Consider the following 55956-nt stretch of genomic DNA (forward strand, 5'->3'; position numbering starts at 1 on the left):
GTGATGAGGGGTCCCCATGAGACGTTTTTTGTCCCACGGGGACCCCTCATGACACACCCAGGAGCGGCACATGGACCGAGATCCCCCGCGAGGGGTTTCCAGACCCATCACTCCGTTTCATGCATAATCACTATTATGCATGAAACGGAATATAACCCAGTGTAAGACTGTCGGTGCCATGCGGTACAAGGTTCCCATGAGGGTTTCCGAGGCTCAGCAAGCCTTTTTCGCCGCACGTCGTCCCCGTAAGGATTCTCCTCACACCACCGACGCGTACCGCCGCGACCTCGCGGGCATCACCGCTCTTCTGCTCCGCGAGCAGGACCGCTCCCCTGACGAGCTCACCGTCGAGATGCTCACCGCCCAAGCGCTCCGCGACGCCTTCGGTGCTTTCGCGGACACTCACGCGAAGAGTTCTGTCTTGCGCGCTTGGTCGACCTGGAACCAGTTTCTCACTTTCTGCGTGTCCGACGGGCTGCTCGCGGGCAACCCGATGGGCGCGGTCGCCCGGCCGAAGACGCCGCCATTGACGCCGAAACCGTTGCGGGGTGAGGAAACTCCGGAGCAGTTGCTCGCGGCCGCCGCGGACGGTTCGCGCCGGACGCGGGATCCCTGGCCGGAGCGGGACGTCCTGGTCATCGCGCTCGGGCTGGTCGCCGGGCTTCGTGCCGCGGAGATGCGGGCGCTGACGGCGCGATCGCTGGTCGGCCGCCAGGGCGAGATGCGTTTGCACGTCCACGGCAAGGGAAGCCGCGACCGGTCGATCCCGGTGCAGCCGATCATGGAGAAGATCATCGAGGAGTACCTGGCCTCGTGCCGCCGTCGTTTTCCTCAGCAGCGGTTCGGCCCCTCCACTCCCCTCCTCCGGGATCGGGCGGGTGAGCCGATCGGTCGCGGGGCGCTGGAGTACCTGGTCAAGTCCTGTTATCGATGGGCGGGTCTGCATGACCGCGTGCCGGTCGGCGCGAACCTGCACGCGTTGCGGCACACGTTCGCGACACGGCTGGCCGAGGACGGCGCGACGGCGTCGGAGATCATGGCCCTGCTGGGGCACGCGAGCCTGGCGACCAGCCAGAACTACATCGAGGCGACGGGACGGGAGCAGCGGGCGGCGGCCGCGAGCAACCGGACGTATCGGGCGCTGGACGGGATCGTGTAGGTCAGCGGAGCTGTTCGAGGTCTTTGGCCGCCTGGGCGATCTCGCCGGCGAGGCCACGGAGTTCGGCGATGGAGGCGCCGTCGTCGGCCGCGGTGACGACGTCTTCGGCGGCGCAGCGGAGTTGGAAGAGCCTGTCTTGCAGGGTGGCGATCTCGGTGTCGGAGAGGACGACGGCGTCTTCCGGGAGGCCGCTGCGCTGCAAGGCGGTGCGGCGTTCGTAGGCCCGCTGCCGACAGGATTGCCCACAGTAGCGGCGGCGTCTGCCGACGTTGCCGCCCTGTTCGAGCCGTCGGCCGCACCATCCGCAGTGTTTGGGTGCCCCGGCGCGACGCAGCTCGGACACCTCTTCGGGGGACGTCTTCAGGTGTTCGGCCACTTCCCTCACGAAGCAGACCCTAGCTGGCCATCGGACGCTTACGCCGGGGCCACGACGGAAGTGCACACTAGTGGGGTGCCGACACTGTTTCCGTACCTCGCCGACCCGGTCCCGCGTGCCTTCGCCCACCGGGGCTGGCACCTCGGTGACCTGGAAGGACTGGAGAACTCGTTGCCCGCCTTCCAGCAGGCGGTGACGGAGGGTTATCGCTACCTCGAGACGGATGTGCACGCGACGTCGGATGGTGTGGTGGTCGTGCATCACGACTCGTCGCTGGACCGGACGACCGACGGTGCCGGATTGATCTCCCGGCAGACGTGGGCTCAGGTGAAGTCCGCGAAGGTCGGGGGCCGGGCGCCGCTGTCTCGGCTGGAGGACGTCCTCGAAGAGTTGCCGGAAGCGCGGTTCAACATCGATGTGAAGTCGAACCATGCCGTGGTGCCGTTCGTACGGGCGATCGAGCGGACCGGCGCGCATGACCGGGTCGCGGCGGCGTCGTTCTCCGATGCGCGGTTGACGCGGATCCGGAAGCTGGCGGGGCCGAAGCTGGTGACGGCGATGGGGCCGCGTTCGGTGGCGGTGATGTGGGCGAACGGGTTTTTGCCGCTGGTGTCGTTGCGGTCGTTGTCGAGGGGCGCGATGGCGCAGGTGCCAGTGCGGCAGGGACGGTTGAAGGTGGTGGACCGGGCGTTCCTGCGGCAGGCGGCGCGTGGTGGTTTCGAGGTGCACACCTGGACGGTGGACGATCCGGCGGAGATGCGGACGTTGCTGGATCTGGGGGTGCACGGGATCGTGACGGATCGGCCGGATCTGCTGCGTGAGGTGCTTCAGGAGCGGGGCGCCTGGCCGTCCTGATTTCGCGTTTAGTCCTCTGAACGCGGTATAAGCGCATTCAGAGGACTAAACGCGGGTGGTTACCGGGGTGGTTTGCCGTTCCAGGCGGCGTCCCAGGTCTTGGGGCCGAGGCGACCCGAGTCGTTGATGCCGTTGGCGCACTGGAGGGCGAGGACGGCTTCGCGGGTCTTGTCGTAGTAGCAGCCGGTTCCGGTGAAGCCGTAACCGTAGGCGTTCATCCGGAGTTGGAACTGCTTGAGCGGTGCCGCGCAGTCGCCGTAGGCGTAGACGACGCCGGGCCAGGCGGGTTTGGGTCCGCCGGGAGGTGCGGGCGGGGTGGGCTTCGGCTTGGGGGGCGGTGGCGGCGCGGGCTGTCCTCCCCCGCCGATGTAGGCGGAGTCCTCGTAGGACGGGACGCGTTTGCTGCGGCCGTCGCTGTCGTTGCGGAAGCCGAGTTTGCCGGCGCATTCCCAGGGTTGCCAGCCGCGCATGCGGTAGAGGTAGAGGGCCCGGTAGTCCTGTTCGCGGGGGCTGGCTTGGTCGGGTCGTCCTTGGCCGCCGACGCTTCGCCAGGTGGGCAGGTCGAACTGGTAGGCGCCGTAGTAGCCGTTGCCGGTGTTGATGTTGTAGCGCCCGCTCGATTCACACATGCGGAGCTTGGCCCAGTAGGAGCCGTGGGGATCCGCGGCGGCGGATCCGGTGGTGGCGATCTGCAAGCCCGTCACGGCGAGGGCGAGCAGGAGCGTTCTCGCCACTACGCGGTGTGCTGTGCGAAGGCGATGGGTCCTCATGAGCGGAACAGTAAATAACGGACACTTGCTTCACAAGAGTCGCAGCTCGCACACCAGCCTCACATGAAACACACGCGGTTCGTGGCAGCGACACGCCGACGATGGTCTGGCGGATGGACGGGAAGGGTTCGTCACGCGTCGAAACGAACACGGTCCGGACTCGCGCCGGACAGGCGGGCGTGATCACCAGTAGTCTCCCGCTGACCTCGACGTTCTCGACTTCAGGAGCAGTGCATGACGGTGGCCGTGACCCGTGAACGCAAGCGGGTGTGGCGGGCTTGGTACCTCTACGACTGGGCCAATTCGCCGTTCTATTCGTCGGTCATCACGGTGTTCGGAGCGCTCTATTTGAGTGAGATCGCGTCCGCGGATGCCAAGGCGAATTTCACCCTTAACGGGGACAGGCCGTGTACCGATTCGAGTGGAGCTTCGAGCACGTTGCAGAGCTGCGACGTCTCGTTGTTCGGGCTGCATTTCCCCGCGGGGTCTTTGTGGGGCTATCTGCTGTCGATCGCGACGGTGACGCAGGTGCTGGTGCTGCCGATCGCCGGCGCGATCGCGGACCGGAGCAGGCACAAGCGGCGGATCCTCGGCGGGTTCGCGTTCCTGGGCGCGGTGGCGTCGGCGCTGATGTTCTTCATCGCGGGGACGAACTGGGAGGTCGGCGTCTGGACGTTCATCCTGGCCAACATCGGTTACGGCGGCGCGCTGGTCGTCTACTACTCGTTCCTGGTGGACATCGCGGAGCCGGACGAGCGGGACGCGGTGTCGTCGAGGGGCTGGGCGTTCGGGTATCTCGGTGGTGGTCTGGCGCTGGCGTTGCAACTGGGCTTTTTCATGGGGCATGACTTCTTCGGGGTGAGCGAAGGTCTGGCGATCCAGATCTGCTTCCTGACGTCGGGGATCTGGTGGGCGGTGTTCACGGTCCCGGCGGTGCGGGCCCTCCCCCAGACTCACGTGCCGAAGTCGGCCGAGCGTGGCCTGTCGGTGCTGACGGCCGGGTTCAAGGAGCTGAAGCAGACGATCAAGGAGGCGCGGGCGTTTCCGCTGACGCTGGCCTTCCTCGGGAGCTACCTGGTCTTCACCGACGGGATCACGACGGTGGTGGCGGTGTCGGCGCAGTACGGGAAGGACGAGCTGAAGTACAGCACCCAGGTGCTGATCGTCACGATCCTGGTGATCCAGTTCCTGGCGTATGCCGGGGCGATGATCCACGGGGCGATCGCGGCCAGGATCGGGGCGAAGAAGACGATCTTGGGCAGTTTGGTGGCTTGGGTGGTCGTGTTGTGCTTCGCGTTCTTCATCGAGGCCGGTCAGCCGTTGCAGTTCTACGCGGTGGCGGTCGGGATCGGGCTGGTGCTGGGCGGGACGAACGCGTTGTCGCGGTCGTTGTTCGGGCAGATGATCCCCGAGGGGAAGGACGCGCAGTACTTCTCGCTGTACGTGGTCGGCGAGCGGGGTACGTCGTGGCTCGGTCCCCTGTTGTTCGCGGCGGTCGGGCAGATCACCGGCTCGTTCCGGTGGGCGATCATCGCGTTGGTGATCTTCTTCGTGCTCGGTTTCGTGTTCGTGTGGCTGGTTCCGGTGCGCCGGGCGATCGAGGCCGCGGGTAACCGACCACCGGCGGTGCTGTGAGGACGGAGCGTGCCGATAGGGTCGACCGTCGTGACCGTACTGAAGGAGAGTGGCCCGGACCCCACGGACGCGTTGTCGTCGGTGCCGGTGGCGGGTTCACGGCGGGGTGTGCCGGTCGTCGGGAAGTTGAAGTTCTGTTACGGGCCGATGGACTGCGGGAAGTCGACGCTGGCGTTGCAGATCGACCACAACCACGCGCGGCAGGGTCGTCGCGGGATGGTGCTGGTGCGGCACGACCGGTCCGGTGAGCCGCAGATCACCAGCCGGATCGGGTTGACGCGCAAGGCGATCGAGGTGGGGAACGAGACCGACCTGCGGTTGCTGGTGCGTGAGCAGTGGGCGGCCGGTCGGCACGTGGACTACTTGATCGTCGACGAAGCTCAGTTCTTGTCGCCCGATCAGGTGGATCAGTTGGCTGAACTGGCCGATGACGTCCAGATCGACGTGTACTGCTTCGGGATCGCGACGGATTTCCGGAGTGTGCTGTTCCCGGGGGCGGCGCGGTTGTTCGAGCTGGCGGACGAGTTGCAGCCGGTTCAGGTCGAGGTGCTGTGCTGGTGTGGGCAGACGGGACGGTTCAACGCGAGGGTGGCCGACGGTGAGGTTCTGCGGGCCGGGGACACCGTCGTGGTGGCGGATACCGAGCAGTCGCTAGTTGAAACTTCACCGGCATCACGTTCCGAGGGCGACATGAACACTGTCCGTTATCAGGTATTGTGCCGTCGACACTTTCGACTGGGTGACCTGGGGCCCTCCTCAGCCCAACACGGTCAGTTACGGTTGACGTGACAGGCGTACTACTAGCCCATCTGGGGGATATCCGCACCAAGATGGCCGTATTGACGTCACGCCAGAGCGCGAAATCACTCCTACTAGGAGAAGCTGTTGCCACCGGGTGACACAGCTCATCGTGAGCAAGGACATGGTGTTCAGGGAATCCTCTGGCCGTCTTCGTCGTTGCATAGGGTGAGCATCACCCTGGCTCCACCCGGAGCTGACTGAAAGGACCCCCATCATGGCCGACCGTGTTCTCCGTGGAAGCCGGCTGGGAGCGGTCAGCTACGAGACCGACCGCAACCACGACCTCGCCCCTCGGCGCACCGTGCGCTACGCCTGCCCCAAGAACCACGAGTTCGAGGTGCCCTTCTCCGACGACGCCGAGATCCCCTCGGTGTGGGAGTGCAGGCTGCACGGCAGCGAGTCCGAGATCGTGGACGGCGGGCAGCCGGAGCAGAAGAAGGTCAAGCCCCCGAGGACGCACTGGGACATGCTCCTGGAGCGTCGCTCGATTCCGGAGCTCGAAGATCTGCTCAACGAACGTCTCGCCGAGCTGAAGGGACGCAGGACCACCCGGTCCGCCTGACGCACGGCACAAGTAGCTAGCCCCACCACGAATCGACGAAGCCCCCGCGACCTCCCTCCGCGGGGGCTTCGTCATGTCTCGGGAATGTCAGGAAAGGGTCGTTCAGGACGTAAAACGTCAGGAACGACCCTTTCCTGACATCCGGCGCGCGCGGGTCAGGCGACCGCGGCGACGGGCGCGAGGGCATCGCGAAGCCGCAGCAGATGCTCCGGCGGCGATTCGAGTAGCGGGAGCCGGACCGTCGCGTGCGGAATGACGCCGAGTTCGGTCAGCGCGGCCTTGGCCATGATCGCTCCCTGCGAAGTGCGCATGAACGCGTCCGCGAGGGGAAGCAGTGCGGCGTTGACCGCTCGCGCGGTGTCGAGGTCTCCCCCGCGCACGGCTTGGATGAGCTCGGCGTTGCGGTCGGCGAAGGCGTTGCCGACGACACTGACCAGGCCGGTGGCCCCGGCAGCGAGGTAGGGCAGGTTGAGTTCGTCGATACCGCAGTAGTACGCCAGCGGGGCGCGGGTCATGACGGACATCGCTTCGAACAGGTCGCCTTTGGCGTCCTTCACGGCCCGGATCCGGGGGTGGCGGGCGAGTTCGATCAGGGTGGCAGCTTCCATGGCCGTGCCGGTGCGGGCGGGGACGTCGTAGAGCATCACGGGCAGTTCGGTGGCGTCGGCCACCGCCAGGCAGTGCGCCACGATCCCGGCCTGGGTCGGCTTGGAGTAGTAGGGACAGACGAGCAGGAGCGCGTCGGCTCCGGCGGCTTCGGCTTCCTTGGCGCGCCGGATGCACGTGGTGGTGTCGTAGGTGCCGACGCCGGCGATCACGCGGGCGCTGTTGCCGGCAAGGTTCGCGACGATGCGGACGAGCCGGGCGGCTTCGGAGTCGGTGAGGGTGGGTGACTCGCCGGTGGTCCCGCCGACGACGATGCCGTCGCAGCCGGTGGTGAGCAGGTGGTCGACCAGGCCGGTGAGGCCGGGTTCGCTGAGCGCGCCGCCGGGTTCCATCGGGGTGACCATGGCGACGAGGTTGGAGCCGAAGAGCGGTTCGGTCATGCCGTTGATCCTGTCGGCGTCGATACCTGTGGTCCAGCGATGCTTTTTGGTCTTTATTGCGTAGCCTGGCTTCATGATCGAGGTCGGGGCGTTACGGGCGCTGAGGTCGGTGGCCGCACTGGGGACGTTGGCTCGGGCCGCGGACGAGCTGGGGTTCACCGCCTCCGCGGTGTCGCAGCAGATCAAGCGGCTGGAGCGCCAGATCGGGATGCCGGTGCTCGCTCCGGCGGGACGCGGAGTCGTGCTGACCCCGGCCGGGCAGGCCGTCGTCGACTCCTCGCTGGAGGTGTTCCAGGCACTCGAGCGTTGCGCCGAGGCGGCTCAGTCGGTCGCGGAGGGTGCGCCTCGTGGTGTCCTGCGGGTGGCGGCGTTCTCGACGGGTATCCGCGGGCTGCTCGCCCCTGTCCACCCTCGGTTGCTGAGGCGCTATCCCGATCTTCGCCTGCACATCAGCGAGCAGGACCCTGACCAGGCGCTGCACAGCGTCGATGCCGGAACCGCCGATCTCGCCCTCCTGCACGACGCCGATGGCCTGCCGGCCCCGTTGTCGCCTGCCCTGTCCCGGCGGCTGGTGCACACCGACCTCGGCGACGTCGTCATGGCCAGGACTCATCCGCTGGCACGGGTCGAGGCACGACTGGGCGGGGCGGATCTGGCCGGGCACGCGTGGGTGACCAGTCCGCCGGGCACGGTCTGCCATCAGTGGTTCCGGCGGTTGTTCGCCGGTTCGCCCGAGGAGCCCGACGTACGGCATCTGGTGGACGACTTCTCCACGCAGCTGTCTCTGGTCACCTCGGGTGAAGTGCTCGCGCTGATCCCGCGGCTGGCGCGCCCGCCGTTGGCCGAAGGCCTCGTCGTCCGGCCGCTGCGGCGCCCGCCGACGCGCGAGGTGCACGCGGCGTGGCGCCGCAGCGCCGAGGCCAGTCCGGCGATCAAGGCGGTGCTGGCGGAACTTCAGGCGGCTTGAGCGGCGACTTGACCGATAGGGCCCTGGTCAGGTCGGACCAGCGTCCGCGCTGCCCTGAGGGCAGGGTTCGGACTGGCCGGCGGGCCGGTCGCGGCCCGCGTGTCCACATGGGACACCTAGCGGCAATTCAGCGTCCGATTCATGCCCGCATGGGCTGTTCTGCGTGGGGTCGTGAGTGGCAAAGAGGGTTCTAACCATCTTTATCACTCACGACCTCTTCGCAAAGCCGCGCAAAGTCCCCAAAACGGGCGTTCCAGCCGAAGTCGCGATCTGCTCCCGCGGGCCAGTTCAGGCCGGGCCGCGAAAGCCCTGCTCGACAGGAGACTCGATCACACCACCTTGGCCTTGCCTCTCAATAACCCGAAACGCCACTCACGACCACCCTGCTCAGCGCGGCCTAGCAGTACCGAGCGTATGGACAGTCGAGAAGCGCCGGCCACGAACTACGCGGCTTGATACCCGGGGATGTCCTCGACGCGGTGATAGACCGCCAGGCCGCGGGACAGTGCGATGGCGACGTCCTGGTCGGCACCGGTGGACTCCCCCGGCAGGCGCAGGACGGCGTCGCAGTGGTGCAGCAGCCGGTCGGCCGTCGGGTACATGACGTCCTTCGCGACCGGGTCGGCCACGGTCTTCCCGCCTGCGCCGCGCAGCACCGGGAGTGCGACCCATTCGCCGATCATCGGCACGTGTCCGCTGCGGAAGATCGGCCAGGCGGCCTCTTCGAGCCGGGCGAGGTTGCGGGCGAGCAGTTCGGGGTCGTCGCCGGTGCCGGAGCGGAACGGGCCGGCGATGAGGATCATCAGAGGTTTGCTCATGCACCGGAGCCTAATGTGCAACAATCGGCAGGAACAAGGAGGAATGTGCATATGTTGGCTGCGCAACGACGAGACCTGCTGATCGAACGCTTGAAGACCGAAGGCCGGATCGTGGCCAAGGACCTCGCCGCCGAACTCGGCGTGTCAGAGGACAGTATTCGCCGTGACCTGCGAGAACTCGCGGACGCCGGACTGTGTCAGCGGGTCTACGGCGGCGCTCTGCCGGTCTCCCCCGCCACCGCGGACTACGCGACGCGGATGGCGGTCAGCGTCGCGGGCAAGGAACGCATCGCGAAACGTGCAGCAGCGTTGATCCCGCTCGGATCGACCAGCATCCTCGACGGCGGCACGACCGCACTCGCGCTGGCGAAGGCGCTCCCCGTCGACCTCGAAGCGACCATCGTCACGCACAGTCCCACCGTCGCGGCCGCGCTCGTCACGCATCCGAAGGTCGAGGTCTTCCTGATCGGCGGACGGCTCTTCAAACACTCCGCCGTCACCTGCGGAGCGGCCGCGGCCGAGGCGGCGGACGGGATCAACGCCGACCTGTTCTTCCTCGGCGTCACCGGCGTGCATCCCGAGACGGGCCTCACCACCGGCGACTCGGACGAGGCCGCGATGAAACGCACCCTCGCCAAACGCGCCGCCGACACCTACGTGCTGGCCAGCTCGGAGAAGATCGGCGCGGCCTCGCCGTTCACCGTGCTCCCGCTGTCCGACGTCGCGGGTGTGATCACCGACGCGGCGCCGGACGAACCGACGGTGAAGGAACTGGGGAAGCTCGGCGTGAGCGTGCTGGGGGTCAGTCCTTCTTGACCAGGCCGCGAAGCTGCTGCCAGCGGCGCTTGACCCCCCACATGCCGACCAGGACGATCGCCTCGCGCACGACCGAACCGCTCATCTTCGACTGACCGACCTCACGTTCGGTGAAGGTGATCGGCACCTCGACCACGTCGAAGCCGGCGAGCGCGGTGCGGAACGCCAGGTCGATCTGGAAGCAGTAGCCGCGCGAGGCGATCTCGTCGAGCGGGAGCTTCTCCAGCACCGTGCGACGGTACGCGCGGAAGCCCGCGGTGATGTCGTTGATCTTCGTGCCGAGCGCGACCCTCGCGTAGAAGTTCGCCACCCACGACAGCGCCTTGCGCTGGAACGGCCAGTTCACCGTGCTGCCGCCCGGAACGTAGCGGGAGCCGATGGACAGGTCCGCGTCCTCGAGGGCCGCCAGGACCCGGGGAAGATCCTCCGGCGCGTGCGAGCCGTCGGCGTCCATCTCGACGATGGTCGCGTAATCACGGGCGAGGCCCCAGCGGAACCCCGCGACGTACGCGGCACCCAAGCCGGCCTTCTCGGTCCGGTGCATGACCTGGATCCGCTCGTCGGCCTTCGCGAGCTCGTCGGCGACGTCGCCGGTCCCGTCGGGGCTGCCGTCGTCGACGACGAGAGCGTTCACGTCCGGGAGAGCCTTGAGCAGGCGTTCCAGGATCGGGCCGATGTTGTCCCGCTCGTTGTACGTCGGGACCACCACCAGCACCGGGTCGATTCCCTGGGCCCCCCGTGGCGCCTGCGCCATCCGCTTTTCCTCCGTGTTCCGGCGGGTCAGCCCGCCGCTTCCCTCGTTGCCTTGGCGGCGCTCGCGCGCCGGGTGCGGAAACGGATCACGTACCCGCCGGTAACCCCGGCGATCGCCAGGGCCAGCAGCCCGTACTCCGTAGTTACACCGAGTAGATCCGACAGCGTAGTCTGCTGCCTCAGCGGTACGCGCCCCACCAGGGAGTCTGCGGTGAACAGGCTGGTGGAGGCCGTGATCGAACCGTCAGGGGCGACGATCGCGCTGACTCCGCTGGTGGCCGAGACGACCACGGACCGGCCATGCTCGACCGCTCGCAGCCGCGACATCGCCAGCTGCTGGTAGCTCATCTCCCCCGGGCCGTACCAAGCGTTGTTGGTCGGCACGACGAGCAGTTCCGCGCCGTCGGCGACCGATTCGCGGGCCGGGTAGTCGAACGCGGTCTCGTAGCAGATGAAGACGCCGACCTTGGTCCCCGCGACCGAGAGCGCGGCGTTGGCACCGTCGCCCGGCGTCATGTTCGCGACACTGTCGACGAACGGTGTGACCAGCTTCGCGACTTCGCGGGCGGGCACGTACTCCCCGAACGGGACGAGCTGCTGTTTGGCGTAGCGCTGGCCCGGTCCGGTGACCGGATCCCAGACGAGCGCGGAGTTCTGCGCCGTACCGTCGGGCAGCCGGACCAGCGCGCCGATGATCGCCTGCTTGCCGAAGTCGCGGACCATCTGGTCGACGCCGGCGTCCCCGGTGCGCATGGCCATCGCGGTTTCCGGCCAGATCAGCAGGTCGACCTTGGTGTTGTCCGCCTTGAGCTTTTCGAGGAGCCGGGCGCTTTCGGCGAGGTGGTTGCTCCGGAGCTCGTCTCGGCGGCCTTCCAGCGCCAGGCCGATGTCGGGGGCGTTGCCCTGCACCGTGGCGACGGTGAGTTCGCCGTCCTGCGCCTCGGTTCCGATCGTCGGCCACACGGCGAGCCCGGCCACCACCGGCACCAGCGTCAGCACCGACGCGGCCACCAGGGAACGTCGCGGGTCGGTGCCCTTGAGCCGCAGGCAGAGCGCCGCGATCCCGAACCCGGTCAGCACGACGGCGAGACCGACGAGCGGAGCGCCACCGATCGAAGCCAGCGAGACGAAAGCGCCCTCGGGCTGGCTGAACGCCACGCGGCCCCACGGGAAACCGCCGAACGGGAACCAGGTCCGCGGTGTCTCCAGCGCGATGATCACCAGCGCCGCCCACAGCGGTCCCAGCGGCAGCCTCCAGACCACGGTGGCGAAAGCACCGCCGAACCCGAGGTACACCGACAGCGCCATCGCCAGCCCGAGCCACGGCCACGGCCCGAAGTCCGGGCCGAGGAAGTCCAGCAGCCACGTCAGCAGGGGCAGGAAGAACCCCATCCCGAACACGAACGCGTAGCCGAACGCGCCCCGGAATCTGCGCCCGTGCACCACCAGCGCGAAGCCGGTGAACGCCAGCGGCGCGAGCCACCACAGCGGCCGCGGCGCGAAACTCAGATACAGGGTGAAACCCGACGCCGCGGCGACGAGGAAACGCAGGAGCCAGGCGCGGGAGAACCGCTTCCGGGGCGCTGCTTCGGGGTCCGGGTTCGTCACGGTCGAGGACACTCCTGAACCCTAGGCCGTCCGGGTGAACACATCGTGGATGACCTGCCCGTCGCGGACCGTGCGCAGGCAGCGGGGCAGTGTCGCCCCTTCGGCCAGGTTCGGCAGCGGCGGCACGCCCGCGCGTGGGTCGGTCGACCAGCGCTGAACCCGTGAGTCCGGGGTCGCGACGACCAGGTCCGTGGCGTCCCAGATCGCGTAATGCGCGGGAGCCCCCGGGACCAGGCTGCCGGTGACGCCGTCGTTGACCCCGGCGGCACGGTGACCGGCGCGGGTGTGGGCGGTGAAGGACGCGCGAGCGGACAGTCCCGATCCGGGCGTGCGGTGGTAGGTACCGGCGTGGACCGTGGCCCACGGGTCGACCGGGGTGACGGGAGCGTCGGAGCCGAAGGCGAGCAGGAGCCCTTCGGAGGCCATGGCGGCGAAGGGATTGAGCTTCGGAGCCCGATCGGCGCCGAGGCGGTCGACGTACATGCCGTGCGGGCCGCCCCATTCCGCGTCGAACTGCGGCTGGACCGACGCGACGACGCCCCAGCCCGCGAGTTCCCGCGCCTGCTCGGTGTCGATCATCTCGACGTGTTCGAGCCGGTGGTGCCGGGCGGCCAGCGCCCGCCTGCCGACAGTCTTCTCCGCGAGCCGGAATCCTTCCACGACTTCGGCGACGGCGGCATCGCCGATGACGTGGAAACCGGCCTGGAGCTCGGCTTCGGTGCAGGCGCTGATGTGCTCGGCGATCGCGGGGGCGTCGAGGTAAAGCGTCCCGGAGGTGCCGTGGGCGTCCGCGTACGGCTCGTGCAGCGCGGCGGTGCGGGAGCCGAGCGCGCCGTCGACGAACAGGTCACCCGCGACCCCCCTGGCGCCCAGCGCGCGGGCGGTGTCGACGCCGCCGCGCTCACCCCAGTAGCCGACGACCTCCGGGAGCCCCGGTTCCGTGGCGAGTGCGAGCAGGTCGGTGAGGTCTTCGGTGCCGGAGATGTCGGGGCCCGCGCATTCGTGGACGCTGACGACTCCTCGAGCGGCGGCCTCGGCGAGAAAAGCGCGCTGGGCCTCGCGCCGCTGCTGCGGGGTGATCGCCTCACGCATCGCGGCACGGACGCGGTGGTGCGCGTCGCGGGTCAACGGCCCGTCGGGCGACCAGCCCGGCGCGTCGTGCACCCCGGCGGCGAGTGCGACCAGTGCGCTGGAGACGAGCGCGGAATGCACGTCAACCCGGCTCAGGTACACCGGAGTCCCGTTCGCGACCTCGTCGATCTCCGCGCGGCTGGGCAGTCTGGCGTCGGTCCAGCGTGACTCGTCCCAGCCGTGCGCGACCAGCACCTGGCCGGGCCGGGCTGCGTCGCGGACCGCGGCGAGCAGTTCACTGGCGCTGCGGATGTTCGCGAGGTTGAGCCCGGTGAGGTGCAGACCGGTCGCGGTGGCGTGGACGTGCGCGTCGACGAAGGCAGGGGCGACGAAGGCGCCGTCGAGGGCGATCACCTCGGCGTCGGGATGCAGTGCTTTGGCCGGGCCGTCCTGGCCCACCCAGACGACAGTGCCGTCCGTGATCGCCATGGCGGTGGCGTCGGGGGCCGAAGGGCTGTAGATGCGCCCGCCGAGCAGGAGCGTGGTTCGCGCGTTGGTCACCCTTCCGAGTTTGCAGCGTGCGGATGATCACGACGTGGTTAGGGTCGATGAAATGAGCTGGGGAGCTGATCGATCCGTCGTCGGGACCACCTTGTCGGCTGCCTTGGGGCTCGGGGCGGTGGTCGCTTTCACCGCCGTTCGCGACACCTCGATCCTGCGGCCGCTGATCGCGCTGGCCGCACCGCGAGCCTGGCCTGCCGATCTGGTGGCGGTCTCCTTGGTGCCGCTGGTCGCGGTGCTCGCCGCGGTGTTCTTGACGCGATGGTGGCCGTGGCTGCTGGTGGCGGGTGTCGTCCTGTCCCTGCCGACCGCCCTCGTGCATCTGTTCCCGGACCTGGGTGCGCATCCGTCGCTGTCGATCATCGCGCCGGCCGGGCCACCGGTGGTGCTGCTGGCCGTGCTCGCCGCCGCGCAGGAACTCTGGCGGCGAGGCGCTCGCACGGCAGGACTCGTGCTGATCGGGCTCACGGTCGGGACGCAGTTGTTCGCCGCGAGCCTGGCGGGCGCGTCGTGGCTGATGCTCGCGACAGGTGGTCTGGCCTGGCATTTGATCCTCACCGCGTTGAGCGTTGCCGGAGCGGTGCTCGCCGTCGTCACTCGTGGTGTTCGTGCGCGGGATCCGGAATGGCCGGAGTCGCGTCCGCTGACGCCCCGGTTCGCGGCCGCCGCGATCATGGCGGTCCTGCTGCCCATGGCGTTGCAGGCGGTGGACGTGGTGAAGATCAGCGAGGTCCTCGAGCTGCCGGTCGAATCGATCGGCAGGCATCCGGACGTCGTCGTGGCCATCGGTGGGCTGATCGTGCTCGTCGGCGGGGTCGTCGCGTGCGCGATCGCCGGTTCGCGGGCGTTCTTCGCCGCCGCGACGTCGGCGAGTGTGCAGGTCGGCGCGATGGCGCCGCTCTTACTGGCGGTGTACTCGGTGGCGTTCCAGCCGGTGCTGAGCTGGCTGGCGGCCGTGGCGGGTGTCGCCGCCGGCTGCGTGGTGGGAGTGTCACGCCGGCGGGTGCAGTTCGCGGTCGGCGGGGCTGTGGTGTCCGCGCTCGTGCTGTTCATCCTGGATCTGGGGACCGGCGGGGTGCCGGAGAAACTGATCGACCACAACGCGGTGATTCCCGGCGCGCTGCTGCTGGCGTTGCTGTGTGCCACCGTCGTCGCGGCGATCATCACGACCGGTCCTCGTCTCGCCGAGGACGGTGTCGTCGTGCCCGTGCTCGGACCGTTGGCTTCGGTGCTGGTGTTCGGCGGCGCCGGGGTGATGACCGCGGTCGGCGTCCGTGAGCAAAACGCGTCACCGACCCGGCTCGAAGCGGTTCATCACCTCGGCTATTCGGCCGGCCTGCTCCTCCTCGCCGCCGCGCTGATCGCCGGAATCGCTGCCCTCGAACATCTTCGAGCCCGTTCGAACCAGGAGGCAGTGTCCGCCTGACACTCCGGGCAAGACAGGAATATTTACGTCGTCCGAACGATGTGACAGGATATTTTCACGCGTTTCCGACGACGAGGAGTACAAGTGACTGCGATCCAGGAACCGACCTCGCCGGTGGCCGCCTACGATCAGCCCTACGACTACACCCGAGTCGAACTGATCGAACCCGACTGGCGCCGCTTCCCCGGCTGGCACGACGTGACCGAGGCACAGTGGCGCGACGCGCAGTGGCAGCGGGTGCACTGCATCCGCAACGCCAAGCAACTGCGCGCCCTGATGGGCGACCAGCTCGAGGAGCGCTTCTACGAGGACATGCTCGCCGACCAGCGCGAGATGGCCACGATGTCGATGCTGCTGCCGCCGCAGATGATCAACACGATGGCGCCCAACGCGGGCACCGACCCGGCGAAGGTGACCGAGGCCTGGTACGCCGACCCCATCCGCCGCTACATGCTCCCGGTGCGCAGCGATCGCGACACCGAATGGCCGAGTCACCCGCACTCCGAGCGGGACTCACTGCACGAGGCCGAGATGTGGGTCGTGGAGGGGCTGACCCACCGCTACCCCACCAAGGTCCTCGCCGAGATGATCTCCACCTGTCCTCAGTACTGCGGGCACTGCACGCGGATGGACCTGGTCGGCAACTCCACCGAGCAGATCGAGAAGCACAAGCTCTCGCTCAAGCCGGTCGACCGCCAGGACGCGATGATCGAGTACCTGAAGAAGACCCCCGGCGTACGTGACGTCGTGGTCTCCGGCGGCGACGTCGCCAACGTGCCGTGGCCGCAGCTGGAGTCGTTCCTGATGCGGCTGATGGACATCGACACCGTCCGCGACATCCGGCTCGCCACCAAGGCGCTCGCCGCCCTGCCGCAGCACTGGATCCAGCCGAAGGTCGTCGAAGGCCTCGAACGCGTCGCCGGCACCGCCCAGCGCCGCGGCATCAACCTCGCCATCCACACCCACGTCAACCACGCCCAGTCGGTCACCCCATTGGTCGCCGAAGCCGCCCGGACCGCGCTCGACGTCGGCGTCCGTGACGTGCGGAACCAGGGTGTGCTGATGAAGGGCGTCAACGCGACCCCGGCGGACCTGCTGGACCTCTGCTTCGCGCTGCAAGGCGAAGCGAACATCCTGCCGTACTACTTCTACATGTGCGACATGATCCCCAACGCCGAGCACTGGCGCGTTTCCGTGCACGAGGCACAGGAACTGCAGCACGCGATCATGGGCTACCTGCCCGGCTACGCCACCCCGCGCATCGTCTGCGACGTCCCCTACGTCGGGAAGCGGTGGGTGCACCAGCTCGCCGACTACGACCGGGAGCTCGGCATCTCCTACTGGACCAAGAACTACCGCACCGGGATCGAACACGAGGACCCCGAAGCTTTGCAGCGTCGCTACCCGTACTACGACCCGATCTCCACGCTGCCCGAGGCCGGGCAGCGGTGGTGGCGCGACCAGCCTCCGATGGCCTGACCGGCCAGCTCGTCAGGTAGGTCCCGGAGGGGGCGTTCAGGCTCGGGTTCGAGCTCTGAACGCCCCCTCCGTCGCGCAGGCTGTTTGTGCTGGGCCGGCGGTGGAACCTCGCCGAACGGCCGGGAGTGGCCCGGCGGATCTCCGGGCCACTCCCGCTCACTCAGCAGACGTGGTCGTACCAGGCGTTGTTCACCTCTCCCGCACCACCGATGTCGGTGATTCCGCGATTGGGGATGTGCTTCCACCCGTCGGTGGTCCTCGTGTAGTCGATCCAGATCCAGATGCAGCTGTCCGCGCAATGGTTGTAGTAGGCGGTGACAGCGGTTTTGTAGAACCCGCACACCTCCATGGACGCGGGTTTCGCGGCGTAGGCCGCCGCTGTCTCCGCCGGCGCGGCGATGGCGGCCGTTCCGGCGAGGGTCATTCCCGCCACCACTGACGCGGCGACCGTGGAAGCTTTCAGGAAGCGCATTTCTCTGTCCGATCTTATGACGATGGATGATTTCTGACTACAACTCGCGACAGCTCCCCGCCGAGTGTGAAACGGAATCTAATTTCCCCTTCTCGGCAGGTCTGCGCGTTCTCAGCGTAAAAGTGACACAGTGTTCGCGGATTGGAAAAATGTCATATTTCGGCAGAGCTGAAGTGCGCGTCCATCGATCGGATCAACGTTCGACCCATTGGGTGACGGTCTGCCGCTTCGGCTTCGAAATAGAGCTCCGAGTTCGGATTTCGCAGTCGGAAGGTGCAACGTCACGAGAACATTCACTGGCAGCGAATCTGCCGACGACCGGTCACAAAGTGCATCGCACACGGAGAGTCAAGTCTGGCGTCTTTTCGAGTCATGGTCGGGCCGGAACCTCGTCCGGAGGCTGACCCGCGTGCCATGCTGCGATCCGGTGATATCGATCTTCGGCATCGGCGGCGACAGGGGAGACCGTGGTGCAGGACAACGAAAAGTTCGAGTCCGGCGGTCAGCTATGGCGAACGCGACGGCCCGACCGGCGACTGGCCCGCTGGGTCAATTTCTATCTCGCCTATCAGCGAACCGCCGGTGTCGCGATGGTTCGTACGGTGGCCGCGCTGAATTCGATAGTGGTGATCATCGACTTGGCGCCCGCGATCCAGCGTTCGCTGCTGGGCTCGCCGTTGTCGATGGTCTCACCGGTGGCAGGAATGACCGGCGAGCCGATCGCCTACGAGAGATTGGAACGAGAAGAAGGGGTCGTCCTGGAGCTGACGCCGCTGGGCGCGCGGGCACTGTTCGGCATGCCGCTGCGCGAACTCGGAACCGCGAGAGCGGGCATGGTGGATTTACTCGGCGCCGGTGCACGTCGACTCACAGAGCAGCTGTGGGAAGCGGAAAACCTCGACCATCGATTCCGCATTCTCGACCGTTGGCTTGCCGAGAGGCTCTTGGACGGACCGAGTCTTTCGAAGGCACTTGAGGAAAGCTGGCGGGCCCTGACCAGCTCGGCGGGCAGTGTCAGAATCGCCGAACTGGCCGACCGGGCGGGGGTGAGCCGGCAACACCTGACCACCACCTTCCACCGTGAGATCGGGCTGCCGCCGAAGACAGTCGCACGGGTGGCGCGCTGCCACTGGGCGATCAGGCTCATCACCGGCAGGACCCCACCCCCGTTGTCCACGGTGGCGGAACTGTGCGGCTACACCGATCAGGCACACTTGAATCGGGACTTCCGCCTTTTGGTCGGCTCCACCCCGACCGGCCTCCTTCGCTCCGGTGCTTCCCACACCGACCTCTTCCTGGGCAGTGAGACCGCGCTGCGTCCCCGACAGCGCACCAGAACGCCACTGGAATCGGGTTTACCGCTCTCCTGAACACCCTTCGACGATCGGGTGGTGGCCTGCGAGGCGGCGCGACCAGCGGTTCGGCAAAGCCACTGCAGTGTCACCAAGCCGAATTACGTCGGGCGTATCACCACGCGGCCGTCGATTCGCTCGCCTCGACGGATTGGCGATCTGCCAGGACGCGCTGTTTCGCGTTCTCGATGTGGCGTCGCATGGCGGCCGCCGCTTGCTCGGCCTCCCCCGCCACGAAGGCGGCATAGACGGCGCGGTGCTCCTCCGCCGCCAGCCCGGGCGCTCCTCTGGCAGAGCCCAGCTTCGCGAAGAACCGGAACCTCTGAACCTGACCGCCGAGCGACCGGTAGGCCTTCTCCAGGAAAGGGTTGTCCGCCTGGGCGGCGATGAGCAGGTGGAACCGTTCGTCGATCGTCCAATAGGCGCTGAACGCCGCCGTGTCGGGCGACGTAGCGGCGCCGGCGAGGTCGTCGACGCTCTTCAAGACCTCGTCAAGGAACTCGGGCGTCGTCCGGCGTGCGGCTTCGAAGGCGAGTGCGGGTTCGAGGACCAGGCGGGCGTCCATCAGCTTGACGAGTTCGAACTCGGTGAGCAGAGGGGCGACCCGGTAACCCTTGAGCGCTTCGCGGCGGACGAGGCCGGTGTGCTCAAGCCGCGCCAGCGCCTCCCGGAGCGGGGTCTGGCTGACGTCGAGTTCTCGTGACAGCGCACCGATGTTGACCGGTTCGCCCGCGGACCATCGGCCGTCGGTGAACTGACCCAGCAGCACCTCGTACATCCGGTCGGCGAGCGGTTGCCGTCCGGACTTCCGCGGGGAAGCCATGTGTCCCTCCTTAGTCGCATCACGATATCCCGCGCGGCCGGGCGGCTTGATCTTGCCTAACTATACTATTGACACAAATCCTATAGTATTTTTATCAGACCGTCCCCGAACAGGAGAAACGAACCGGATGACCATGCGCGTACTCGTGACGACCTCGTATCTGGAGCCCGGCGGCGAGGTCGACAAGCTGCTGTCGGACGCGGGTTTCGACACCGTCTTCACCACCCCGGCGCAGCGCGAGGCCACCGCCACTCCCCTGGCCGACCTCGTTCGCGACGCCGACGGGGTCGTCGCGGGCACTGACGCCTTCCCCGCCGATGTCATCGAAGGCGCGACGCGGCTCAAGGTGTTCGGGCGCTGCGGAGCCGGTTACGACAACATCGACCTCACTGCGGCGACCCGAGCCGGCGTGGCCGTCACCTACACCCCCGGCGCGAACCGCCGATCAGTCGCCGAGCACGTCCTCGCGCTCATGCTCAACTGCGCCCGCCTCATCCCCCAGAACATCGCGAGTGTCCAAGCGGGCGGCTGGGAGCAGCGCAGCGGCCGGGAGCTCGACGGTGCCGTGCTGGGCCTGATCGGGCTGGGCTCGATCGGCAAGACAGTGGCGCGGCTCGCGCTGGCGGTCGGGATGCGGGTCGTCGCTCACGATCCGTATCCCGACCGCGACTTCCTGGCGGAGACCGGTGTCGAAGTCCGCACCTTCGACGAAGTCCTGGCTGAGGCCGACTTCCTCAGCCTGCACCTCTTCCTCGACGACACCACGCGTCACCTGATCGACGCGTCCGCCCTGCGGAAGGTCAAGCCTGGGGCTTTCCTGATCAACACCGCGCGCGGCGAAGTGGTGGACGAGGACGCCCTCGCCGACGCACTGGAGAACGGCGCGCTGGCGGGCGCGGCCCTGGACGTACTCACGGAGGAGCCCTTGCCACTCGACAGCCGGCTGCGCGGGCTCGACAACGTCGTGATCACCGCCCATATCGGCGCCGCGACCGCACAGGCCCGGTCCCGCTCCAGCATGATGGCCGCCCAGCAGGTGATCGACGTCCTCCAGGGACGCTCCCCCGCCAACCTCGTCAACCCCGGCCACGTGACGGCGGCGCGCCGATGATCCTTCACAACAGACTCCGCCTCGACGCCAACCTCAAATGGCTCTTCACCGAACTCCCGTTTGAACAGCGCTTCGACGCGGCAGCGGCGGCAGGCTTCACCGCCGTCGAGTACGCCTCGCCCTACGCCTTCCCCGCCGCCACACTCGTCCGGCGTCTCGCCGACGCGGGCTTGACCCAGATCCTGATCAACTCCCCGACCGGCGAACCCGGCTCGCCCGAACGGCTCGGCTACGCGTGCCTGCCCGGCCGCACCGCGGAGTTCCGCGCGAGTGTGGAACTCGGCCTGGAATACGCCGTGAGCCTGAACAGTTCGTTCCTGCACCTGCCCGCCGGGATCCGGCCCGCCGGTGTCCCCCGTGACCGTGCCTTCGCGCAGTACGTCGCGAACATCGCGTGGGCCGCGGACCGGGCACGAGACAGCGGCGTCCGGCTATTGCTCGAGGCACAGAACAAGCAGGACGCGCCGGGCTTCGTCCTCGACGACCAGGCGCACGCGACCGCGGTGTGCGACGCGATCGGCGAGCCCCACGTACGCCTGCTCTTCGACGTCTATCACGCCTCCATCGACGAGCCGGACGTCGTCACGGCGCTACGGGAATTCCTGCCCAGTGCGGCCCATCTGCAGATCGCCGACTCACCCGGCCGGGCCGAGCCCGGTACCGGCGGCATCCCCTGGACCGACGTCTTCGACACGCTCCGATCCGAGGGATACGACGGCTGGATCGGCTGCGAGTACAAGCCGGCCACCGGCACCGAAGCAGGATTGAGCTGGATCGAGGAGCACAGCCGATGAGTCCACGCATCGCGTTGATCAGCGCCACCCCGGCCGCGATCCCACCCGCCGTAGCCGCACTGGAGAAGGGATTTCCCCGGGCTCGCCCATGGAACATCCTCGACGACCGGCTGCTGGCCGACGTCGGCGAGACCGGCCGCACCCCCGCGTTGGACGATCGGATGCGCCGCCTGATCGACTACGCGATCTCCGGCGGCGCCGACGGTGTCCTGCTCACATGCTCGCTCTACGGCGAAGTGACGAAACAGGTCGACGCACCGATCCCGCTCCTCGCCCCGGACGAGGCGGCCTTCGACGACGCTCTTTCCGGCGGCCGCGGCAGGGTTCTCATCGTCGCCTCGCTCGCCACGGCGTTGAGCGACTCGACGGCGCGGTTCGAGCAGGCCGCGCGCGACAAAGGGATCCCCATCGAGGTCGGCGGGCTGCTCGCGCCGGACAAGCTCGTCGAAACCTGCCGGGCACGAGTCCGCGGCTGGGATCTCGTCCTGCTCGCCCAGTACTCCCTCGCCCCGGCCGCGGACGAACTGTCCACCGCGCTCGGCGTACCGGTCGTGTCCGGGCCCCGCAGCGCGGCCGCGAGACTGAAGGCGGTGATCGGGGAATGACCAGCGTGCTCGGCGCGATCGCCGACGACTTCACCGGCGCGACCGACGTCGCCGTCGCCTTCCGCCGGGGCGGACTGCGCACCGTGCTGTTCTTCGGTGTCCCGTCCGAAGGCAAGGTGATACCGCCACACGACGCGATCGTGATCGCCCTCAAGAGCCGCGCGATCCCGGCCGCCGAGGCCGTCTCGACGTCCTTGCGAGCGTTGCACTGGTTGCGGAACCGGAACGCCGGGCAGATCTACTTCAAGTACTGCTCCACTTTCGACTCGACACCACAGGGCAACATCGGCCCGGTTCTCGACGCGCTTTCACAAGCGCTGTCACCCGCGAACGTCCTGATGACACCCAGCTCACCGGAGCACGGGCGAACGCAGTACCAAGGCCATCTCTTCGTCGGCGACACCCTGTTGGCCGAATCGCCCATGCGCGACCATCCCACGACGCCGATGACGGACTCGCATCTGCCTCGGCTGCTGCGAGCGCAGACCACCACACCGGTCGCGCTCGTCACACACGACACCCTCCGCCGCGGCGAGACCGCCGTACGCGATGCGATCGACGGTGAAAGCGGATACGTACTCGTCGACGCACTCACCGAGGAGGACCTGCGTCTGCTGGGCCGGGTCGCGGCCGCCTCGCCACTCGTCGCGGGCGCGGCGGGTCTCGCGGCGGGCCTTGCCTCCGCGCGAGCATCCACGACGCCTCCACTGACCGACACCGCGCCCCCGACCGGCCCGGCGGTCGTCCTGTCCGGAAGCTGCTCGGCACGAACCCTGGAGCAGGTCGCCGTCATGAAACGGCTCGGACGTCCCGCACATCGTCTCGACCCGGTGGCGACGCCGGATCCGGAGGCGCTCGCGGCGGGCGCACTAGCCTGGTACGACTCCCTGTCCGAGTCCGGACCGCTCGTCTACTCCACGTCGAGCCCGGCGGCTCTCCGCCGCACGCAGCAGGAACTGGGTGTCACGCGAGCCGCCGCGATCCTGGAGAAGGCCACCGGGCTCATCGCCGTCGGCCTCGTCGAGCGCGGTGTGCGCAGGCTCGTGGCCGCAGGCGGCGAGACCTCGGGCGCGGTGGTCACTGCGCTCGAGGTCCACGGCGGCGTCATCGGCGCCGAAGCCGCTCCCGGCGTGCCATGGATCCACCCCGTCGAGGACCACCGGCCCGCGCTCTTGCTCAAGTCCGGCAACTTCGGCGATCCGGACCTGCTCGCGAAGGCATCCAGCTCATGAGCACCGACCGGCTCCACCGCGAACGTGTCATCGCCGCCGCGAGATCGCTGTACGACCGCGGACTCACCCATGGCCGCACCGGCAACATCTCACTGCGCTACGGCGAGCAGATCCTCGTCACACCGACCGGCGCCTGCCTCGGCACCGTGCGCCCCGGAGATCTGTCGGTCATCGACGCCGACGGAAACCACCTCGCCGGACCGCCACCGTCGAAGGAGGCCTTCTTCCACGCGACCATGCTGCGGCAACGGCCCTCCGACGCCGCCGTCGTACACACCCACTCGACGCATTCCGCCGCCGTCTCATGCCTGGACGGTCTCGACCCGCACGACGCCCTTCCGCCACTGACCGCGTACTTCGCGATGCGCGTCGGCCGTCTTCCGTTGCTTCCCTACCACCCGCCAGGGGACCCCGGCGCCGCCGAGCCGATCGCGCGAGCCGCCACCGATCACCCGGCGCTGCTGCTCGCCAACCACGGCCCGGTGGTCGCCGGGACGAATCTCGACACCGCCTTGGACACCCTCGAAGAACTCGAGCACACCGCGGAGATCTTCCTGCTCCTGCGAGGCCGCGCCACCCGGCCGCTGACCGATCGTCAGCGCGGCGCCCTCCACTCCCCACCCGCCCGAAAGGACACCCCATGATCAGCCTCTTCAGCGCACTCTCGGTCAAGAAAGCACTGGACGACGTCCTGCTGACCGCGTTCAAGGCGAAGTACGCCGTCGACGTCGAAGTCACGTTCGACCCCACCACCATCCTGGTCGAGAAGATCGGCGACGGCGCCCGGCCCGATGTCGTGATCGCCGTGTCCGACGCCTTCACCGGGTCGGCGGCCGCCGGCGCGGTCACCCCTGATTCCCGCGTGGTACTGGCGAAGAGCGGTATCGGCATCGCCACCGCGCCGGAACTCGACGATCCCGACATCGGCACGGTCGACGCTCTGCGCACGGCGCTCACCTCCGCCCGCTCGGTCGCCTACTCCCGCAGCGGCGCGAGCGGCATCTACTTCGTCCGCCTGCTGGAGGAACTGGGCATCGCCGACGAGGTGAACGCCCGCGCCACAGTGGTGGAGAAGGGCTTCACCGCGCTCGCCGTCACCGACGGCCGCGCCGACCTCGCGGTCCAGCAGATCAGCGAGCTGAAGTTCGTCCCACGGGCACGGATCGTCGGCCCGCTCCCGGACGAAGCCCAGCACTACAGCGAACTCTCGGCGGCACTCGGCCGCTCGGCCCCACCCGAAGCCGCGGACCTGCTGCGTTTCCTGTCCGGCCCCGAAGCCAAGGCCGCCTACCGCGAGGCCGGCCTCGTCACCGACACCACACCACGGACTCACGCGTGAACGCGATCCTGGCGCTGGTCGCGTTCATCGCCGCCATCGTCGTGTGGAACGCGGTCTTCAAGCGCAACATCGGCGAAGCTATGGTCGTCGGCTTCCTCGTCACCGCCGCCTTCGCGGGCACGGACTTCTTCGCCGTCGCCTGGGAAAGCCTGGTCGACGGGCTCAAGTCCGAGATCACCTTCGCCGCGCTGGCGTTCGTCTTCGTCAGCGAACTACTCACCCGGACCGGGCTGGTGCAGCGGATGGTCGACATCCTCAGTTCGTTCCTCGGCCGCCGCCGAGGTGGATCGGCCTACGCCGCGACCGTCGCTTCCGGACTGTTCGGCGCGGTCGCCCACAACGGTGCCGCGATCGTCGCCACGGTCGGATCGATCACCATCCCCTGGATGAAGCGGTCCAAAGCCAGCGGTGAGACCGCGGCGCTGGTCCTGTCCGGGAACGCCGGCGTCGGCGCCACTTTTCCCTTCAGCGGCGCCTTCTTCATCCTCCTGGCCGCGCCGACCGTGATGCCGGTGCTCAGCGCGGGCGACATCGTCGCGACGATCTTCGTCACCGGCGCCTGGATGGTGGGGATGCGACTGATCATGGCCTACGTCATCGTGAAACGCCGCGGCGTCCAGGCGATGGAGCCGCAGGATATCCACCCGCTGCGGGCGTCGTTCAAGGTCGGCTGGCCGTCGCTCGTCGTCCTCGGCTCGATCGCCGTCCCGATCCTGCTCACCGCTCCGCCGACCGCGGACTTCGTCTCGGCCCGTATCGGCGTCGACGCTCCGGACGCGATTCCGCTGCTCATCTGGCTGCCGATCGTCATGCTGCTGGTCGGCCTGCTCGTCGAGCGCAAGGCGCTGCCGAAGGGCCGGGCGCAATGGTGGGATCTGTTCGGCGCGGTCGGGCCGAAGCTCGGCCTGGTCGGGGTCACGATGATCTCCGCGTTCGCCGCGTCGAACGTACTGAAGACATTGGGCCTGGACGACCAGCTCAAGCCGTATCTGGAGGGGCTCACCGGAGTCTCGCCGCTGGTGGCGGCCATCGTGGTCGGTGTCGTCATCGTGCTCGTCGCGGGGCCGCTCAACACGACGTCCACGGTCGCGGCCGTGGGCCCGGTGGCGTTCGCCGCGCTCACCGCCGCCGGCATCCCTCCGCACGTCGCCTTCGCCGCCATCCTCGTGTGGGCGTCGTCGGAGGGATGCTCCCCACCCGGGGCCGCGCCGCTCTACGTCGCGGCGGGCATCGCCGAGATCAACCCGGTACGGATCTTCGTCCCGGTCGTCCTCTACTACCTGTTGCCCACCCTGCTGTTCGGCGTACTGATGGCCGTCGGCTTGCTGTGGCTTCCTGGAGCGTGATCGCCGTGTACCGGATACTGCTGACCGCGACCCGGATCTGCCTGTTCGCGTTCCTCCTCGGCGGCTTCCTGGTCGTCGCCGGGCAAACACTCGGGATCGTCATCGGTTCCGGGCCGATCGTCACGACGTTCGGCACGGACGTCGCCGACCATGTCGGTGTCCTGGCCGGTGTCGCGAGCATCCTTGCCTTCCTTCTGCTCTACACGCGAGAAGGCCGAGACAGCGCCCCAGACGAGTGACTGCGTCACGCGAGTCGGTGATGGACATTCCGATCACCGCGCGCAGGCACGGAGCGCGGGAGCAAACCTCAGAGGGCAACGCGCGCCGAGACTTCTCGTTCACCGCGGCCTTCCCGTCGGGCTCCGGATGCCATAAATGGTGCGCACCTTCAACCTCGTTGACAATAAACGGATCCTTCGGTTCAATACCGACACACGGCTCGATCAGTCCTCGACTTTCCGAGCACGGCTTCCTGGATTTACATCCGACTGTGGAGATCCGTCCACACTGTCGATGCTCGAGACTGCACTCGATCCAGGAATTGCGCCCGGCGCAAAAGCACACTGTGTCGCCGCGAAGCGGCCCGCGACAGGTCCGATCTGATGAAAACCATCCGCGACCGGGAACGTGGGTAGTGTGCCGTTTAGCTGTTGGCTAGCATCGGATCGAGCGGCATTCGCGGCGGCAGTCCGCCCCGGTATCTCCCGGAAGGGAGGCGTGTCCGAGCGGGCATCCTGACCGACAGCAGCTCAAGCACCATTCGGCAGCGTTGGCGCGGAGCTACCCACGACGTTCTCTTACTCTGAAGTAAGAATACCGGAGTTCGCACCGAATAGGCAGACCTGTGTTCTGCAGAGCGCAAGTACCAGGATTCTTGGTGCGACTCAGGCGGCGGCCAACGTCAGGCGTCATTTCCGCATAACGCCGCGAAACAGGTTGTCCCAGATCGTTGTGCAGCAACCACCCCGAACACAAGGAGCAGTCATGTCCACGATCAGTCAGTCCCAGTCGCGCCGAGAAGCCGTGGAGGTCGCGCTGTGGCAGATGCCGTCTCCCGAGTCGGACGCCGCCACGATGGCCTTGATCTCGGACATTCAATCAGAGGACAACGACCAGGCGGTGGGAAACAAGGCCGGCGGAGACGGCAGTTCACTACCTGAACTGGGATCTCTTTCCAAGTTCGGCTCGTGGGAGTCCGTCGCCAGTACCATCGTGCACAAGGCCGTGACCCTCAGCAAGTTCAACCCGGGGAGCGCGACCTTCGATCCGGTCGCTTGGAACAACTTCCTCCACAAGTTCTCCACGATTCCGTTCTTCCTCACCTACACCTATGACAACCGTTCCGCCTCCATCAGCAAGATTTCTCTGGAAAAGGGGGTCAACGCGGTTTCGGACCTGGTCGAGAACATCATGACGCCGGAGAACTTCAAGGGCATCGTGACGACCATCAAGAAGATCGCCACGCTGGCGCTTGAGAATGAAGGACAAAAGCAGAAGAACTCCAATCAGCAGGTCGGGGTCCTTTCGCGCCACAAGAAAACCCTCTACCTCGGGGCCGTCCGGACAGACGTGCAGATGGAGTACAAGTCGGGCAAGGGGTACGAGCAACTGCAGCAGGACATCAACGTCTACCGCGGCTACGGCGTACTCGACTTCGAGAAGTGCAAGCGCAACGCCGAGACGCTGCTGAAGTGGGACGGGCAGGACGTGGACGACTGGGAGAAGGACACGGCCAGCTCCTCGAAGTCGCCCAACAACAGCCCGGCCTGGAACCAGTAGGCCGTTTCGGTATTCGCTCGGCTCCCCGGGGGTGGTGGCGTCCCCGGGGAGCCCTACCCACGGGCAGGTCCCATGTGCGCCAAAGAAGCGCTGCGTTCCGAAACAGCGACGGCCTCGACCTTCATTCAGGTGCTCGCCGAGAATCTCGGCCACTCGGACGGTGGCTACACCTTCATCCAAGAGGACGGGCGCGAGCACTTCGTGAGCTGGTCGGAGCTGTCGCGTGAGGCACTCTGCCGCGGGCGTCGGCTACTGCGGAGCGGCTTGCGCAAGGGAGACCGCATCGCGCTCATTCTCCCCGAGGAGCGGGAATTCGTCTTCACCTTCCTGGGCGCGGTCTCGGTGGGTGTCGTCCCTGTCCCTCTGTACCCGCCCATGGGCTTCGGCAAGTTCGAGGCGTACTGCGAGGACGCCATCCACATCCTTCGCTCGGCGGGCGCCCGGGAGGTCTGGATGACCCGAGGACTGGCGGATCTGCTGGATCCGCTCCTCCGGACGGTCGAAGGTCTGCGGGCGGTCGTCTCGGAAGAGTTCTTCGCCGAGCCCATGTCGGAGAGCGCGCCTCAGCCCGAGGCGATCCTTCCGGGGGACGTAATGTTCTTGCAATTCACCTCGGGAAGCACGGCCGCCCCCAAGGGGGTGCGGGTCACGCACGCCAGTGTTCTCGCGAACTGCGCGGCCATCATCGACGCCCTTCAGCTCGAGGGTGGACGAGACCGGGGCGTCAGCTGGCTGCCCCTGTATCACGACATGGGCCTGGTCGGTTTCGTGCTGGCACCGCTCATCGCACGCTGCCCGGTGAGCTTCCTCCCGACGCTGCGCTTCGCGTTCTCACCGAGAATTTGGCTGGAAACCGTGAGCCGCCATCGAGCGACGGTGACCTTCGCGCCCAACTTCGGCCTGGCGCTGGCCGTCAAGCACACTTCGGCGGACGACTTCCAGCTGCTGGACCTGTCTTGCTTGCGGGTCGTGGGCTGCGGCGCCGAGCCCAACCACCCGGAAACACTGCACTCCTTCGCGACGCACTTCGCGGCGGCGGGACTCCGGCCTGGGGTGGTGGCACCGTGCTACGGCATGGCGGAGGCGACGCTCGCGATCTCGCTGAGCGAGAACGGGGCCCCGTTCGCCCCGGACGTCATCCAGAGGGAGCCCTACCACGCGAGCGGCCTCGCCCTGCCGGCCTCGAACGCTGAGCCCCCTGGGCCGCAGGCGGTGTTCGTGCCCTGCGGACGTCCCCTCGCGGGTCATCGAATCCTCATCGTGGACGACGAGGGGAACCTCCTCCCGGAGCGGCACATCGGTGAGGTGGTCTTCCAGGGGCCGAGCGTGGCGGCGGGCTACCACGGTGACCCGGAGGCGACGCGACGGAGCTTCACGGCTGACGGCCTGCGCACAGGGGATTGTGGCTATTTGGCGGACGGCGTGCTTTACGTGACGGGCCGCAAGAAGGACCTGCTGATCGTCAACGGGCGAAACCACGACCCCCAGACGGTGGAGTGGGTGGCGGCCGAGGTGCCCGGACTCCGCAAGGGCAACGTGGTGGCCTTCACCCGGCCGGGTTTGGCCACCGAAGAGGTGGTGCTCGTCGCCGAACTCCGCACCGGGGACGCGTCCGCGGTGGCACGACAGGTCCGCGGCCACATCCAGACGAAGCTGTCCCTGCCCGTGGCCGAGATCCTCCTGCTGGCGCTGGGTGAGCTGCCCAAGACCTCCAGCGGCAAGGTGAAGCGAACCAAGACACGGCAGCAGTATCTCGACGGAGTTCTCCGCCGTGGAGCCCTCCATCAGGCGAACTGAACATCATCAACCACGCACTTTCGACGAGGAGCAGCCATGCAAACCCAGCTGATGACACCCCACGAGCGAGACCAGCTGCACTCGCTGATCCGCGAGAAGCTGGACCTCGGCGGTGCGGAGAAGATCGACGACACCACGTTGGTGAGGGAGCTGCCGGGGGTCGACTCCATGAAGCTCCTCGGCCTCTTGGGCGCGGTCGAACTGGGCTTCCGGGTCAACTTGGGTTTCGAGGCCATCCCGCAGGCAAGAACCGTGCGGGACATCGAGCAACTGATCTGCGATTCGCGCGAGCAGTACGCCTCGCGCGCGTCCTGAGTCCGGAGGGCGACGTGCGGCCTCTGATTCAGGAGCAGATGCGACGAGAGGCGTTGGAGATCGCCATGTGGGCGGAGGGCAGGCAGGCGCTCTCGCAGGATTTGCTGGCGAAGCTGGGACTCCTCGGCCCCGACGGCCACGCGCTCGCCGAGGGAGACCAGGAGACGGGCGTCGGCAATGCCTACGAAGGAGACGGCAGTGGACTGCCCGCCCTGGGGCCGCTGGCGTCGTTCGGCTCATGGCAATCCGTGGCCGCCACCATCCTGCGCAAGACCGGCGATTCCGCCGGTTTCGACCAGTCTTCCACCCTGTTCGGGATCCTCCGGTGGATCATCTTCGAACTCCAGTTCAAGACGATGCCTTTCCTCGCCAATATCGTCAGCGACAGCCGCAGCGTGTCCATCTCGTCCCTCTCGCTGTCTCCGGCCATCTCGGCGGTGACCAACCTGCTCGGAGGATTGGTGACACCGGTTGCGCTCAAGGGCATCATCGACTCCCTCAAGAAGATCGGCCAGCTGGCTGTCGAGAACAAGGGGCACGAAGAGAAGAACAGCAATGTGCAGCAAGGGGTCCTGACCGTGGTGAACGGGGAGGTGCGTCTCGGTCTGCTCCGCACCACGGTGTGGATGAAATACCGGACAGGCAAGGGTTACCAGCAGCTCAATCAGCAGATCACCGTCAGCCGGCTGTTCGGAAGCCTCGACTACGACAAGTGCATCCGTAACGCCGACACGCTGCTGGCATGGGACGGGCAGGACGTGGATGGCTGGGTGAGGGGCGCGTCCAGCAGTCCTTATCCCCCCAACACCAGCCCAGCCTGGAACAGCTGAGTCACTCGGCGTCTCCACGCGAGCAGCCGGCGATCACTGCGGAAGGTGCCCACAGAGCGACGCCGATGGCGTGCTTGGCTGCCTCTGTGCTGAAGAAACTCTGCCGGTTGCGTCGCTAATCGGTGTCACCACGGTCTCGGCGGCTGTCTCGGGTGCCGCCGTCGCCGCGAACAGAGCGCTCATGCTGGTGCTTCCCTTCCTGATCCGGACTGAGAAGACCGAACAAGGCCACGGCCCGGTCCGCGCCGGGCCCGGAAACAGCCGGCGTTCGGCCGAAAGATCAGCGACCGAGTGCGAAGTGATGGCGACGGAGTGCGAAGGACTTCCGCACCGGTGTCCGACAAGGTTGAGGAGCCCGCTCGACGTCGGACACGACCGGGGCCCGATAGCTTCGCGCAAGCTGCCGGGCCCCGAAGAAGGGAAAAGCCATGCTCAGGAAAGCCTTCATCACCGCCATGGCCATCGGACTGGCACTGGCCGGAGTCGCCGATGCGGCTCCAGGCGAGACCGCCTCCATTTCCGGCCCGTACCTCACGGGAACAAAGATCACCACGTCGCAGCACTCGCAAGCACTCCTCGGCAGCACCTACACGGGTGTGGTCAACAGCAACGACGCGATCCGGGACATGTGCTGGGTCGTCGGCGACTCATGGAACGGCAGCACCTTGTGGGATCTGGTGTACAACAAGGCAACCGGCGTCGCGGGATTCGTTTCCGAAACCGAGATCCGAGACAATCTCCAAACCTACAATTGCTACTCGTCCGATCACGGAGGACAGCAGGGGAACTACTACCGAACGCACACCAATCTCACCACCAGCATTCATTCCCAAGCCCTGCTCGGCAGCGCGTACGTGGGAACGGCGAAGCCCACCGACAGCCTCCTGGACCTGTGTTACGTCACCGGCGACGAGTGGCGCGGCACCCGATTCTGGAACCTGGTGTACAACAGGATGACCGGCGTCGCCGGATTCATCTCCATTTCCGAACTCGACAACCCCAACCAGCGATTCGAATGCTACTACGGTTAGCCCACAGCCGAGACCGAGTACCTCGGCTGGTCCAGGGAAATCCGCTGTCATGACGAAGACGGCACCACACGTGCGAGGGAGAACCGGGCGGTGAACCCGACAACCGCCTGGATCACCGTCATCACGACGACGGACGCGCAAAAGGATGACAACGATCGTGGGCAGCCGGTGACAACAACCGTGAACCGCCTTTGACGAAACCGCAGGATCGCACCCGCCGCAGGCGACAGACTGGGAACCGTCACAGAGCCGGGTTGTCTCGATCACGACAGACTCGCTGTTCGATCCTAGGGGCCCGTGGTGTCGAGTTCTGTTTCGCGGCGTGGGCGAGGGCGTCGACGACGCGGACGGTGACGGTGAAGGTCCAGAACTGGGTCCCGTTGGAGGAAGTGCAGGTCTTTGCCCAGGGTCGCCCCGATCGGCTACCGCCAGGGGCGGTAGAGACTCGTCAGCTCTGACGGTTAAAGACCTGTATCGACGGTGTCCTGCACAGCTTCTTTGCGGCCACTGAGGCGAACTCTGTCGCCTCGCGCGCGTTGATGCTTCGGAGGCCACGCTGTGCAGGTCCATCTTGCACTTTCCAAGAACAGTACGCGAACCATCGACTGGTGTTCCAACCACCAGCAGGACTCGACTGGTCAACAGAAAAGGAAGAGGATCAAGCATGTTCCGTAGATCGTTCCGACTCACGCTGGCGGCGACCGCTTCCGCCATGCTCATGACCTTCGGGCCGGCAGCAGGCATCGCGGGAGCAACGTCCCATAGCGAAGCACACACCGGTTTCCCTGTATCCGTCGACCAGCAAAGTTTCATCGGCACTCGGGCCTCTGGCGCGTGGATCCGCAACTCCTACACCGACCGATGCGTCGTCGTACCCGGCGGAGACAACCGCAACGGCGCACTCGCGTTCCAGTACGACTGCCTCAACGGGGTCCAAGACCAGCTGTGGCGCCTTGAGTCCAAAGGCCGCGACCGTGAAGGGAACTACCTTTACTGGATCCGGAACACGTACACCGATCGGTGCCTGGTCGTTCCGGGCGGAGACAACCGCAACGGCGCGCACGCGTTCCAGTACGACTGCCTCAACGGCGTCGAAGACCAGCAGTGGTTCTTCCAATACAAGGGTGTGGACAGAGAAGGCCATGAGCTTTTCTGGGCACGGAACTCGTACACCGATCGGTGCCTGGTCGTTCCCGGCGGAGACAACCGCAACGGCGCACTCGCGTTCCAGTACGATTGCCTCAACGGGGTTGAGGACCAGCAGTGGTTCTTTCAGTGATCTGCATCGGCTGACCGTCCGGCATGCTTCCCGATTCCGCCGGGTCTACTCGCTGTATCCGTAGCATCTGAAAGTGTCCTGCGCCGATTCTTGTCGGGTGAACAATACGTTCACCCGACAAGAACATATCGACCAGCGAGCCATGATCGGCCGATCACAGCATCTTGTACCCACACATAGGCATCACGTCGGGTGCACCAGGGAAACCTCCGCGGATCCGATGCCGACGACACCGATATCCCCTCACCTGCCGCCAGCCCCGGACAACAACTTCCGCGTCGGCGCACTACGCCCTACTAGTGCGGCGACATCGTTGAGGACACCCGACGATCTGGCTTAGAGCTTCAGGTCAAGCCCGCTTGCGGCGGGCGATCTCGTCAGAGAGCTGCTGCACCTGGGCGGGGTCCGCGTCCCGGGCAAGGGCGACGTAATGGTCCATGACGGCCGGCCGGAACCGCACGGGGAACGTCTGTCCTGGAGCGAGCCGGGTGAGGTCGGTGATCGTGAGGTCTTCGTCTGCGATACCGCGGAACGTGATGCCGCCGGCGGTCTCCACGTCGAACATCAGGACCACGCGTGGATTGCTGTTGACTTCCCGCCAGCCGACGAGAACGCCGAGCGCAAGCGCCCCCGTACGCAGTTCCGCGGTGCGCTTGCGCGCGTCCCTGCTCAGGAGTGGGTTCGGGGCGACGCCAGGGAAGTCGAGCCCGACACCGAGCGCTTCCCGACTCAGGTCAGGCCTGAGCTGCGCCATCAGATCGTCGACCTTCTTCTTCGAACCGAACATCCTGCGCCCTTTCCTCACCCCGGTGCCGGGTTCCCGGCCTGGCGCTTCGCTCTCACCGCGAGCGTACGTCACGGCCATTTCCAACCACAGTCGCATCGCCCCCTCCTGCCACCCCAAAAGACGCGGATACGCAGCTGGACGCGGTGGTCGTGAGGCTCGCCGAGCACAACATCAACACCGGCAGGAACGAGCTGTCGTACCGGTGCCGCGCGCCGACTCCCACCTGCGTGGCATCGGAGCCCGATGCCACGTGTGCCCGCGTGAAATCCCAGCCCGCTCGTTCGACCGCGGCGGTGGCGTTGTCCACCAGGCCTCGGTGGTGCAGGCAGTGCGCCGTTGGCGCACTGCCTGCGGGGTGAACCAGGACGTTGAGCGCTAGCGCAGGTACGCGAGGAGACCCACTTCTGGTTCCAGTGCGCCGGGCTGGGCGAGGGCATGAAACTCGGCCTCGACGGCGGCGCGATCCAGTGCCTGTGCCCGAACGGCTTCGTAGCGCACGATCGAGTAAAGGAAGACATCGAGGTTGTCGAACTGGGTGTTCGCCTCGATGACCTCCTCCTCGTGGAACCAGACGGCGACGCGGCCGTTGGTCAGCACGACGTAGAGGTTCCCGCCGCCGTCGGAGGCGATGGACCACACGTCGTCGTCGGAAAGGGCTGTCTCGTAGTCGGAGTCGAGGATCTGGCAGTCGTTGCCAGCGAAGTCGAACCCGTAGGAGTCGTCGGTCACGTCGACGACCCACGGCAGTGTCCCTGACCTGACTCTGCGGTCGAACGCTGCGAGCGCCGCGGCGGCGTCCTGCGGTAGCCGGGCGAGGAACGGCTCGATCGGCCGGATCGGCTCATTGATCCGGATCGTCGGCCGGTCCGGGAACCAGCGGGCCAGGTCGGCGTCAAGGTCTCGGTCGCCATAGCCGGCAAGCTGGTCGACGGTGAATTCCATCCGCTGAGCATAGTGGTGTGCCATGGATGTCGACCCGGTAATCGATAGACCGGACACCGGATTTCATGTCAGGAGGGCAAGACCTTGATGATGACCAACGCGGGCTTCGTGCGTGGCACGGTAGCCGAATGTCGAATGTAGACGGTCGTGGTTGTCGAAGCCGACCCTGTCCGGCCCGCCGACGGCCGGATGCCGTGACAGTCAAGCGTGGAGCGGAACAACCCGGAGGTGTATCGCGAGCTTGATCGCTAGAGTGCACCCGTGGCCGTGCTGGAGATCTCCGATCTGGTGGTGGAGTGGGATGCTCGGACAGGCGAGCGCGTCCCTGTACGCAGAGCGGACGTGGTCGCCCGGCTGCACGCGGCCGGGGATCGACGAGCCGCTCGTATCGTGCAGCGGATGCCCGTGGCAGGCGAGTTCCTGGATCCCGTCGCGATGGACAAGCTGCTGGTCCGGGTGCACACCGAACTGCAGCGGCTGAACGAGGAACTGCACATGGCACAGCGGTTCGCCGAGTTGCTGGTGCCGTTGCTCACGGCGATCCGGGCGAGCTGGAGCCGCCTGCGGGTGGTGGACATCGGGTGCGGGTTGGGGTTCATGGTGCGGAGCCTCGCCGCCTCCGGTGTGCTTGGAGCAGATGTCGAACTGGTTGGCGTGGACTTCAATCGCGCGTTGATAGCCGAGGCGACCAGACTGGCCGAGGATGAGCGACTCCCCTGTACGTTTCTCAGCGCGAACGCGTTCGCGCTGACCGAGGACGCCACCGTCTACCTGTCGAGCGGCGTGCTGCACCATTTCACGGCCGACAAACTGCCTGAGTTCTTCCGCGCCCAGGACCGCGCCGGCACGCTGGCGTTCATCCACTACGACATCGCCGCGACCCGGTTGGCCCCGCTGGGCGCCTGGCTGTTCCACCGCGCCAGGATGCGGGAGCCACTCGGCCGGCACGACGGCGTCGCGTCCGCACTGCGCGCCCACGACGACACCGTGCTGTTGTCCGCCGTCGAGGCGGCTGCCGGGATGGACGCATTCCTGTTCGAACCGTCCATCCACACCAATCCGTTCTGCGCAGCCATGAGGCCGGTCGTAGGTCTCCGCCCGGCGTTGGTCGACAACTTCCGCCATGCCCTGGGACGCCGGGCGCGTGGGCTGGTCGCCGGCTGATGGCCACAGCCGTTCCGGTCCTGCTGGGCCTGCTCGCGCTCATCGACGCGGCCTTCGCGGGTTTCCGGGCCGCGACCGGCCGCAACGCCCGGATCCACAAACGCCCCTACTACGTACTGGCCGCACGCCGGGGACTCGCGGGCGGGGTGATCAGCCTCGGGCTCGTGGCACTGCCGGTCGCGGTGACCCTGGGCGGCTCGGCCGACCCTGGGACTCGTTACGACGAACTGGTACGTGCGGGCACGCGGATGCTTCAGGTGCTGGGTCCGTTCGCGGCGCTCGTGGTGGCATCCCTGCTGGCGTACTGGCTGTTGCCGATGCGGGAGAGCACGTTCGTGATCCTGGTCGGTCTCGGGCCGTTCACCCTGCTGCGGCCCGTGGTCGCGCTCGGTGCCGCGGTGTGGGCGGTGGCGGGATCAACCGACTGGCTATCCTGGGCGGTCGCGACCGCGGCAACGGTCGGCGTGCTTGCCATCGAGCCGGTCGTACACCGCCGCTGGTACCGCGCTCCGGTGTGACAGCCGCCCGAAGAACCTTGCCCAAGACCGCACGCTCATCGGCATGATCAGATGTTCGCAACGACCTCAGCCCCGCGCGACCTCGGCGGTGTGCGCGGAGGTGTAGCGCTCACCCGTCACCTGGCTGCTCAGCGGGTCGAGTGCGGCAGCGCTTCGGCGTCCAGGACCAGCTTTAGTGCGGCCGCGTTCTGCTCCAGCCGGGCGGGGCTGCGGGTGCCCGGAATGGTTGCCACCGCTACCCCGAGCCGCTCGGCCTGGGCGTACACCCAGGCCGAGCGCCACCTGGGCCGGGGTGGCACCCAGCCGGTCAGCCACCTCGCGCACGGTCCGCGCGATCTTCTCATTGGCCTCGCCCGCCTCCCCGGCGAACGAGGGTTGGTGCGCCGGAAATCCTTCTCCCCCAGCGTCGAGCGGTCCAGCTGCCGGCACCCGCTCCCGGCGGCCGTCGATGGCCCGGCCCACCAGCACCTCGTTGTGCCCGGTGCCGTACGCGTCAGCGGTGTCCAGGAACGTGACACCCAGCCCCAGGGCCCGGTCGATCGTGGCCAGACCACCGTCCCAGTCGGCGGCGCCGTAGCTCTCGCTCATCCCCATACACCCCAAGCCCATCACGCTGGCGAACACCACCGACGCTAGGACCTGAAGCGCGCTCCAAGTCAAACCGGAGAACTGCCCCGCCGTCGGGCCAGGCACGGGCGAGTGAACCTCGAAAGACGACCTCACCGCGGCGGAAGCGGATGTCCTCGGTTCACGGTGCTGTGGTCAGCCCGGTGTCCCCATTCGGCGGACGATCCGTTCCCCGGATGGGGACACCGTCGAGGCTGGACAAGTCCCGTCGGCCGGGTGCTGGAGTTCGTCCGGCTGGAACCCCGGACAACGTGCTGCATTGCGGGGTCCGCCAGGCTAGGTTGAGGATCATGCGCTTCGGACTCTTCGTCCCGCAGGGCTGGCGGCTGGACCTGACCGGCATCGAGCCTGTGGACCACTGGAAAACCATGCTCGGCATCGCGAAACACGCGGAGGCGGGCCCCTTCGAATCGATCTGGGTCTACGACCACTTCCACACGGTGCCGGAGCCGACCGAGGAAACCACCCACGAGGCGTGGTCACTGATGGCGGCCTTCGCCGCGGCCACCGAAACCATCCGGCTCGGGCAGATGTGCACCTGCATGGGCTACCGCAACCCGGCATACCTGGCGAAAGTCGCCGCGACCACCGACATCATCTCCGGCGGGCGCGTCGAGATGGGTATCGGCGCCGGCTGGTACGAACACGAATGGCGGGCTTACGGCTACGGCTTCCCGAGTGCCGGCGAGCGGCTCGCCCAGCTCGACGAAGGCGTCCGGATCATGCGGGACCTGTGGACCACCGGAAAGTCCACGCTAGAAGGCGAGCACTACCGCACCGACGGCGCGATCCTGCGCCCGCTGCCGCTGCAGGACGGCGGGATCCCCCTGTGGATCGCCGGTGGCGGCGAGAAGAAGACCCTGCGGATCGCCGCGCGATTCGCGAAATACACCAACTTCGCCGCCGATACCGAGACCTTCACCCGGAAGTCGGAGATCCTGGCCGAGCACTGCAAGGACGTCGGCACGGACTTCGGTGCGATCGTGCGCTCGGCCAACTACAACGGCGTCATCGCCGAGACCGAGAAAGAGGTCCAGGACAAGCTGGCCTGGCTCAAGGACCACTACGCGAAGCACGCGTCACCGGAGGCGGCCGAGCGCGCGTACTCGGTCTTCACCGCCGGGGTGGGCATCGGTACACCCGAGCAGGTTGCCGAGCGACTGGCCAAGCTGGAAGCACTCGGCATGACCTACGCGATCTTCAACTTCCCAGAAGCCGCGTACGACCGCTCCAGCATCGACCTCTTCGCCAAGCACGTCGTCCCGGCGCTGAACATCTAGAGCCTTACAACGAGGGTGGGAGAACGGTAGTGGTGGTTAACGCCGTCGGCGCTTCCGCATCTTGAAAGCCACCACGCCCGCCACGGCGAGGACAGCCACGGTCAACCACACCGCGGTCGGCACACCGGAAAACAGGCCGGCGGCAGTCACCAGGGATCCGATCAACATGAGTGGCGCTCCTTCGATGGTCGATATCGCGACGGTTTGACCGTTGATGACGACGCTACGAACACCGCCCCGGGTGTGTCGTCGGTTCGCGGGAGGAACCGCGGTGGAGATTTCCCAGGCAGATGTCCACCCCCTCTCCACCTCCAGCACCAGGACACGCTGCCCGGAAACCGGCTAGCGTCACCGCCGATCGCTTCAGTGGCCGCACAGGATCGGGAGGGTGTGATGGCGAGCATGCATGCCGCATCGATGCCGGCGATGCGCCAGGACGGTGCCCGGTGACCGACGTCCTGATCGCGGGCGCCGGACCCACCGGGCTCACGCTGGCCATCGAGCTGGCCCGCCGTGGCGTCGACGTGCGCATCGTCGACCGAGCCGGCGAGCACTTCCCCGGTTCGCGCGGCAAGGGGCTCACCGCACGCACCCAGGAGGTGCTGGACGACCTCGGCGTCGCCGAAGAGGTGCTGCACTACGGGTTCCGGCACCTGCCACACCGGCGGTACCTCGACGGCGACCTGATCGCCGAGGCCGACCCGCACGCCCAGCGGGCACCCACACCGGATCGCCCCTACGACGGCGGGCTGCTGATCCCGCAGTGGCGGATGGAGCGGATCCTGCGCGCGCGGCTCGCCGAGGACGGCGTGCGGGTGGAACTGGCCGCAGGCCTCGCCGAGTTCAGCCAGTCCGCGAACGGTGTGCACGCGGTGCTGGATACCGGCGAGCGGGTGGCCGCGCGCTATCTGGTCGGCTGCGACGGCGGCCGCAGCACCGTGCGCAAGGCACTCGGCGTGCGCTTCGAGGGCGAGAGCGGGGAGCGGGCCATGCTGCTCGGGGACGTCGAGGTCGACGGGCTCGAACCGGACGCCTGGTACCAGTGGACCGTTCGCCGGCGCGGTTTCTTGGCCCTGTGCCCGTTCCGCCACGAGCGGTCGTGGCAGCTGCAGGCCGTACCGTTCGGCGACTTCGGCGCGGAGGGCGGCCTCCCCGAACCGTCGCTGCCGTACTTCCGGCGGATCGTGGACGATCTCGCCGGCGGGCACGGCATCCGGCTCACGAAGGCAAGCTGGCTGTCCACGTACCGGGTGAACGTGCGGATGGCCGACAGGTTCAAAGTGGACCGGGTATTGCTGGCCGGCGACGCGGCGCACGTACATCCGCCTGCCGGCGGCCTCGGCATGAACACCGGCATCCAGGACGCGTACAACCTCGGCTGGAAGCTCGCCATGGCATGTTCCGGCGTGCGGGAGTCGCTGCTGGACAGCTACCAGGAAGAGCGGCTCCCGGTCGCCGCGTGGACGCTCGGCGTGAGTGCCGAGGGGCTGCGCAGGGTCGCGGAGCGGTTCGTCAACGGTGGCAGCACGGACATCGCGGACGGCGCGCCCCCGGACGGCCAGCAGCTCGAACTCGGCTACCCGGCCAGCTCACTGTCCGTCGACGGCGACGCCGGGAACGGACCGCGTGCCGGTGATCGGGCCCCCGACGCGCCCTGTGTGGACAGCTCCGGCACGCCACGGCGGCTGTTCGACGCCTTCCGCGGCCCCCATTTCACCCTGCTCGGCTTCGGCGAGTCCTGCGCCGGACCGCTGCAGGACGCCGGCACCGTCCACCGTGGACTCATCAATCCGGTGTCGGTCGGCGCACCGGGCAGTGGTGCCGATCTTGTGGACGTCGAGGGGCACGCGCGAACCGCGTACAGCGTCACAGGGGACACCCTCGTCCTGGTGCGGCCTGACGGCTACCTGGCGCTGCGCGCACCCGGCGCGAGCAGAACTGCCGTGCGGGACTACCTGGACCGGGTCGGAGTCAGCCGGAGCGCTTGACCGTGGCGGCGATGATGCTGCCTGTCAGTCGTCGCTACGTCGTACTCGTCCGGTTTCGTCTCGGAGCGCGAGTTCGGATGTCGCTTCTTCCACCTTCTGTTCGAGTCGCGCGTCGTTCTCGAGAAGGGTGAGCAATTCCGCGTCGCTCAGCTCAAGCAGCAACACGGTGATGTGCACCGCCAGGATGGGCTGGTGGTTCTGCACTCGCGGAAGTAAAGCCTGACCGAGCCGGGCCTTCCTCTGCTCAGGGCTCAACCCGGCGAGCGCCTCCGCGTTCACTTCGGAGGGCGGCACCGTCAGCTCGGCAGGGTAGGCGCACACCACACCGCGACCCGGCTCATCGACACATCAGTCATCGCGCTACCGCCTTCTTCGCTCATACCGCCGGCATACCCACTCCCCTGCCGGTCGAACCCCGGGTCAGGAGGGAAACCTCGTGCCGCGCGGCACTGCCAGGCCGCCGGGGATAAGGCGAAAGGCCTCGACCCTCAGTCCCTTACCTCGTCTGATCAGGGAATGAGCGAGGGTAAGGGGTCAAGTCAGGTGCGTCTCTAGGTGATCACCCGATGCTCCAGCGCACCCCCTCAGGACGACTCTGATCACTACCAACGAGACACAGAGTTCCTGAAGGGACACGACCGTGATCAACAGCAACGACGTCCTTCTCACCGGCGTGCTGGCCGAGGTCGACTACCGCGCCGAGCAGATGCTCAAGGCGGGCCGCAACGCCTGGATCGACCGAGCACGCCGCGCGGGCAAACGACTCCGCGCAAACCGCACCCAGACCCGGGCGACTGTCCACTAGCGCCGAGCCATCACACAGCCTGCCGGGGCTCGTGGGGCTTCACCGCGACACACTTACACCTGTCCATTCTCACCACCCTAGAGAACAAGGTCCACGAAGCTTGATGAAGCACCAGCAGATCCTCGACGCCCGGCTGGGCGATTGGCGAAAGCTCATCCGGGCCCTCCACGCGCGGTTCCTCACCGGCGACTTCGCCAAGGGCCTCGCGTTCGTCACCGCCGTCGGCGAGGCCGCCGAACGCGCCGGCCACCACCCCGACGTCAACCTGACGTACTCCTTCGTAGACCTGAAACTGATCAGCCACGACGTCGCCCGGATCACCCAGCGCGACATCGACCTTGCCCGGCAGATCAGCGAAATCGCCCGCGCACAAGGGATCGAATCCGACCCGGGCGGACTCGCCGAGCTCGAACTCGCGCTGGACTCCGCCGACCTCGCCGCCGCCGGCCCGTTCTGGGCAGCCTTGCTCGCCGGCGGATTCACCGGCGATGACGTCGTCGATCCCGGCGGACGGCTGCCCTCGCTCTGGTTTCAGCACACCGACGCGCACGAGACTCCACGCCAGCGTTTCCACCTCGACCTGTGGCTACCGCACGACATCGCCCAAGAACGCATCGCGGCCGCGGTCGCCGCGGGCGGACGAGTGGTGTACGACGACGAAGCCCCTGCCTTCGTCGTCCTCTCCGATCCCGAAGGCAACAAAGCCTGCGTGTGCACGTTCCTCAATCGCTGAACCACGTCGCGACCCCGCGCGCCTAGGGGTCGCCGACTGGTGAAGTCGCATATTCAACTGTCGCGAGTTCTCTCGGAGTTGTCGCGGTGAGTGATCGCCGGGGCATACCGGCGCCATGTGGCACCGGCCTGTGCGGCGAGCCGGGTTGTAGTGGCGTCGTGGTAGCCGAGGACGAGGATGGCTTGACGACGGTGTACCACGGCGAGCCGAACGCGGACATGGCTGTGGTCGACGACCACTGAGCGCGTGCAACTGTCCGGTGTGGCACCCAACCTGATCAGTTGGTGGGGCCTCGTGGACTGACCGACAATTCCTTTGCCACGCACCCCCGCCCTGTGCGAGAAAGTGCATCGTGACCGATGACATCCGCCCGCCTGGTGCGTTCTGCTGGTTCGATCTCAAGACCCGGGACGTACCCGGGACGGCAGTCTTCCTGTCAGGCGCGCTCGGCTGGGAGACCGCCGAGCCGGCCGGTCTGCGTGCGGCGTTGGTGCTGACTCGCGACGGATATCCCGTCGGCAGCCTCAGCGATCTCGCCAACCCCATCTATCGCCCGGATCTACCGGAACATGTCGCTTGGTATGTCGCGGTGGACGACGTCGAAGCGCGGATCGCCGCAGCTGAGCTGGCCGGTGCGGCGATCGTCCTGGCACCGTTCGAGGTTCCCGGTCAGGGACGGATGGCGACACTCGTGGACCCGTTCGGTGCGGCGATCTCCCTGTGGGAGCCGACCGGGTTCAGCGGCTGGACGTTCCCTAGGGGCACCCTGGGCGCTCCCTTCGCTCCGGCTCATGCCGGACCCGAACCCGGTGACGCCGCGGCGTTCTATCGGACCGTCGGGCTCAGCGACGACGACGTGGTGTTCGAGCGTGCTGCGGGACCGGCCGAATGGAGACTCCGGGTACATGGCCCAGACCTGCCGGTGACCACGCCCGGAGAGATCACCATCTATCCGGCGGAGCAGGTTTTGTAGGTTCCCGGGGGGGGGTGAGACTGGTGATACCGCCACCGCGCCGCTCCCGACCCTCCCACTTGGCAGCACTTGATTGGTAAGGCCGCATACTCAACTGTCGCCAATCCTCCGATTACTGTGGCTGTGAGTGATCCCGGGGGCGTAGCTATTCCAGGTGGTTCCGGCTCGTGCGGCGATCTTGCGGCGAGCCGTCGGTGTACCACGGGCAGCGGAAACGGGTCGCGGGCCGGGGGATGTTCGTGCAGACGGGTCTCCCGGTGACCGATGCCGAACGCGAGCTCGACGGCGCGGTGGCGAGTGTCGTGGCCGAACCGTTCGGGGGCAGGGAATCACCCCTGACGCCGAAGGGCTACTCGATCATCTTGTGCAGTGCCGCGGCGACCGCGACGGCGACGGCGACGGCGACCAGGATCGCGGTCCTGTCGAGCGCGGCGCTCGCGGCCAGGGCCGTTGCCGCGGAGAGAATCCCGATGACTAGCCAGCGCAGGGGCAGTCTCCGCGGCGGCGGGTCTCCGCCGGGCGGGCTCTGGGCGTCGTCAGATGGCCGTAGGGTGGTCGTGGGCACGCTTCCTCCTGGGTTGTTGTGTTCCTCTGGGAGGCCTCCGGGGACGAGCCGGGGGCCTCCCGTCTTTCCGAATTCCCACTGACTGCGGGAGTCCTGGCCGCCATCTTGCACAACACCCCTGCCAGCCGGAGTCATCTAGGATTTAAGCCCTGATCGTCCGGTGGACCGGGAGCCATCAAACAACCGAGGGGATCGCCGTCAATTTGCTGGTCAAGACGTTAAGTCCAAGGAGTTGAACCTGGCATGGACGAATCTTTCTTGATCGCCACGTGAGCTCCCCAGCACGGAACATGCGCGCAACAAGGGGTCGCCGAGAGTGGCGAGATCGCGTAGTCAACTATGGCGGGTTCGTCGGCGAGATAACGGTGTGTGGTCGCCCGGGGCGTAGCGGCTCCAGGTGCTCCCGGCTCTCGTGGCGATTTTCGTGGTGGTGACCGGTGGTAGCCGAGGGCGTCAGCGATCACGGGGGCGGACATGGTGAGCACGTGGTGTTCAATGGCCGCGGTGCGTCCGGTGGTGGTGGGGACGCCGAGCCCGGTCACCAGCATGCCGAGTGTTCTGGGGTGCATCGGTTGTCCGGCGCGTCGGCCGGGGAACAGCCAGCGGGAGTTCGGGTTGGTGGCGGTGTTCATGTTGTCGCGCTGGGCGATCCAGGCCAAGAGCAGTTCCGCGACCGGCGCCGGGACCGGTGAGGGCGGCTCGCCGAGGCGGAGCAGGACCTGGTCGCCGTCGCGGATGAGGTCGTCGACGGTGAGCCGGACGATCCGGCTGAGCGGCTGTGCGTAGAGCAGCGCGATCCGCCCCGGTTCGGGCAGCGGGGCCTTGCGAGTGATGATTTGAGCCGGAAGCCGTAGCGGCCGGAGGAGTTTGCTGGTCATCGCCCAAAGCAGGAACCCGCGAAGCGGTCTCCGCTCGTGCTCGCGGTGGCTGGCATACCAGTCGTCGATATCGGCCTGGCGGCAGAGTTCCAGGGTTCGTCCGTGGCGAACGCCGTTGTGAAATAACGACGGCGACGTTCGTTACATCGGTCTTAGCTGCCTCGGCAAGCGATCCGCACAGGCAACGCCGACTCACGTTTTACCGACAACTTAATCATCTTGACCACGTCGATCCGGTTTGAATAGCTTGATTCTGCGCCTGACTTGGAGGTCAGACCAGGTTTCGGCCGCGATCCCATCGACAGCCGCCGCGTTTGCCCACTGGGAGCAGACAGCCGGACGGCCTGGGACAGCAAGGCTTCCGACACCGCCTGTTTCCAGATCTGGCTCTAATCACCACGCTGACGAGGAAAGGTGAGCATGTTGAACAAGCTTCGTTACGGCGCTGCGCTGGCCGCCATGGGTCTGGCGACCACGATCGGGACGCCCGCCACCGCGCAGGCAGCGTCGACACTTGTCGCCGAGCGGCACTGCGCGGCGGCGGCCTGGTGTGACGTCGGCTTCTACAGCTACGGCGGCCCATTGGTGATCGAGTCCGATGTCTCGGGCGGCGCCAACGTGGCCATCAAGTCCTACATCAGTTCATCGGATTGCTTCCGGTACGGGATGGTGAACGACGCACCACTGAACTGGGCCTGCCAGTCGCCTGGCTATGGCGACCGATACGCCCTCGTCGGCCTCGCCGACGAAAATGGCGCCTGGCAGAGTATGTACATCAAGGTCTACCGAGTCTGAATCTTCTGGTTTCCTCGGAGGGGCGGACGATCGCAGCGATCGTCCGCCCTTGCCCATTTCCCCAGTCGTCATTCTTCACCTAAAACGGCCACTCGGTGCACGGTCAGCATTCGCGGGCGGCGTGAAACCGGGCCTCGCCGTAGTCGGCGTTGGGTTCGTAACCGGGGTAGGCCTTCCAGGTGCCGATGTTGGATTCCAGGCACCACACCCGGTCGGTGGTGTTGGACCAGCTGCGGATGCGGTAGTTGCCGATACTGATGCCGCTCCAGCCGTTGCTGCAGGTTGTGGACCCGCCGTAGTTCGGTGCCGTGTGTACGCAGAGCTCCGGCCGTGGCGCCGCGACGGCGGTGGGGGCGAGCGCGGTCGCGGCCGTCGCCGCGGCCGCGACCGCCAGGGCGGTCAAGCTCATCTTCGTCACGTCTTCTCCTTCGTCGATGTCGGAAGAACGAAGATCAGTAGCCCACGAAGCGGCGTCCTTGGACAAGACGGTTCAGCCTTCGCTTAAATGGTTGCAACGCAAAGGAAGCGCGATGGCGAGCAGAGGCCGCGGTTGCGCAGCAGGGAGCGGATATCCCTGGCCGCGGGATGACCGATCCGGTCGAACTCCGCGAGAGCGTCGTGCCAGTACTTCTGGGCGGTGGTTGCTTCGCCGGCGGAGTCCGACAGATGCCCGATGGCGCGCAGGGTCGCCGCTCTGCCCTCGATATCCCCGATTTCGGTGCGAATGGACAGAGCTCGACGGAAGCCGTCCATGGCGTCGTCGTACCGGCTCGCGTGGTGGTGGAGCCGGCTCAGATTGTGCAGGGCCAGCGCCTCGAGGTGCTTGTCATCGAGTTCCACACTCAACTTCAGTGCTTCGAGAAGTCGTTCCTGCGCGATCCCTGTCATGCCGAGGTCCGCGGCGACGTATCCAAGGTTGCACAACGCCTTCGCTTGCCCGACAGCGAACCTTGTTCGTTCGCACAGCTTCACGGACTGCTCCAGGACGGTGATCGCTCGGTGCGATCTCCCCGCGTGATGGAGAACCATGCCGAGGCAGTCGAGAGCCGCTGCCCGCCCGGCTGGAATGTCCAACTCGTGGAACAGGCGCTCGGCACGACGCAGATGCCTTCTTGCCATGAGTGGGTCGTGTCCACTGCAGCGATACGCGGCTCCGAGGCTGTAGTGCATGGCCGCTTCGGCGGTCTTGTCTCCAGCACGCTGGGCCGCGGTCAGCGCCGCCGCGGCCATGGAACTCCAGGTGGCGACATCATAGTTGCGCCAAAGATGGCCGCGGAGGGCATCGGTCAGCTGCCACGAGAGCTCCTGCGGCCCCTGTTCGGCCGTGTGCAGGACCGAAGCGGCCAGGTTGCCGTGTTCGGCCGCGAGCCAGTCCTTCGGCGCGACGTCGCCTTCCTCGGCGGAGCGGCCTGTCTCGGGCAAAGAGCAAAAACGCAGCATGCCTGGATATGCCTGTTCGGTGATCCTTGCCGCCGTGCGCAAGTAGTAGTCCGCAAGCCGTCGTCGTGCGGAGGAGCGTTCTTCCTCGCTGTCCACCTCGACGCAAAGCTGGTCCGCGTACAGGCGAAGCAGATCGTGGATCTGGTATCGGTCTGGAACGCGACGGTGAACCAGATGGTTCTCGGTGAGCCGCTCGACGAGCTGCACCGTGCCTTCCACGGTGTCCCCTGCCAGCGCTGCCAGCGCCGCGATGCTCACATCAGCCGAAGGAATGAGACCGAGCAGGCGAAACAGACGAGCGGAGTCCCGGTCCAGTGTCGCGTAGGAGAGGTCGAACGCCGCTTGAACCGCCACACCTTCGGTCCGGCCGACAGTCAGCTCGGCGAGACGGTTGCCGGTGCGGAGCGCGGCCACGTAGCCCTCGAGGCTGCCGCGGGCCTCGCGTGCGAGGTTCGCCGCGGCGATCTTCAGCGCCAAAGGCAGGCGCGCGCACAGCTCGCTCAGCTCGACAAGAGCCGGGGTTTCCGGGCGCCGGCCCGACAATCGGGCGAGCAGCGCGATGGCATCACCTTCGTCGAGCACATCCAGCTCGACGAACCTCGCGTCGGTGTGCAGTCCGAGCGCGGACAGGTCGTTGCGGCTGGTCACCGCCACCACACTGCGAGCATTGGCGGGCAGGACCGGAAGGACTTGCTCCCAGCCAGTCACGTTGTCCAGTACGAGAAGTACCTCGCGGTCGGCAAGCAGGGAACGCAGCAAGCCCGCACGCGCGTCGACATCGAGCGGGACCGAGTCGGAATCGACCCCGAGACCGGTGAGGAACGCGGTCAGCGCGTCGCCCGCCGTCCGGGGAACAGCGTTCGAATAGCCATGAAGGTCGTAGTGCAGCTGCCCGTCAGGAAACCGGCCACTGACCCGGTGTGCCCAGTGAATCGCGAGCGCCGTCTTCCCGACACCCGCCGAGCCGGTGATGACGACGACGCGCGCGGCGCGGTGGGAATCGAGTGCCGACACCAGAAAGGCGTCGAGATCCGCCAATTGCCGGTCCCGGCCCAGGAAGACAGGACTTTCCGGTGGCAGCTGTTCCGGCGCCGGCCGTCTCCCGCCCCGGCCTGGTGTCGGGCGGATCGGCTCGAGACAGCGCAGATAGGCGCTACGCAGCTCGGGTCCGGGGTCGACACCGAGGAGTTCGCCGAGCCTGCCGCTGATCTCATGGAACAAGCGCACGGCGGCCTCTCGTTGTCCCGTGGCCGCCAGCGCGTCGATGATTCGGGCGTTGACACTCTCGTGTAGTGGTTCTGCCGCCGCGGCCTGACGTAACCGCGGCAGGGCATCCTGATGACGACCGCCTGCGAAGGCGAGATCGGTATAGGACAGCACGACGGTTATCCACCGCTGTGTCAGGGCGACGATGACCGGAAGCTGCTGAATCTCCGCCCCGAGATCGGCCAGCACAGCGCCACGCCACAATGAGAGGGCTTCGCGGTATTCGGACTCGGCCGCGACGAGCAGGCCGGTCCCGTGCAAGGTGCCGGCGTCGGCCACGCGGACAGCGAACTCCAGAATGTCGCTCTGCGTGGACTCCAGGACAAGCTGATACCCGGTGCCGCTCCTGAGCAGTCGCGTGCCCGCCCCGCCCGGCCCCAAGAGTCGCCGGAGCCGGGACACGTACGTCTGGATCAGGTTTCTGTACGTCGAGGGCACGTTCTCCGCCCACAAGACATCGACGATGTCGGACTGCGCGACCGGCTCGTTCGCTCGCAGGGTCAGCAGGCCGAGCAGTCGGCGCAACATCGGCGCACCCACCTCGACCCGGTGCTCGCCAACATGAACCGTCAATGGGCCGAGGACGTCGATCCGCAGTACCGCCACGGCGCCTGTCTCGGCGTCTGAAAGACCCGTGGCATCGAGGAGTTTCCGCACGGACCGACGTTGTGGCCTGCCGCCCGACTCGTGTTCTATGTCCCGCAGCGTACGCACACTGATGCCGGCCTTGCGTGCCAGTTCGTATTGGGTGACTCCCGTACGTGCCCGATAGGCGCGCAGCGCTTTTCCCAAAGTCATGACGCCCCCCAGCGTTCGTTCTTGGTCACCTGTCACCAAAATACCGCGCCGTGGTCGCCGAACTACCCCTTTTTCTGCCGGTCACCGGCGATTTCTGCCGGTGACGACCTTTTTCTCCTGGTCAGCGCGGTAGCGCGGCTCAAGAATCGCACCATGCCCGCGGACCGGGGCCCTGCTTAGGCTGGATCGACGAACACTTGGGGGTCTTGTGTTGCGCATCCACTTTTCGGCGGCCGATGTGCTGGGAACGAGGATTTCGGCCGCGCCCGATCCGCTGTGGGAACTTCTCCTGAGCCTGCACGCAGCGCAAACAGTCGGAATCGCCGGGACGCTCCGTGCGTGGCGCACGGCGGTACGCGGGAAACTCGCACCGTCGGCCGCCCTGCTGTGGCCCTTGGCGCGGCCAGTGGGCTACTCACCGGATTTCCTGACACCGACAGCCGGTGAAACGGACCTCGGTACAGGTCTGGACCAGCTTGTGGCGACATCGACCACGAAACTCCGGGCCGACCTTTCGCTGCTGGCCAAGAGAGCGCGCCTGACGTCCTGGATGACCGATCTGGCCGATGGCCGGAGCGTCGCACTCGACCGGCTGCGCGCCGCGTTGGAGGCATACCACGCGGCCGCGATCGAGCCCTTCTCCGAGGTCATCAGGCAAGCGGTCGGCCTGGATCGTGAGCGGAGAGCCGCGACCGTGGTCGCGAAAGGGCTGGGATGCATGTTGACGACTCTGCACCCGGACATTCGCTGGGATGACGGTGTCCTGGAAGTCGCCTATCCGGTGGAGCAGGAAGTACACCTGGACGGGCGAGGGCTGACATTGGTGCCCTCGTTCTTCTGCCAACCGGGCCCCATCACGCTGTTGACGCAGACCGAACGGCCTGTGCTGGTGTATCCCGTTGATCGAGAACTCGCCTTCGGCGCCCTCCGCGGCCACGCGCGTCTCGACCGGTCGCTGGCCGCGTTGCTGGGCAAGACCCGAGCACGTGTCCTGTACGCCATCGCGGCGACGGCGCCGATCACGACAACGGATCTCGCCCGGGCGGTCGGAGTCTCCGCCGCCGGGGTCAGCCAGCACACCGCCGTGCTCAGGGAAGCCGGGCTCATCACCACGGTTCGGGATCGTGGCTACGCGGTTCACCACGTCTCGGTGCGAGGTCGGTCGTTGCTGATCGGGTAGGGGTGTCCGGGCAGCCGTGCCGCCAGGACACCCCGTCGCTCACTCGATCCGGATGCAGGCGTACTCGCCCATGTACGGCTTGTCGTCTCCCGGCTTCACCGCGACACACAAGTCCGAACCAGGCTTGAAATAGCCGTTTCCGGAACCGAAATACCAGTCGACGTACGGATTCGGCCCGCATCCGGCCCGCTGCTCGTTCTCCCAATGGTGGTCACCGGAGTCGCGGCCGAAGAGCTTGAAGGTCACACCGCAATACCAACCCGGAGGAAGAACGGTGTAGACACCCTGCGCACGGTCGACGTGGTTGCCCACCCCGGCGACGTTTATACACAGTTCGTGCGCGGCTCCAGGACCGCCGGTGAAGGTACAGCCGTGTGCGTCTTGGGTTCCGATTTCGCCCGCTGTCGCCGTAGCGGCATTGCTCACCAGCAAGGCGGCTCCGGCAGCGAGCGTTGCCGCCACGGCTCGCACCTTTCGCAAACTTCCCGATTTCACAAGTCACTCCAATTCATTGTTGCCCGATGAATTGGAGAGTAGAGGGGGCACGCGACCGTTTCCCAAGATTTCAGGCCTACCTGAAATCGTTTGCCTATCGACGGGGTGTCAATCGGGCACGACGTCGATCGAGATGGCGGCGCGCGCCCGCTTCTCCAGTTCGTCCAGGTCGCCAGGCGTGGCGGCGTCGATGAAGAAGCTGACGGACCGATCATCGGAACTGGCCAGTGGCACCAGTTTCGTTCCCCGTGGCTGGTGTACCAGGACCGCGCGCAGGGTCGGGGCGTCGTCCGGGTCGCCGGGCAGGATGTCCGGCCACACGCCGCTGGCGCCGATCCACACAGGTTCGACCTCCGGCCACTCGACGGTGACGTCGGCCAGTTTCCCGGGCACATGCTCGAGGTAGACCTGCCGGGCGTAGCGGGTCGGACGCGGATAGGAGGCGCGTTCGCCGAGGGCGATGCGAATGATCTCCGGTTCCAGCGGGGCGCCGGTGGCCAGGTGATAGAGCACCAGAAGACCGTCGCCGGGGGTGCGGCCGGCGATCTCCATCAGCCTGGGCACCCCGTCCTGCCCGACGCGCCATTCTGAGTGCGCGATGCCGTCGGCGAACGCCAGGGTGCCGAGCAGCGCCCGGTTGGCGTCGAGGACGGCATCGCGGACTCCCTCGTCGGCGGCGGGAACGCTGTGCGCGAGTTCGACGAACGTCCGGGCGTGCGAGTCAGTGGTTTCCTTGCCGGTGACCGAGGCGAAGATTGTCTCTCCGCGCTGTACGAGGCTTTCCACCGAATACTCCGGGCCGTCCACCTTGGCCTCGACCAGGACGACCTCGTGGGCGGGATACCCGGCGAGGCGGCGGCGCAGCTCTTCCTCACCGTGCACGGTCTCGACCCCGGAGCTGGACGCGCGGCCCGCTGGTTTGACCACCGCCGGATAGGTGACGCCGGACAGATCGGCGGTTTCCCGGTCTCCGGCGGGGATGGTCAGTGACGGCGGGCTGAGCTCGGGCGCGTACCAGCGTTGCAGGAACTTGCTACGGCAGGCGCGGCTGGCACGCAGGCCGGGCGACGGGACGCCGAGTGCGTCGCAGAGCAGTCCGGTCGGCTCGGCCAGGTAGTCCCCGACGGCGTAGGCGCCCACGATGTCGTACGTGGTCCGCCACGCGGTGGCCTGCGCGATCGCCCCGGCGAGAAAGGCGCCCTGCACGGTGAAATCGCCCGAGACATAGCCGATCTCGGTGATCTGCGAGGCCGGGTTGTCCGGGTCGCCGATCGCGGCGGTCGCCTGCTCGCGGTAGGACTGCGCGGTGATCACCAGGACCCGCAGGCCACGCCGGGTCACCTCGTCGAGATAGAGCGGGTTGCGCCGGATCACCGGGAACGAGCCGGTGAGGATGACGGCGCCGGGCTTACCGGTCCGCTGGGTCATGCTGTCTCCTCTGGTCGGTCTCAGCTGTCGGTGCCGGTGACGCGGATCGGAAGGCCCCAGGAGGCGAGCTTCTCGATCCACTGCCTCGCGGTGACCGGATCGGGGGCGCCTTGGACGAGCCCGGCCGGGAGAGCTCCGTCGAGAAGTTCGCCGATGCCCAGGGCGAGCGGAACGGAAACGCACCGGGCCATGGCGCTGGCGCCGGGCTCACCGGTGAGGTCCAGCGAATACCGGCCGGACCAGGTTCGGCCGTCCTCGCCGCGGACGGACAGTTCGACCGCGAGCACCACCCGATCCCGGTCTTCCGCACGCGTCGGGTAGCGGGCGGCGAGTTCTCCCGCGAGCTCGGTGATCCGGTCGGGGTCGCCCTCACGCAGCTCGGTGAACACCTCCTCCCAGGCGTCGAGCCAGCCGTCCAGGCGGAGGGTTCCACGGACGAAGGTGTCCAGCTGCCAGCTCTCCGGCACTCCGTACTGGCGGATGTAGGGCAGGCTGTCCCGGTTGGGGTAGACCTCGAACCGTTCCCCGTCGAGATCGAGCGGCCGCGCTACCTCCCATGGGCGGTCCGCGATGTGCTTGTCGCCGGCCTCGACGTAGTGCGCCGGTGTGAGCAGGGCGGTCAGCACACCGCGGGGTGCCCAGCTGAACCGGTACCGGAACTCGTTGGGCTCGGCGGGCACGCCGCCGCAGTAGGAGGTGAACGCGGCGGTGGCTCTCGTGCCGGGTCCCAGTGCTCGCGACGCCCGTTCGACCAGGACGTCGGCGAAGAGGTGGTCGATTCCCGGGTCCAGTCCGATTTCGGTGAGGACCGTGAGCCCGGCCGCGGCCGCCTCCTCGGCCCTGTTCCGGATCTCGTCCGAGGCGTAGCTGCTGCAGGCGAAGTGGGCGCCGTTGTCCAGGCAGAGACGCAGCAGCCGCGGATGTTCGGTGCCCGGCAGCATCGAGACGACGACGTCTCCCTCGGTGATTTCCGCGGCCAGGGCTTCCGGGGTGAAGTGCCGGGGTTCGCCTGCCGCGCCGAGACGAGCGAGGCAGGCGGCCGCTTTGGCTTCGGTGCGGCCCCAGAGCACGACGTGTGTCCGCTCGGCGAGGGCGGTGAGACCGGGCCCGGTGGACAGGCCGGTGCCGACCCAGTGCACGGTCGGGGTGTCAGGCATGGTCTTCCTTCCGATGGAGGTCATGGGAAGCGCAGGCGGCGGTGAACGCGGCTTCGGCGCGGCGCCAGACGCCGGAGTCGTCGAGGACGGCCAGATGCGGCGCAAGATCCGCGGCGAAGTCCACGGTCGCTTCACGCGGCAGCAGAGAGGGAAGATTGTCGATCGCGATCACGTCGAGTCCGTCCCGCTGGAGCACCGGGTCCTGCCAGGTGGTGGTCCGGTCGTAGATCGGCAGGGTGTGGCACGGCGATCCGACATCGCAGGTGACGTCGGCGATCACGGACAGCCGTCGGGGGCGCCGGAGCGTCTCGGTGGTCAGGAACGGGGGGATCGGCCCCGTGGCGAGGACAGCGTTGACGAGGACGTCGTGGTCGAGCAAGGCCGCGACGTCGAGGTTCTCGGTCTCCGCGAGATCCCAGCGGGTCACTTCCGCGCCCGCCGCGACGAGCGCGTCCCCGGCCCCGCTTCCGCAGCGGCCGAGTGCCCCGATGACCAAGGCTCGCAGAGGTCCCGCGTTCTCGGCGAGAGCCTTGTCGAGTTCTCCGCGGGTGGTCGGCGTCAAGGGTTCGACCAGAGCACCGCGGTGACGCAGGACGGCGAGCGCGGCGCCGACGTAGCCCGCCCAGTACCCGAAAGCGGCGACCCGGCGTCCTCGCTCGTCGACGAGGCTTTCCAGGTCCAGCAGAGTCCCGCCGCCTTCGGTGAATCTGCGCAGCAGGTTCACCGAGCCAGGCTGGTCCTTGTAGGCGTGCCCGAAGAAGATGTGCCGGTGCCGCAAGAGGTGGGGCCGATCGGGCAGTTCCTTCAGGCCCACCACGTACACGTCTTCCGGGGCGTCCGGCCAGCTCCCCGGCGGGACCAGCACACAGCCCGCCGCCGCGTACTCCTCGTCGCCGAACACCCGCCGCGACGAGCGCTCCACGCTGATGGCGACGCCCTCGCGGATCAGCTTCCCCGCCGTTTCCGGGGACAGCGGCGCGCGCCGTTCGGTCGGACGGGACTCGTCGCGCATCAGCAACGTCAACTCGGTCACAACACCAGCTCCGCACTGTCGTCTTCGGTGGATCCGGCCACCGCGACGTCACGAAGCAACGGCTGTTCGAGGAAGTAGGCGAAAGAGGCGTACCCACGCCAGATCCGGTGCCACTCCCCCGCCACAACCGCTTCGCCGCTGGTGCGCCGCACCCGGTCCAGGTAGGCGACGATGATATCGGCGGCCTGTTTGGCGTGCCCCGCGGAGAAGTTGTCGATCGTCAGGTGTGCCTGCTCGTAGCAGTCGTCGAAACCGTGGTGGCGCAGCTTCTGGATCTCGTGCAGCCGCATCTCGCCGGAGCCGAACATCTCGATCGCCAGGTTGTAGCCGAGGATCTCGTTGTAGAACCGGTCGGGGAACAGGCACATCGACAGTTGCTGCAACGCGAAGCCGTACATGTCGTCGGGCAGCTCGTCCTGGTCGGCGAACTCCTCGGTGCGGATGTGCGGCAGGTCCCGGCCCTGGCTGACCATCGCGCGACGGGTCAGGGTGAGGTGGTTCTTGCGCAGGTCCCCGTTGCCCATCTCGTCGGCGTGGATGCGGAACAGCATCCCGTCGCTTTCCCGTTCCCGGCGGCCCAGCCTGCCGACGCGGTGCAGCCAGGCGCCATCGATCAGGTAGGTCAGCTGGTAGGTGCTCTGCCGGAACAGCACTTCCTCCACGTCCGGGACCTCGCTCAGCGGCTCGTACGGGTCCACCAGCTTCTCCCAGTAGATCTTCTCCGCTCGCGCGTAGAGCGCGTCGGCGTCGTACTCGAAGAAGCTCGCGTCGGTGTAGCGGCCGCCCGCGCCGTGTTCGAACAGCACCTGCGCGTCGGCGAAGCAGCGCTCCGCGCGCTCGATGGCCACCGGCAGCGTGTTGGCGTGGTTCTCGATGTTGACCAGACGGTGGAACAGGTCGCGTTCGTCGGCCGGCGGCGAGTCGTCGAACACCACGTCGCCGGGAGCGGCCTCGGCGAACGCGGCCGACCATCGGGCGGCGAGTTCGTCGCCGACGGTGTTGAGGCGCACGGTGATCGACGGCCGGTCACCCTTGTGCACGGTGGCGACCCATTCAGCGAGCACCTCGGCTTCGGTTTCGTCGAAGATGCCGAACATCGGCCCACCGAACCGGGTCGCGGCGAGGAACCAGCAGTCGCCGTCGTCGCGCTCCGCCAGATACGGCGAGTCCCGGAATTCGGTGAGGAACGCGGCGAGCGCGTCGGGTTCCGCGCCACCGGCGGCGCGGCCGAATCCGGCGAACACGTCCACCAGGTGCCGGTCACCCAGCGAGACCCCGCCGTGCTGCCGACCGGCCAGCGGCGCGTGCCGGGAGATCACTTCGGCGACTCGTGACTCCAGCGTCTGGGTACGACGGAATTCGGCGAGTTCGGTGAGCAGCCGCACGTGCTCACGTTCGCACGACAATGTCACCGCGACGGCGGCCAGCACCCGCTCGCGATCCTCCGGGCTCGCCTGGGCGGCGTATTCGGCGAGCAGGTCATCGAGATCTCCAGCCGGGATCGGCGGCGGAGTACCCAGCAACAGATCGTCGACCCCCAGCCGGTGGAAGGCGTGGTGCAGGCCGACGACCTCGGGCAGGAAGTTGCCCGGCAGCACCGCGAGCGAAAGCGGGAGACAGGCGAGCAGGATCGTCGCGGGGCGGGCACCCGCACGGTCGAGAAAATCGGCGGCGGCGACGTCCGGTAGCGCCGCGCCCGCGTCTTCCAGCGCCCGTGCCCGGCGGTGCTGCGCGGATGCGAGCGGCTCGCCGCCCCCGGCCAGGTCGAAGTGATGGGCGAACAAGCGGTTCACCACGACGGCGGGCTGGGTGGCGGGCTGCGAGACGGCGTCGAGCCAGCAGCCGTCGAGCAGGGCGATCACCCCACGCTGGCGGAGGAGATCGGCGCGGATCCCCGGTTCGGCGGCGGAGAGGGATTCCAGCGCGGGGGCGAGGTCCGCACGGGCCCGGTCGATCAGCTCGCCGACCGCGCCGGGCAAGTCGCCGACCTGTTCGTGAGCATGGCCGAAGAAGGCGTGCAGGACACGGCGGGCGAGGAGCAGAGTCGCCTCGGATTCGCGTTCCTGCAGAAGCGTGCGGAACATCTCGCGCGGGCCGGCGGCGATGATCGCGTCGACGGCGCCGTCGGTGCCGGGAGTGAAGTGGAACGGCCGGCGGGGCAGGGAAGTCGTGGTGTCGTCGGGGACGAGGGTCGGCTCAACGGCCATCGATCGCTCCTTCCGGTGTGCGGACCAGGACCCCGATCCGGGAGCCGGGCACGCTGGAGGCCAGCAGGTAGTGCCCGCCGGGGCGGACG

General features: G+C 67.4%; 57 protein-coding genes (1 of these 57 only partly in view). 33 read left to right on the forward strand and 24 right to left on the reverse strand.

Going from position 1 to position 55956, the window contains the following annotated elements; genetic code table 11:
• Nucleotides 1–178 precede the first annotated feature (178 nt).
• On the forward strand, nucleotides 179–1159 hold the full coding sequence (locus ACFWMR_RS06495) for a tyrosine-type recombinase/integrase (RefSeq protein ID WP_378377502.1): 981 nt from the start codon (nucleotides 179–181) through the stop codon (nucleotides 1157–1159).
• Between the two features lies 1 nt (nucleotide 1160).
• Here ACFWMR_RS06495 and ACFWMR_RS06500 read toward each other — a convergent pair whose 3' ends face one another.
• Nucleotides 1161–1535 (reverse strand): hypothetical protein, encoded by a 375-nt coding sequence (locus ACFWMR_RS06500; protein ID WP_378278910.1) that lies wholly within the window; start codon nucleotides 1533–1535, stop codon nucleotides 1161–1163.
• Between the two features lie 75 nt (nucleotides 1536–1610).
• On the opposite strand from ACFWMR_RS06500, the gene ACFWMR_RS06505 reads away from it, so the two are divergent.
• Nucleotides 1611–2390: a glycerophosphodiester phosphodiesterase gene (locus tag ACFWMR_RS06505; RefSeq protein WP_378377504.1), complete on the forward strand. Its 780-nt coding sequence runs from the start codon at nucleotides 1611–1613 to the stop codon at nucleotides 2388–2390.
• Nucleotides 2391–2449: 59 nt separating this feature from the next.
• Here ACFWMR_RS06505 and ACFWMR_RS06510 read toward each other — a convergent pair whose 3' ends face one another.
• The gene (locus ACFWMR_RS06510; RefSeq protein ID WP_378377506.1) at nucleotides 2450–3124 is read right to left on the reverse strand and encodes a transglycosylase family protein; all 675 of its coding nucleotides are present in this window, start codon (nucleotides 3122–3124) and stop codon (nucleotides 2450–2452) included.
• A 270-nt stretch (nucleotides 3125–3394) separates the two neighbouring features.
• On the opposite strand from ACFWMR_RS06510, the gene ACFWMR_RS06515 reads away from it, so the two are divergent.
• The 3 genes from ACFWMR_RS06515 (at nucleotide 3395) to ACFWMR_RS06525 (ending at nucleotide 6158) form a co-directional block, all read left to right on the forward strand.
• Nucleotides 3395–4795, forward strand: coding sequence for an MFS transporter (locus ACFWMR_RS06515; RefSeq protein ID WP_378377508.1), 1401 nt, complete (start codon nucleotides 3395–3397; stop codon nucleotides 4793–4795).
• Nucleotides 4796–4825: 30 nt separating this feature from the next.
• Nucleotides 4826–5584 carry a thymidine kinase gene (locus ACFWMR_RS06520; protein ID WP_093938975.1) on the forward strand — a complete coding sequence of 253 codons (759 nt, stop codon included), beginning with the start codon at nucleotides 4826–4828 and terminating at the stop codon, nucleotides 5582–5584.
• Nucleotides 5585–5810: 226 nt separating this feature from the next.
• On the forward strand, nucleotides 5811–6158 hold the full coding sequence (locus ACFWMR_RS06525; protein ID WP_005151365.1) for an RNA polymerase-binding protein RbpA: 348 nt from the start codon (nucleotides 5811–5813) through the stop codon (nucleotides 6156–6158).
• A gap of 155 nt (nucleotides 6159–6313) precedes the next feature.
• On the opposite strand, the gene dapA is transcribed toward ACFWMR_RS06525, so the two are convergent.
• A complete protein-coding gene (gene dapA, locus ACFWMR_RS06530; protein WP_378377510.1) occupies nucleotides 6314–7204 on the reverse strand; it encodes a 4-hydroxy-tetrahydrodipicolinate synthase in 891 nt (296 codons plus the stop codon).
• A gap of 73 nt (nucleotides 7205–7277) precedes the next feature.
• Between dapA and ACFWMR_RS06535 the strand changes: the two genes are divergently transcribed.
• Nucleotides 7278–8171: a LysR family transcriptional regulator gene (locus ACFWMR_RS06535; RefSeq protein ID WP_378377512.1), complete on the forward strand. Its 894-nt coding sequence runs from the start codon at nucleotides 7278–7280 to the stop codon at nucleotides 8169–8171.
• A 443-nt stretch (nucleotides 8172–8614) separates the two neighbouring features.
• On the opposite strand, the gene ACFWMR_RS06540 is transcribed toward ACFWMR_RS06535, so the two are convergent.
• Nucleotides 8615–8989 carry a DUF4406 domain-containing protein gene (locus ACFWMR_RS06540; protein WP_378377514.1) on the reverse strand — a complete coding sequence of 125 codons (375 nt, stop codon included), beginning with the start codon at nucleotides 8987–8989 and terminating at the stop codon, nucleotides 8615–8617.
• Between the two features lie 51 nt (nucleotides 8990–9040).
• On the opposite strand from ACFWMR_RS06540, the gene ACFWMR_RS06545 reads away from it, so the two are divergent.
• Nucleotides 9041–9805, forward strand: coding sequence for a DeoR/GlpR family DNA-binding transcription regulator (locus ACFWMR_RS06545; protein ID WP_093938935.1), 765 nt, complete (start codon nucleotides 9041–9043; stop codon nucleotides 9803–9805).
• Here ACFWMR_RS06545 and ACFWMR_RS06550 read toward each other — a convergent pair.
• Genes ACFWMR_RS06550 through ACFWMR_RS06560 form a run of 3 tightly spaced genes read right to left on the reverse strand, consistent with a single transcriptional unit; the run spans nucleotide 9792 to nucleotide 13798 of the window.
• Nucleotides 9792–10559: a polyprenol monophosphomannose synthase gene (locus tag ACFWMR_RS06550; RefSeq protein ID WP_093938936.1), complete on the reverse strand. Its 768-nt coding sequence runs from the start codon at nucleotides 10557–10559 to the stop codon at nucleotides 9792–9794. The two genes, ACFWMR_RS06545 and ACFWMR_RS06550, sit on opposite strands and share 14 nt — an antisense overlap.
• Nucleotides 10560–10585: 26 nt before the next feature.
• Complete coding sequence (gene lnt / locus ACFWMR_RS06555; protein WP_378377515.1) at nucleotides 10586–12178, reverse strand: apolipoprotein N-acyltransferase; 1593 nt, start codon at nucleotides 12176–12178, stop codon at nucleotides 10586–10588.
• Nucleotides 12179–12187: 9 nt separating this feature from the next.
• Nucleotides 12188–13798 carry an amidohydrolase gene (locus ACFWMR_RS06560; RefSeq protein WP_378377517.1) on the reverse strand — a complete coding sequence of 537 codons (1611 nt, stop codon included), beginning with the start codon at nucleotides 13796–13798 and terminating at the stop codon, nucleotides 12188–12190.
• A 52-nt stretch (nucleotides 13799–13850) separates the two neighbouring features.
• Here ACFWMR_RS06560 and ACFWMR_RS06565 point away from each other — a divergent pair, with 52 nt between their 5' ends.
• Both ACFWMR_RS06565 and ACFWMR_RS06570 read left to right on the forward strand, forming a co-directional pair.
• The gene (locus ACFWMR_RS06565) at nucleotides 13851–15224 is read left to right on the forward strand and encodes a hypothetical protein (RefSeq protein WP_378377519.1); all 1374 of its coding nucleotides are present in this window, start codon (nucleotides 13851–13853) and stop codon (nucleotides 15222–15224) included.
• Between the two features lie 84 nt (nucleotides 15225–15308).
• Nucleotides 15309–16703 (forward strand): KamA family radical SAM protein, encoded by a 1395-nt coding sequence (locus ACFWMR_RS06570; protein WP_378278365.1) that lies wholly within the window; start codon nucleotides 15309–15311, stop codon nucleotides 16701–16703.
• Between the two features lie 160 nt (nucleotides 16704–16863).
• Here the strand turns inward: ACFWMR_RS06570 and ACFWMR_RS06575 are convergent, their stop codons facing one another.
• Complete coding sequence (locus tag ACFWMR_RS06575) at nucleotides 16864–17127, reverse strand: DUF6355 family natural product biosynthesis protein (RefSeq protein WP_378377521.1); 264 nt, start codon at nucleotides 17125–17127, stop codon at nucleotides 16864–16866.
• Nucleotides 17128–17645: 518 nt separating this feature from the next.
• Here ACFWMR_RS06575 and ACFWMR_RS06580 point away from each other — a divergent pair.
• Nucleotides 17646–18545: a helix-turn-helix domain-containing protein gene (locus ACFWMR_RS06580; protein WP_378377523.1), complete on the forward strand. Its 900-nt coding sequence runs from the start codon at nucleotides 17646–17648 to the stop codon at nucleotides 18543–18545.
• A 97-nt stretch (nucleotides 18546–18642) separates the two neighbouring features.
• Here the strand turns inward: ACFWMR_RS06580 and ACFWMR_RS06585 are convergent, their stop codons facing one another.
• Nucleotides 18643–19350, reverse strand: a complete 708-nt coding sequence (locus ACFWMR_RS06585) for a GntR family transcriptional regulator (protein ID WP_378377525.1) — start codon at nucleotides 19348–19350, stop codon at nucleotides 18643–18645.
• Between the two features lie 127 nt (nucleotides 19351–19477).
• On the opposite strand from ACFWMR_RS06585, the gene ACFWMR_RS06590 reads away from it, so the two are divergent.
• The 14 genes from ACFWMR_RS06590 (at nucleotide 19478) to ACFWMR_RS06655 (ending at nucleotide 32808) form a co-directional block, all read left to right on the forward strand.
• Nucleotides 19478–20461: a phosphoglycerate dehydrogenase gene (locus ACFWMR_RS06590; protein ID WP_378377527.1), complete on the forward strand. Its 984-nt coding sequence runs from the start codon at nucleotides 19478–19480 to the stop codon at nucleotides 20459–20461.
• Nucleotides 20458–21255 carry a hydroxypyruvate isomerase family protein gene (locus ACFWMR_RS06595; RefSeq protein ID WP_378377529.1) on the forward strand — a complete coding sequence of 266 codons (798 nt, stop codon included), beginning with the start codon at nucleotides 20458–20460 and terminating at the stop codon, nucleotides 21253–21255. The genes ACFWMR_RS06590 and ACFWMR_RS06595 overlap by 4 nt, the downstream gene beginning before the upstream one ends.
• Nucleotides 21252–21860, forward strand: coding sequence for a hypothetical protein (locus ACFWMR_RS06600; protein WP_378377531.1), 609 nt, complete (start codon nucleotides 21252–21254; stop codon nucleotides 21858–21860). Before ACFWMR_RS06595 ends, ACFWMR_RS06600 begins: the two co-directional genes overlap by 4 nt.
• Entirely contained in the window at nucleotides 21857–23092 is a 1236-nt protein-coding gene (gene otnK, locus ACFWMR_RS06605; protein ID WP_378377533.1) for a 3-oxo-tetronate kinase, read from the forward strand. The genes ACFWMR_RS06600 and otnK overlap by 4 nt, the downstream gene beginning before the upstream one ends.
• Complete coding sequence (otnC, locus tag ACFWMR_RS06610) at nucleotides 23089–23736, forward strand: 3-oxo-tetronate 4-phosphate decarboxylase (RefSeq protein ID WP_378377535.1); 648 nt, start codon at nucleotides 23089–23091, stop codon at nucleotides 23734–23736. The genes otnK and otnC overlap by 4 nt, the downstream gene beginning before the upstream one ends.
• Entirely contained in the window at nucleotides 23733–24431 is a 699-nt protein-coding gene (locus ACFWMR_RS06615) for a molybdate ABC transporter substrate-binding protein (protein ID WP_378377536.1), read from the forward strand. The genes otnC and ACFWMR_RS06615 overlap by 4 nt, the downstream gene beginning before the upstream one ends.
• Nucleotides 24428–25777: a TRAP transporter large permease subunit gene (locus tag ACFWMR_RS06620; RefSeq protein WP_378377538.1), complete on the forward strand. Its 1350-nt coding sequence runs from the start codon at nucleotides 24428–24430 to the stop codon at nucleotides 25775–25777. The genes ACFWMR_RS06615 and ACFWMR_RS06620 overlap by 4 nt, the downstream gene beginning before the upstream one ends.
• 5 nt (nucleotides 25778–25782) lie before the next feature.
• On the forward strand, nucleotides 25783–26016 hold the full coding sequence (locus ACFWMR_RS06625; protein WP_378377540.1) for a hypothetical protein: 234 nt from the start codon (nucleotides 25783–25785) through the stop codon (nucleotides 26014–26016).
• Nucleotides 26017–26761: 745 nt separating this feature from the next.
• A complete protein-coding gene (locus ACFWMR_RS06630) occupies nucleotides 26762–27556 on the forward strand; it encodes a hypothetical protein (protein WP_378377542.1) in 795 nt (264 codons plus the stop codon).
• A gap of 72 nt (nucleotides 27557–27628) precedes the next feature.
• Nucleotides 27629–29353: a fatty acyl-AMP ligase gene (locus ACFWMR_RS06635; protein WP_378377544.1), complete on the forward strand. Its 1725-nt coding sequence runs from the start codon at nucleotides 27629–27631 to the stop codon at nucleotides 29351–29353.
• Nucleotides 29354–29389: 36 nt separating this feature from the next.
• Nucleotides 29390–29668, forward strand: coding sequence for an acyl carrier protein (locus ACFWMR_RS06640; protein ID WP_378377545.1), 279 nt, complete (start codon nucleotides 29390–29392; stop codon nucleotides 29666–29668).
• A gap of 53 nt (nucleotides 29669–29721) precedes the next feature.
• Nucleotides 29722–30498, forward strand: coding sequence for a hypothetical protein (locus ACFWMR_RS06645; protein WP_378377547.1), 777 nt, complete (start codon nucleotides 29722–29724; stop codon nucleotides 30496–30498).
• 428 nt (nucleotides 30499–30926) lie between these two features.
• Nucleotides 30927–31529 (forward strand): hypothetical protein, encoded by a 603-nt coding sequence (locus tag ACFWMR_RS06650; protein WP_378377549.1) that lies wholly within the window; start codon nucleotides 30927–30929, stop codon nucleotides 31527–31529.
• 664 nt (nucleotides 31530–32193) lie between these two features.
• Nucleotides 32194–32808 carry an RICIN domain-containing protein gene (locus ACFWMR_RS06655; protein WP_378377551.1) on the forward strand — a complete coding sequence of 205 codons (615 nt, stop codon included), beginning with the start codon at nucleotides 32194–32196 and terminating at the stop codon, nucleotides 32806–32808.
• 349 nt (nucleotides 32809–33157) lie between these two features.
• Here the strand turns inward: ACFWMR_RS06655 and ACFWMR_RS06660 are convergent, their stop codons facing one another.
• Both ACFWMR_RS06660 and ACFWMR_RS06665 read right to left on the reverse strand, forming a co-directional pair.
• Nucleotides 33158–33595 carry a hypothetical protein gene (locus ACFWMR_RS06660; RefSeq protein ID WP_378377553.1) on the reverse strand — a complete coding sequence of 146 codons (438 nt, stop codon included), beginning with the start codon at nucleotides 33593–33595 and terminating at the stop codon, nucleotides 33158–33160.
• 375 nt (nucleotides 33596–33970) lie between these two features.
• Nucleotides 33971–34537 (reverse strand): hypothetical protein, encoded by a 567-nt coding sequence (locus ACFWMR_RS06665; RefSeq protein ID WP_378377555.1) that lies wholly within the window; start codon nucleotides 34535–34537, stop codon nucleotides 33971–33973.
• Nucleotides 34538–34798: 261 nt separating this feature from the next.
• Here ACFWMR_RS06665 and ACFWMR_RS06670 point away from each other — a divergent pair, with 261 nt between their 5' ends.
• Entirely contained in the window at nucleotides 34799–35701 is a 903-nt protein-coding gene (locus tag ACFWMR_RS06670) for a class I SAM-dependent methyltransferase (protein ID WP_378377557.1), read from the forward strand.
• The gene (locus tag ACFWMR_RS06675) at nucleotides 35701–36219 is read left to right on the forward strand and encodes an oxidoreductase (protein WP_378377559.1); all 519 of its coding nucleotides are present in this window, start codon (nucleotides 35701–35703) and stop codon (nucleotides 36217–36219) included. The genes ACFWMR_RS06670 and ACFWMR_RS06675 overlap by 1 nt, the downstream gene beginning before the upstream one ends.
• 66 nt (nucleotides 36220–36285) lie before the next feature.
• On the opposite strand, the gene ACFWMR_RS06680 is transcribed toward ACFWMR_RS06675, so the two are convergent.
• A complete protein-coding gene (locus ACFWMR_RS06680) occupies nucleotides 36286–36807 on the reverse strand; it encodes an aldo/keto reductase (RefSeq protein WP_378377560.1) in 522 nt (173 codons plus the stop codon).
• Nucleotides 36808–37136: 329 nt separating this feature from the next.
• On the opposite strand from ACFWMR_RS06680, the gene ACFWMR_RS06685 reads away from it, so the two are divergent.
• Nucleotides 37137–38126 carry an LLM class F420-dependent oxidoreductase gene (locus ACFWMR_RS06685; protein ID WP_378377562.1) on the forward strand — a complete coding sequence of 330 codons (990 nt, stop codon included), beginning with the start codon at nucleotides 37137–37139 and terminating at the stop codon, nucleotides 38124–38126.
• 36 nt (nucleotides 38127–38162) lie between these two features.
• On the opposite strand, the gene ACFWMR_RS06690 is transcribed toward ACFWMR_RS06685, so the two are convergent.
• A complete protein-coding gene (locus ACFWMR_RS06690; protein ID WP_378377564.1) occupies nucleotides 38163–38294 on the reverse strand; it encodes a hypothetical protein in 132 nt (43 codons plus the stop codon).
• Between the two features lie 278 nt (nucleotides 38295–38572).
• On the opposite strand from ACFWMR_RS06690, the gene ACFWMR_RS06695 reads away from it, so the two are divergent.
• A complete protein-coding gene (locus ACFWMR_RS06695) occupies nucleotides 38573–40114 on the forward strand; it encodes an FAD-dependent oxidoreductase (RefSeq protein WP_378377566.1) in 1542 nt (513 codons plus the stop codon).
• Nucleotides 40115–40138: 24 nt separating this feature from the next.
• On the opposite strand, the gene ACFWMR_RS06700 is transcribed toward ACFWMR_RS06695, so the two are convergent.
• Nucleotides 40139–40393, reverse strand: a complete 255-nt coding sequence (locus tag ACFWMR_RS06700; RefSeq protein ID WP_378377568.1) for a hypothetical protein — start codon at nucleotides 40391–40393, stop codon at nucleotides 40139–40141.
• A 361-nt stretch (nucleotides 40394–40754) separates the two neighbouring features.
• On the opposite strand from ACFWMR_RS06700, the gene ACFWMR_RS06705 reads away from it, so the two are divergent.
• The 3 genes from ACFWMR_RS06705 to ACFWMR_RS06715 all read left to right on the forward strand — a co-directional run bounded on the left by ACFWMR_RS06705 (nucleotide 40755) and on the right by ACFWMR_RS06715 (nucleotide 42625).
• Nucleotides 40755–40919 (forward strand): hypothetical protein, encoded by a 165-nt coding sequence (locus ACFWMR_RS06705; protein WP_378377570.1) that lies wholly within the window; start codon nucleotides 40755–40757, stop codon nucleotides 40917–40919.
• Nucleotides 40920–41022: 103 nt separating this feature from the next.
• The gene (locus tag ACFWMR_RS06710; RefSeq protein WP_378274420.1) at nucleotides 41023–41652 is read left to right on the forward strand and encodes a 4a-hydroxytetrahydrobiopterin dehydratase; all 630 of its coding nucleotides are present in this window, start codon (nucleotides 41023–41025) and stop codon (nucleotides 41650–41652) included.
• 352 nt (nucleotides 41653–42004) lie between these two features.
• A complete protein-coding gene (locus tag ACFWMR_RS06715) occupies nucleotides 42005–42625 on the forward strand; it encodes a hypothetical protein (protein WP_378377572.1) in 621 nt (206 codons plus the stop codon).
• 349 nt (nucleotides 42626–42974) lie between these two features.
• Here the strand turns inward: ACFWMR_RS06715 and ACFWMR_RS06720 are convergent, their stop codons facing one another.
• Both ACFWMR_RS06720 and ACFWMR_RS06725 read right to left on the reverse strand, forming a co-directional pair.
• Nucleotides 42975–43190: a hypothetical protein gene (locus ACFWMR_RS06720; RefSeq protein ID WP_378377574.1), complete on the reverse strand. Its 216-nt coding sequence runs from the start codon at nucleotides 43188–43190 to the stop codon at nucleotides 42975–42977.
• 218 nt (nucleotides 43191–43408) lie between these two features.
• Entirely contained in the window at nucleotides 43409–44068 is a 660-nt protein-coding gene (locus tag ACFWMR_RS06725; protein ID WP_378377576.1) for a hypothetical protein, read from the reverse strand.
• A 420-nt stretch (nucleotides 44069–44488) separates the two neighbouring features.
• Between ACFWMR_RS06725 and ACFWMR_RS06730 the strand changes: the two genes are divergently transcribed.
• Nucleotides 44489–44863 carry a hypothetical protein gene (locus tag ACFWMR_RS06730; protein ID WP_093938949.1) on the forward strand — a complete coding sequence of 125 codons (375 nt, stop codon included), beginning with the start codon at nucleotides 44489–44491 and terminating at the stop codon, nucleotides 44861–44863.
• A gap of 103 nt (nucleotides 44864–44966) precedes the next feature.
• On the opposite strand, the gene ACFWMR_RS06735 is transcribed toward ACFWMR_RS06730, so the two are convergent.
• Entirely contained in the window at nucleotides 44967–45281 is a 315-nt protein-coding gene (locus tag ACFWMR_RS06735) for a hypothetical protein (protein WP_093938950.1), read from the reverse strand.
• Between the two features lie 83 nt (nucleotides 45282–45364).
• The gene (locus ACFWMR_RS06740; protein WP_378377578.1) at nucleotides 45365–48367 is read right to left on the reverse strand and encodes a BTAD domain-containing putative transcriptional regulator; all 3003 of its coding nucleotides are present in this window, start codon (nucleotides 48365–48367) and stop codon (nucleotides 45365–45367) included.
• Between the two features lie 208 nt (nucleotides 48368–48575).
• Between ACFWMR_RS06740 and ACFWMR_RS06745 the strand changes: the two genes are divergently transcribed.
• On the forward strand, nucleotides 48576–49547 hold the full coding sequence (locus ACFWMR_RS06745) for an ArsR/SmtB family transcription factor (RefSeq protein ID WP_378377580.1): 972 nt from the start codon (nucleotides 48576–48578) through the stop codon (nucleotides 49545–49547).
• Between the two features lie 39 nt (nucleotides 49548–49586).
• Here the strand turns inward: ACFWMR_RS06745 and ACFWMR_RS06750 are convergent, their stop codons facing one another.
• From ACFWMR_RS06750 to ACFWMR_RS06775, 6 genes are all read right to left on the reverse strand, one after another.
• Nucleotides 49587–50009, reverse strand: a complete 423-nt coding sequence (locus ACFWMR_RS06750) for a hypothetical protein (protein ID WP_143267248.1) — start codon at nucleotides 50007–50009, stop codon at nucleotides 49587–49589.
• Between the two features lie 141 nt (nucleotides 50010–50150).
• On the reverse strand, nucleotides 50151–51470 hold the full coding sequence (locus ACFWMR_RS06755; protein ID WP_378377582.1) for an ATP-grasp domain-containing protein: 1320 nt from the start codon (nucleotides 51468–51470) through the stop codon (nucleotides 50151–50153).
• A 20-nt stretch (nucleotides 51471–51490) separates the two neighbouring features.
• On the reverse strand, nucleotides 51491–52627 hold the full coding sequence (locus ACFWMR_RS06760) for a saccharopine dehydrogenase family protein (RefSeq protein ID WP_378377584.1): 1137 nt from the start codon (nucleotides 52625–52627) through the stop codon (nucleotides 51491–51493).
• A complete protein-coding gene (locus ACFWMR_RS06765) occupies nucleotides 52620–53660 on the reverse strand; it encodes a saccharopine dehydrogenase (protein WP_378377586.1) in 1041 nt (346 codons plus the stop codon). Before ACFWMR_RS06765 ends, ACFWMR_RS06760 begins: the two co-directional genes overlap by 8 nt.
• Nucleotides 53657–55867 carry an iron-containing redox enzyme family protein gene (locus ACFWMR_RS06770; RefSeq protein WP_378377588.1) on the reverse strand — a complete coding sequence of 737 codons (2211 nt, stop codon included), beginning with the start codon at nucleotides 55865–55867 and terminating at the stop codon, nucleotides 53657–53659. Before ACFWMR_RS06770 ends, ACFWMR_RS06765 begins: the two co-directional genes overlap by 4 nt.
• A protein-coding gene (locus ACFWMR_RS06775; RefSeq protein ID WP_378274417.1) for a hypothetical protein crosses the window boundary here: on the reverse strand, nucleotides 55857–55956 show its end. The gene runs 824 nt beyond the window's last position; the window shows 100 of its 924 coding nt (coding positions 825–924); its start codon lies beyond the right edge, outside the window — the gene reads right to left on this strand; the stop codon is at nucleotides 55857–55859. Before ACFWMR_RS06775 ends, ACFWMR_RS06770 begins: the two co-directional genes overlap by 11 nt.

The organism is Amycolatopsis thailandensis (genome assembly GCF_042723255.1).
In the GTDB taxonomy this organism is placed as follows: domain Bacteria; phylum Actinomycetota; class Actinomycetes; order Mycobacteriales; family Pseudonocardiaceae; genus Amycolatopsis; species Amycolatopsis thailandensis.

Coding starts and splice junctions, on each gene's coding strand:
- ACFWMR_RS06495 (WP_378377502.1), top strand. CDS start 179: ATGCGGTACAAGGTTCCCATGAGGGTTTCCGAGGCTCAGCAAGCCTTT.
- ACFWMR_RS06515 (WP_378377508.1), top strand. CDS start 3,395: ATGACGGTGGCCGTGACCCGTGAACGCAAGCGGGTGTGGCGGGCTTGG.
- ACFWMR_RS06525 (WP_005151365.1), top strand. CDS start 5,811: ATGGCCGACCGTGTTCTCCGTGGAAGCCGGCTGGGAGCGGTCAGCTAC.
- dapA (WP_378377510.1), bottom strand. CDS start 7,204: ATGACCGAACCGCTCTTCGGCTCCAACCTCGTCGCCATGGTCACCCCG.
- ACFWMR_RS06535 (WP_378377512.1), top strand. CDS start 7,278: ATGATCGAGGTCGGGGCGTTACGGGCGCTGAGGTCGGTGGCCGCACTG.
- ACFWMR_RS06540 (WP_378377514.1), bottom strand. CDS start 8,989: ATGAGCAAACCTCTGATGATCCTCATCGCCGGCCCGTTCCGCTCCGGC.
- ACFWMR_RS06545 (WP_093938935.1), top strand. CDS start 9,041: ATGTTGGCTGCGCAACGACGAGACCTGCTGATCGAACGCTTGAAGACC.
- ACFWMR_RS06550 (WP_093938936.1), bottom strand. CDS start 10,559: ATGGCGCAGGCGCCACGGGGGGCCCAGGGAATCGACCCGGTGCTGGTG.
- ACFWMR_RS06565 (WP_378377519.1), top strand. CDS start 13,851: ATGAGCTGGGGAGCTGATCGATCCGTCGTCGGGACCACCTTGTCGGCT.
- ACFWMR_RS06575 (WP_378377521.1), bottom strand. CDS start 17,127: ATGACCCTCGCCGGAACGGCCGCCATCGCCGCGCCGGCGGAGACAGCG.
- ACFWMR_RS06585 (WP_378377525.1), bottom strand. CDS start 19,350: ATGGCTTCCCCGCGGAAGTCCGGACGGCAACCGCTCGCCGACCGGATG.
- ACFWMR_RS06590 (WP_378377527.1), top strand. CDS start 19,478: ATGACCATGCGCGTACTCGTGACGACCTCGTATCTGGAGCCCGGCGGC.
- ACFWMR_RS06595 (WP_378377529.1), top strand. CDS start 20,458: ATGATCCTTCACAACAGACTCCGCCTCGACGCCAACCTCAAATGGCTC.
- ACFWMR_RS06600 (WP_378377531.1), top strand. CDS start 21,252: ATGAGTCCACGCATCGCGTTGATCAGCGCCACCCCGGCCGCGATCCCA.
- otnK (WP_378377533.1), top strand. CDS start 21,857: ATGACCAGCGTGCTCGGCGCGATCGCCGACGACTTCACCGGCGCGACC.
- otnC (WP_378377535.1), top strand. CDS start 23,089: ATGAGCACCGACCGGCTCCACCGCGAACGTGTCATCGCCGCCGCGAGA.
- ACFWMR_RS06615 (WP_378377536.1), top strand. CDS start 23,733: ATGATCAGCCTCTTCAGCGCACTCTCGGTCAAGAAAGCACTGGACGAC.
- ACFWMR_RS06630 (WP_378377542.1), top strand. CDS start 26,762: ATGTCCACGATCAGTCAGTCCCAGTCGCGCCGAGAAGCCGTGGAGGTC.
- ACFWMR_RS06635 (WP_378377544.1), top strand. CDS start 27,629: ATGTGCGCCAAAGAAGCGCTGCGTTCCGAAACAGCGACGGCCTCGACC.
- ACFWMR_RS06640 (WP_378377545.1), top strand. CDS start 29,390: ATGCAAACCCAGCTGATGACACCCCACGAGCGAGACCAGCTGCACTCG.
- ACFWMR_RS06650 (WP_378377549.1), top strand. CDS start 30,927: ATGCTCAGGAAAGCCTTCATCACCGCCATGGCCATCGGACTGGCACTG.
- ACFWMR_RS06655 (WP_378377551.1), top strand. CDS start 32,194: ATGTTCCGTAGATCGTTCCGACTCACGCTGGCGGCGACCGCTTCCGCC.
- ACFWMR_RS06660 (WP_378377553.1), bottom strand. CDS start 33,595: ATGTTCGGTTCGAAGAAGAAGGTCGACGATCTGATGGCGCAGCTCAGG.
- ACFWMR_RS06665 (WP_378377555.1), bottom strand. CDS start 34,537: ATGGAATTCACCGTCGACCAGCTTGCCGGCTATGGCGACCGAGACCTT.
- ACFWMR_RS06675 (WP_378377559.1), top strand. CDS start 35,701: ATGGCCACAGCCGTTCCGGTCCTGCTGGGCCTGCTCGCGCTCATCGAC.
- ACFWMR_RS06680 (WP_378377560.1), bottom strand. CDS start 36,807: ATGAGCGAGAGCTACGGCGCCGCCGACTGGGACGGTGGTCTGGCCACG.
- ACFWMR_RS06685 (WP_378377562.1), top strand. CDS start 37,137: ATGCGCTTCGGACTCTTCGTCCCGCAGGGCTGGCGGCTGGACCTGACC.
- ACFWMR_RS06690 (WP_378377564.1), bottom strand. CDS start 38,294: ATGTTGATCGGATCCCTGGTGACTGCCGCCGGCCTGTTTTCCGGTGTG.
- ACFWMR_RS06710 (WP_378274420.1), top strand. CDS start 41,023: ATGAAGCACCAGCAGATCCTCGACGCCCGGCTGGGCGATTGGCGAAAG.
- ACFWMR_RS06725 (WP_378377576.1), bottom strand. CDS start 44,068: ATGACCAGCAAACTCCTCCGGCCGCTACGGCTTCCGGCTCAAATCATC.
- ACFWMR_RS06730 (WP_093938949.1), top strand. CDS start 44,489: ATGTTGAACAAGCTTCGTTACGGCGCTGCGCTGGCCGCCATGGGTCTG.
- ACFWMR_RS06740 (WP_378377578.1), bottom strand. CDS start 48,367: ATGACTTTGGGAAAAGCGCTGCGCGCCTATCGGGCACGTACGGGAGTC.
- ACFWMR_RS06755 (WP_378377582.1), bottom strand. CDS start 51,470: ATGACCCAGCGGACCGGTAAGCCCGGCGCCGTCATCCTCACCGGCTCG.
- ACFWMR_RS06760 (WP_378377584.1), bottom strand. CDS start 52,627: ATGCCTGACACCCCGACCGTGCACTGGGTCGGCACCGGCCTGTCCACC.
- ACFWMR_RS06770 (WP_378377588.1), bottom strand. CDS start 55,867: ATGGCCGTTGAGCCGACCCTCGTCCCCGACGACACCACGACTTCCCTG.